General features: G+C 53.0%; 51 protein-coding genes and 1 pseudogene (1 of these 52 running past the window's edge). 17 read left to right on the forward strand and 35 right to left on the reverse strand.

Translation table 11 applies throughout. The annotated features are described in order from the left end of the window. Positions 1-415: 415 nt before the first annotated feature. Entirely contained in the window at positions 416-982 is a 567-nt protein-coding gene (gmhB, locus tag BZK42_RS14130) for a D-glycero-beta-D-manno-heptose 1,7-bisphosphate 7-phosphatase (RefSeq protein WP_016151783.1), read from the reverse strand. Positions 983-1171: 189 nt separating this feature from the next. Here gmhB and metN point away from each other — a divergent pair, with 189 nt between their 5' ends. The 7 genes from metN (at position 1172) to BZK42_RS14165 (ending at position 7643) form a co-directional block, all read left to right on the forward strand. After that, complete coding sequence (metN, locus tag BZK42_RS14135; protein WP_016151782.1) at positions 1172-2203, forward strand: methionine ABC transporter ATP-binding protein MetN; 1032 nt, start codon at positions 1172-1174, stop codon at positions 2201-2203. Next, positions 2196-2849: a methionine ABC transporter permease MetI gene (locus BZK42_RS14140; RefSeq protein ID WP_016151781.1), complete on the forward strand. Its 654-nt coding sequence runs from the start codon at positions 2196-2198 to the stop codon at positions 2847-2849. The genes metN and BZK42_RS14140 overlap by 8 nt, the downstream gene beginning before the upstream one ends. Positions 2850-2893: 44 nt before the next feature. Further along, on the forward strand, positions 2894-3709 hold the full coding sequence (gene metQ / locus BZK42_RS14145; RefSeq protein ID WP_006686809.1) for a methionine ABC transporter substrate-binding lipoprotein MetQ: 816 nt from the start codon (positions 2894-2896) through the stop codon (positions 3707-3709). Between the two features lie 116 nt (positions 3710-3825). Further along, positions 3826-4230 carry an Rcs stress response system protein RcsF gene (gene rcsF, locus BZK42_RS14150; RefSeq protein WP_016151780.1) on the forward strand — a complete coding sequence of 135 codons (405 nt, stop codon included), beginning with the start codon at positions 3826-3828 and terminating at the stop codon, positions 4228-4230. Further along, positions 4227-4934 (forward strand): tRNA (N6-threonylcarbamoyladenosine(37)-N6)-methyltransferase TrmO, encoded by a 708-nt coding sequence (tsaA, locus tag BZK42_RS14155; RefSeq protein ID WP_047417110.1) that lies wholly within the window; start codon positions 4227-4229, stop codon positions 4932-4934. Before rcsF ends, tsaA begins: the two co-directional genes overlap by 4 nt. Positions 4935-5047: 113 nt before the next feature. Beyond that, positions 5048-6766: a proline--tRNA ligase gene (gene proS / locus BZK42_RS14160; RefSeq protein ID WP_080859349.1), complete on the forward strand. Its 1719-nt coding sequence runs from the start codon at positions 5048-5050 to the stop codon at positions 6764-6766. A gap of 52 nt (positions 6767-6818) precedes the next feature. Continuing rightward, positions 6819-7643, forward strand: a complete 825-nt coding sequence (locus tag BZK42_RS14165; protein WP_016151777.1) for a YaeF family permuted papain-like enzyme — start codon at positions 6819-6821, stop codon at positions 7641-7643. Positions 7644-7690: 47 nt separating this feature from the next. Here BZK42_RS14165 and nlpE read toward each other — a convergent pair whose 3' ends face one another. The 3 genes from nlpE to BZK42_RS14180 are packed head-to-tail and all read right to left on the reverse strand — an operon-like array spanning position 7691 to position 9387. Next, on the reverse strand, positions 7691-8392 hold the full coding sequence (gene nlpE / locus BZK42_RS14170; protein ID WP_087121852.1) for an envelope stress response activation lipoprotein NlpE: 702 nt from the start codon (positions 8390-8392) through the stop codon (positions 7691-7693). Positions 8393-8422: 30 nt separating this feature from the next. Beyond that, entirely contained in the window at positions 8423-8845 is a 423-nt protein-coding gene (gene arfB / locus BZK42_RS14175) for an alternative ribosome rescue aminoacyl-tRNA hydrolase ArfB (protein ID WP_080859350.1), read from the reverse strand. Further along, on the reverse strand, positions 8842-9387 hold the full coding sequence (locus tag BZK42_RS14180; protein ID WP_046275338.1) for a YaeQ family protein: 546 nt from the start codon (positions 9385-9387) through the stop codon (positions 8842-8844). Before BZK42_RS14180 ends, arfB begins: the two co-directional genes overlap by 4 nt. 188 nt (positions 9388-9575) lie before the next feature. On the opposite strand from BZK42_RS14180, the gene BZK42_RS14185 reads away from it, so the two are divergent. Together BZK42_RS14185 and rof are read left to right on the forward strand one after the other, a co-directional pair. Continuing rightward, positions 9576-9776 carry a YaeP family protein gene (locus tag BZK42_RS14185; protein ID WP_003018499.1) on the forward strand — a complete coding sequence of 67 codons (201 nt, stop codon included), beginning with the start codon at positions 9576-9578 and terminating at the stop codon, positions 9774-9776. Beyond that, entirely contained in the window at positions 9763-10023 is a 261-nt protein-coding gene (gene rof, locus BZK42_RS14190; RefSeq protein WP_016151773.1) for a Rho-binding antiterminator, read from the forward strand. The genes BZK42_RS14185 and rof overlap by 14 nt, the downstream gene beginning before the upstream one ends. Before the next feature lie 54 nt (positions 10024-10077). On the opposite strand, the gene tilS is transcribed toward rof, so the two are convergent. The 20 genes from tilS to rpsB all read right to left on the reverse strand — a co-directional run bounded on the left by tilS (position 10078) and on the right by rpsB (position 33778). Then, a complete protein-coding gene (tilS, locus tag BZK42_RS14195; protein WP_080859351.1) occupies positions 10078-11370 on the reverse strand; it encodes a tRNA lysidine(34) synthetase TilS in 1293 nt (430 codons plus the stop codon). Positions 11371-11431: 61 nt separating this feature from the next. Further along, positions 11432-11821: a VOC family protein gene (locus BZK42_RS14200; protein WP_016151771.1), complete on the reverse strand. Its 390-nt coding sequence runs from the start codon at positions 11819-11821 to the stop codon at positions 11432-11434. A 66-nt stretch (positions 11822-11887) separates the two neighbouring features. After that, positions 11888-14026, reverse strand: coding sequence for a lysine decarboxylase LdcC (gene ldcC / locus BZK42_RS14205; protein ID WP_016151770.1), 2139 nt, complete (start codon positions 14024-14026; stop codon positions 11888-11890). 99 nt (positions 14027-14125) lie between these two features. Further along, complete coding sequence (gene accA, locus BZK42_RS14210; RefSeq protein WP_003018513.1) at positions 14126-15085, reverse strand: acetyl-CoA carboxylase carboxyl transferase subunit alpha; 960 nt, start codon at positions 15083-15085, stop codon at positions 14126-14128. 12 nt (positions 15086-15097) lie between these two features. Further along, positions 15098-18580, reverse strand: a complete 3483-nt coding sequence (dnaE, locus tag BZK42_RS14215) for a DNA polymerase III subunit alpha (RefSeq protein ID WP_016151769.1) — start codon at positions 18578-18580, stop codon at positions 15098-15100. Between the two features lie 24 nt (positions 18581-18604). After that, positions 18605-19201: a ribonuclease HII gene (rnhB, locus tag BZK42_RS14220; RefSeq protein WP_019078405.1), complete on the reverse strand. Its 597-nt coding sequence runs from the start codon at positions 19199-19201 to the stop codon at positions 18605-18607. Beyond that, positions 19198-20346, reverse strand: coding sequence for a lipid-A-disaccharide synthase (gene lpxB / locus BZK42_RS14225; RefSeq protein ID WP_080859352.1), 1149 nt, complete (start codon positions 20344-20346; stop codon positions 19198-19200). Before lpxB ends, rnhB begins: the two co-directional genes overlap by 4 nt. Next, positions 20346-21134 (reverse strand): acyl-ACP--UDP-N-acetylglucosamine O-acyltransferase, encoded by a 789-nt coding sequence (gene lpxA / locus BZK42_RS14230; protein WP_003018525.1) that lies wholly within the window; start codon positions 21132-21134, stop codon positions 20346-20348. Before lpxA ends, lpxB begins: the two co-directional genes overlap by 1 nt. A 3-nt stretch (positions 21135-21137) precedes the next feature. After that, positions 21138-21593, reverse strand: a complete 456-nt coding sequence (gene fabZ / locus BZK42_RS14235; protein WP_080859353.1) for a 3-hydroxyacyl-ACP dehydratase FabZ — start codon at positions 21591-21593, stop codon at positions 21138-21140. 103 nt (positions 21594-21696) lie between these two features. Beyond that, positions 21697-22722 (reverse strand): UDP-3-O-(3-hydroxymyristoyl)glucosamine N-acyltransferase, encoded by a 1026-nt coding sequence (lpxD, locus tag BZK42_RS14240; protein WP_003018531.1) that lies wholly within the window; start codon positions 22720-22722, stop codon positions 21697-21699. Positions 22723-22725: 3 nt separating this feature from the next. Next, the gene (gene skp / locus BZK42_RS14245) at positions 22726-23211 is read right to left on the reverse strand and encodes a molecular chaperone Skp (RefSeq protein ID WP_016151765.1); all 486 of its coding nucleotides are present in this window, start codon (positions 23209-23211) and stop codon (positions 22726-22728) included. 122 nt (positions 23212-23333) lie between these two features. Then, on the reverse strand, positions 23334-25748 hold the full coding sequence (gene bamA / locus BZK42_RS14250; protein WP_016151764.1) for an outer membrane protein assembly factor BamA: 2415 nt from the start codon (positions 25746-25748) through the stop codon (positions 23334-23336). A 29-nt stretch (positions 25749-25777) separates the two neighbouring features. After that, on the reverse strand, positions 25778-27130 hold the full coding sequence (rseP, locus tag BZK42_RS14255) for a sigma E protease regulator RseP (protein WP_016151763.1): 1353 nt from the start codon (positions 27128-27130) through the stop codon (positions 25778-25780). 11 nt (positions 27131-27141) lie between these two features. Continuing rightward, entirely contained in the window at positions 27142-27999 is an 858-nt protein-coding gene (gene cdsA / locus BZK42_RS14260; protein ID WP_016151762.1) for a phosphatidate cytidylyltransferase, read from the reverse strand. A gap of 12 nt (positions 28000-28011) precedes the next feature. Then, the gene (gene ispU, locus BZK42_RS14265; protein ID WP_046275345.1) at positions 28012-28770 is read right to left on the reverse strand and encodes a (2E,6E)-farnesyl-diphosphate-specific ditrans,polycis-undecaprenyl-diphosphate synthase; all 759 of its coding nucleotides are present in this window, start codon (positions 28768-28770) and stop codon (positions 28012-28014) included. Positions 28771-29082: 312 nt separating this feature from the next. Further along, positions 29083-30279 (reverse strand): 1-deoxy-D-xylulose-5-phosphate reductoisomerase, encoded by a 1197-nt coding sequence (gene ispC / locus BZK42_RS14270; protein WP_046275346.1) that lies wholly within the window; start codon positions 30277-30279, stop codon positions 29083-29085. 219 nt (positions 30280-30498) lie between these two features. Continuing rightward, positions 30499-31056, reverse strand: a complete 558-nt coding sequence (frr, locus tag BZK42_RS14280) for a ribosome recycling factor (RefSeq protein ID WP_016151760.1) — start codon at positions 31054-31056, stop codon at positions 30499-30501. A 139-nt stretch (positions 31057-31195) separates the two neighbouring features. Then, on the reverse strand, positions 31196-31921 hold the full coding sequence (gene pyrH, locus BZK42_RS14285; RefSeq protein ID WP_005132114.1) for a UMP kinase: 726 nt from the start codon (positions 31919-31921) through the stop codon (positions 31196-31198). Between the two features lie 145 nt (positions 31922-32066). After that, positions 32067-32918: a translation elongation factor Ts gene (tsf, locus tag BZK42_RS14290; RefSeq protein ID WP_016151759.1), complete on the reverse strand. Its 852-nt coding sequence runs from the start codon at positions 32916-32918 to the stop codon at positions 32067-32069. A 134-nt stretch (positions 32919-33052) separates the two neighbouring features. Continuing rightward, complete coding sequence (rpsB, locus tag BZK42_RS14295; protein WP_016151758.1) at positions 33053-33778, reverse strand: 30S ribosomal protein S2; 726 nt, start codon at positions 33776-33778, stop codon at positions 33053-33055. Between the two features lie 450 nt (positions 33779-34228). Between rpsB and map the strand changes: the two genes are divergently transcribed. The 4 genes from map (at position 34229) to BZK42_RS14315 (ending at position 39162) form a co-directional block, all read left to right on the forward strand. Then, on the forward strand, positions 34229-35023 hold the full coding sequence (gene map / locus BZK42_RS14300) for a type I methionyl aminopeptidase (protein ID WP_016151757.1): 795 nt from the start codon (positions 34229-34231) through the stop codon (positions 35021-35023). A gap of 114 nt (positions 35024-35137) precedes the next feature. Then, positions 35138-37810 carry a bifunctional uridylyltransferase/uridylyl-removing protein GlnD gene (gene glnD, locus BZK42_RS14305; protein WP_016151756.1) on the forward strand — a complete coding sequence of 891 codons (2673 nt, stop codon included), beginning with the start codon at positions 35138-35140 and terminating at the stop codon, positions 37808-37810. A gap of 31 nt (positions 37811-37841) precedes the next feature. Beyond that, on the forward strand, positions 37842-38666 hold the full coding sequence (gene dapD, locus BZK42_RS14310; RefSeq protein ID WP_003829186.1) for a 2,3,4,5-tetrahydropyridine-2,6-dicarboxylate N-succinyltransferase: 825 nt from the start codon (positions 37842-37844) through the stop codon (positions 38664-38666). A 109-nt stretch (positions 38667-38775) separates the two neighbouring features. Then, positions 38776-39162, forward strand: coding sequence for a DUF3461 family protein (locus BZK42_RS14315; protein ID WP_003018562.1), 387 nt, complete (start codon positions 38776-38778; stop codon positions 39160-39162). 42 nt (positions 39163-39204) lie between these two features. On the opposite strand, the gene cdaR is transcribed toward BZK42_RS14315, so the two are convergent. The 3 genes from cdaR to dgt form a co-directional block, all read right to left on the reverse strand. Then, positions 39205-40362: a DNA-binding transcriptional regulator CdaR gene (cdaR, locus tag BZK42_RS14320; RefSeq protein WP_016151755.1), complete on the reverse strand. Its 1158-nt coding sequence runs from the start codon at positions 40360-40362 to the stop codon at positions 39205-39207. A 148-nt stretch (positions 40363-40510) separates the two neighbouring features. Then, a complete protein-coding gene (gene degP / locus BZK42_RS14325) occupies positions 40511-41944 on the reverse strand; it encodes a serine endoprotease DegP (protein ID WP_016151754.1) in 1434 nt (477 codons plus the stop codon). 129 nt (positions 41945-42073) lie between these two features. Beyond that, on the reverse strand, positions 42074-43591 hold the full coding sequence (gene dgt, locus BZK42_RS14335) for a dGTPase (protein WP_016155724.1): 1518 nt from the start codon (positions 43589-43591) through the stop codon (positions 42074-42076). An 83-nt stretch (positions 43592-43674) separates the two neighbouring features. On the opposite strand from dgt, the gene mtnN reads away from it, so the two are divergent. The 3 genes from mtnN to BZK42_RS14350 are packed head-to-tail and all read left to right on the forward strand — an operon-like array spanning position 43675 to position 45827. Next, complete coding sequence (gene mtnN / locus BZK42_RS14340; protein WP_016151752.1) at positions 43675-44373, forward strand: 5'-methylthioadenosine/S-adenosylhomocysteine nucleosidase; 699 nt, start codon at positions 43675-43677, stop codon at positions 44371-44373. Then, complete coding sequence (gene btuF, locus BZK42_RS14345) at positions 44366-45166, forward strand: vitamin B12 ABC transporter substrate-binding protein BtuF (protein ID WP_016155723.1); 801 nt, start codon at positions 44366-44368, stop codon at positions 45164-45166. Before mtnN ends, btuF begins: the two co-directional genes overlap by 8 nt. Before the next feature lie 37 nt (positions 45167-45203). After that, positions 45204-45827, forward strand: coding sequence for a TRIC cation channel family protein (locus BZK42_RS14350; protein WP_006686772.1), 624 nt, complete (start codon positions 45204-45206; stop codon positions 45825-45827). A 119-nt stretch (positions 45828-45946) separates the two neighbouring features. Here BZK42_RS14350 and erpA read toward each other — a convergent pair whose 3' ends face one another. The 3 genes and pseudogenes from erpA to clcA all read right to left on the reverse strand — a co-directional run bounded on the left by erpA (position 45947) and on the right by clcA (position 47794). After that, positions 45947-46291 carry an iron-sulfur cluster insertion protein ErpA gene (erpA, locus tag BZK42_RS14355; RefSeq protein WP_003018581.1) on the reverse strand — a complete coding sequence of 115 codons (345 nt, stop codon included), beginning with the start codon at positions 46289-46291 and terminating at the stop codon, positions 45947-45949. Beyond that, positions 46284-46349: pseudogene (gene yadW / locus BZK42_RS29055) on the reverse strand (small protein YadW). Before yadW ends, erpA begins: the two are co-directional and overlap by 8 nt. Positions 46350-46372: 23 nt before the next feature. Beyond that, positions 46373-47794, reverse strand: a complete 1422-nt coding sequence (clcA, locus tag BZK42_RS14360) for a H(+)/Cl(-) exchange transporter ClcA (RefSeq protein WP_019078400.1) — start codon at positions 47792-47794, stop codon at positions 46373-46375. A gap of 168 nt (positions 47795-47962) precedes the next feature. Here clcA and hemL point away from each other — a divergent pair, with 168 nt between their 5' ends. Continuing rightward, positions 47963-49243 (forward strand): glutamate-1-semialdehyde 2,1-aminomutase, encoded by a 1281-nt coding sequence (gene hemL, locus BZK42_RS14365; RefSeq protein ID WP_016155721.1) that lies wholly within the window; start codon positions 47963-47965, stop codon positions 49241-49243. A 100-nt stretch (positions 49244-49343) separates the two neighbouring features. Here the strand turns inward: hemL and fhuB are convergent, their stop codons facing one another. The 5 genes from fhuB to mrcB all read right to left on the reverse strand — a co-directional run. Further along, positions 49344-51326 carry a Fe(3+)-hydroxamate ABC transporter permease FhuB gene (gene fhuB / locus BZK42_RS14370; protein ID WP_080859355.1) on the reverse strand — a complete coding sequence of 661 codons (1983 nt, stop codon included), beginning with the start codon at positions 51324-51326 and terminating at the stop codon, positions 49344-49346. Then, positions 51323-52213: a Fe(3+)-hydroxamate ABC transporter substrate-binding protein FhuD gene (fhuD, locus tag BZK42_RS14375; RefSeq protein ID WP_080859356.1), complete on the reverse strand. Its 891-nt coding sequence runs from the start codon at positions 52211-52213 to the stop codon at positions 51323-51325. Before fhuD ends, fhuB begins: the two co-directional genes overlap by 4 nt. Continuing rightward, positions 52213-53010, reverse strand: a complete 798-nt coding sequence (gene fhuC / locus BZK42_RS14380) for a Fe3+-hydroxamate ABC transporter ATP-binding protein FhuC (protein WP_053389224.1) — start codon at positions 53008-53010, stop codon at positions 52213-52215. The genes fhuD and fhuC overlap by 1 nt, the downstream gene beginning before the upstream one ends. Before the next feature lie 47 nt (positions 53011-53057). Then, positions 53058-55307: a ferrichrome porin FhuA gene (gene fhuA / locus BZK42_RS14385; RefSeq protein ID WP_016151746.1), complete on the reverse strand. Its 2250-nt coding sequence runs from the start codon at positions 55305-55307 to the stop codon at positions 53058-53060. Positions 55308-55539: 232 nt separating this feature from the next. Then, positions 55540-57671 carry the 3' portion of a bifunctional glycosyl transferase/transpeptidase gene (mrcB, locus tag BZK42_RS14390; protein WP_016151745.1) on the reverse strand. Its footprint extends 409 nt past the window's final position, so only the last 2132 of its 2541 coding nucleotides appear in the window; its start codon lies off the right edge, out of view — the gene reads right to left on this strand; the stop codon is at positions 55540-55542.

Here is a 57671-nt window from a genome sequence, read left to right on the forward strand (position 1 = left end):
TTAGGCCTGCCGCCAGCGTTCAATCTGAGCCATGATCAAACTCTTCAATTTAAGTTTGATGCTCGTGAATTAAACTTCGTAATGAATTACGTGTTCACTCAGAGACTTGGTATTCATTTTTCGTCTTGCGACGTTAAGAATCCGTATCTTCGAGTGCCCACACAGATTGTCTGATAAATTGTTAAAGAGCAGTTGCGACGCGCTTTAGCGCTCTGTCGCGAGGTGGCGTATATTACGCTTTCCTCTTTCAGAGTCAACCCTCATTTTCAGGTTTTTCTCTTCAACCGAACCGGCTGTTTGTGTGAAGTGATTCACATCCGCCGTGTCGATGGAGGCGCATTATAGGGAGTCGACTCAGGAAGACAAGCGGAAAAATGCATTTTTGTTTCAACCGCTCACCTTTTATCCATTGCGCTTACTTTTGCTGCTTTTTTATCGCCATTGGCAGGTCTGCCAGACTGTTTATGACCAAATCTGCCGCATTTTCTGCTTCCGGCGTAACAGGTTTGCCCGTGCGCACCAGAACCTTCGTTCCAACATTCGCCGCTGCCGCTGCCTGCATATCTTCTATCTTGTCGCCTACCATATAGGAAGCGGCCATATCGATATGCAGGAAGTCTCGGGCGGAGATCAACATTCCAGGATGCGGTTTACGACAGTCGCAGACCTGACGATACTCTTCTACTGTGCCCTGCGGATGATGCGGGCAATAGTAGATACCATCCAAATCAACGTCGCGATCGGCCAGCGACCAGTCCATCCATTCGGTCAACGTTTCAAACTGTGCCTCAGTAAATTTGCCACGAGCGATACCAGACTGGTTTGTCACGATAATGAGCGCGTAACCCATATTTTTAAGTTCACGCATGGCATCAATAACGCCGTCGATAAACTCGAACTCGTCAATCTCATGTACGTAACCGTGGTCCACATTAATGGTGCCGTCGCGGTCGAGAAAAATTGCGGGTACAGATTTTGCCACCTTTTATAGCTCCTGAATAAGGCATGTGGCTCTAGTATCGCATGTTTCGGCGGGCAAGAAAGTGCTCATCGTGCAAAGCTAGATTGATTTAGACGTCTGGATGCCTTAACATCCATCTTGTTGACGGCTTCGACCGTCCCAGACAGACGAAAATGCCACGGCTAACTTAATTACGATAATAAATAACCAATGATTAAACTTTCGAATATCACCAAAGTGTTCCAGCAGGGGACTCGCACCATTCAGGCGCTAAATAAAGTCAGCCTGCACGTTCCTGCCGGGCAGATTTATGGCGTCATTGGTGCCTCCGGTGCCGGTAAAAGTACGCTCATTCGCTGCGTTAACTTACTTGAACGCCCAACCGAGGGCAGTGTTCAGGTTGGCGGTCAGGAGCTGACGACGCTTTCTGAATCCGAGCTGACTAAAGCTCGCCGTCAAATCGGCATGATTTTCCAGCACTTTAACCTGCTTTCTTCCCGTACCGTGTTTGGCAACGTCGCGCTGCCGCTGGAACTGGATAACACGCCAAAGGAAGAGATCAAACGCCGTGTAACAGAACTGCTGGATTTAGTCGGCCTTGGCGACAAGCACGACAGCTACCCGGCCAACCTTTCCGGCGGACAAAAACAGCGAGTGGCGATTGCGCGTGCGCTGGCCAGCAATCCAAAAGTGTTGCTGTGTGATGAAGCCACCAGCGCACTTGATCCGGCAACAACCCGCTCGATTCTGGAATTATTGAAAGACATTAACCGTCGTTTGGGACTCACCATTCTGCTGATCACCCATGAGATGGACGTTGTAAAACGCATTTGTGACTGCGTGGCGGTCATCAGTAATGGTGAGCTGATTGAGCAGGACACCGTCAGCGAAGTGTTCTCCCACCCGAAAACGCCGCTGGCACAGAAATTTATCCAGTCCACGCTACACCTGGATATCCCGGAAGATTATCTGGAACGTTTAAAAGCAAAGCCAGAAGCCGACAGCGTGCCAATGCTGCGCATGGAATTCACCGGTCATTCGGTTGATGCGCCATTACTTTCGGAGACGGCCCGTCGTTTTAACGTGAATAACAACATTATTAGCGCGCAGATGGATTACGCCGGCGGCGTGAAGTTCGGCATCATGCTGACTGAAATGCACGGCACACAGGAAGATACACAAGCAGCCATTAACTGGTTGCAGGAACACCATGTAAAAGTAGAGGTACTGGGTTATGTCTGAGCCGATGATGTGGCTACTGGTTCGCGGCGTATGGGAAACGCTGGCAATGACCTTTGTGTCCGGTTTTTTTGGTTTTGTGATTGGCCTGCCGGTTGGCGTGTTGCTGTACGTAACGCGGCCGGGGCAAATCATTGAGAACGCGAAGCTCTACCGCACGCTCTCTGCACTGGTGAATATTTTCCGTTCCATCCCGTTCATTATCTTGCTGGTGTGGATGATTCCGTTCACCCGCATGATCGTTGGCACCTCTATTGGGCTGCAGGCCGCTATCGTCCCGCTGACCGTTGGCGCCGCGCCGTTTATCGCCCGTATGGTGGAAAACGCGCTGCTCGAAATCCCGACCGGGCTGATTGAGGCCTCCCGGGCAATGGGCGCCACGCCGCTGCAAATTGTACGTAAGGTATTACTACCAGAAGCACTGCCTGGACTGGTCAATGCGGCCACCATCACCCTTATCACGCTGGTGGGTTATTCCGCGATGGGCGGTGCCGTCGGTGCCGGTGGTCTTGGCCAGATTGGTTATCAGTACGGTTATATTGGCTACAACGCTACCGTCATGAATACAGTGCTGGTATTGCTCGTCATTCTGGTTTATTTAATTCAGTTATCCGGTGATCGCATCGTCCGGGCTGTCACGCACAAATAACGTTGCACACAACACTAAAAACTCATTAAGAAAAGGAAATAAGCATGGCGTTCAAATTCAAAACCTTTGCGGCAGTTGGGGCCCTGATCGGTTCTCTGGCACTTGTGGGTTGCGGTCAGGATGAAAAAGATCCTAACCACATCAAAGTGGGCGTTATTGTTGGCGCAGAGCAGCAGGTCGCAGAAGTCGCGCAGAAAGTGGCTAAAGAAAAATACGGTCTGGACGTTGAGCTGGTCACGTTTAACGATTACGTCCTGCCTAACGAAGCGCTGAGCAAAGGCGATATCGATGCTAACGCCTTCCAGCACAAACCGTACCTGGATCAACAGATCAAAGATCGCGGCTACAAACTGGTTGCCGCAGGTAATACTTTTGTTTACCCGATTGCGGGCTACTCTAAAAAAATCAAGTCACTGGATGAGTTGCAGGAAGGCTCTCAGGTCGCGATTCCAAACGATCCGACTAACCTTGGCCGCTCCCTGCTGCTGCTGCAAAAAGTGGGCTTAATCAAACTGAAAGACGGTGTTGGTCTGCTGCCGACCGCGCTGGACGTGATTGAAAACCCGAAAAACCTGAAGCTGGTTGAACTGGAAGCGCCGCAGCTGCCGCGTTCCCTGGACGATGCGCAAATCGCACTGGCGGTCATCAACACGACCTACGCCAGCCAGATCGGCCTGACCCCGGCTAAAGACGGTATCTTTGTTGAAGATAAAGATTCTCCGTACGTAAACCTGATCGTGACTCGTGAAGACAATAAAGATGCTGAGAATGTGAAGAAATTCGTTCAGGCATACCAGTCTGACGAAGTGTACGAAGCAGCAAACAAAGTCTTCAACGGCGGTGCTGTTAAGGGCTGGTAATTTTAGGCTGTTTCCAGAATCTGTAATATCATCAGGACGGGCGCTTGCCCGTCTTGTCATTTATGCAAGCACCTGATTCAATATCTGACGTTTAGATCATTCATTGAGGAAATATTATGCGTGCTTTACCGATCTGTTTAGTAGCACTCATGCTGAGCGGCTGTTCTATGTTAAGCAGATCCCCTGTTGAACCCGTTCAAAGCACCGCTACCCCGCCTAAAGCGGAGCCGGAAAAACCCAAAGCACCGCGCGCGGCGCCGGTAAGAATCATTACTAACGCTGAAGATTTAGTTGGCAAACCGTTCCGCGATCTCGGCGAAGTCAGCGGCGAATCCTGCCAGGCATCCAACCAGGATTCTCCGCCGAGCATTCCAACCGCACGCAAACGCATGCAGATTAACGCATCTAAAATGAAAGCAAATGCGGTATTGCTGCACAGTTGCGAAGTAACCAGCGGAACGCCGGGTTGCTATCGCCAGGCGGTTTGCATCGGTTCTGCACTGAACATTTCGGCGAAATGAGCCATTTTCAGTTCGAGCAAATAGGCGTTATCCGCTCACCTTATAAAGAAAAGTTCGCCGTTCCACGCCAGCCTGGTCTGGTGAAAAGTGCCAGCGGTGAACTGCATTTGCTCGCACCTTATAACCAGGCCGATGCCGTTCGCGGCCTGGAAGCCTTCAGCCATTTGTGGGTGATTTTTGTTTTTCACCAGACAATGGAAGGTGGATGGCGTCCAACCGTGCGCCCTCCCCGTCTTGGCGGCAATGCCAGAATGGGCGTCTTTGCCACGCGTTCAACGTTTCGTCCGAACCCTGTTGGCATGTCGTTGGTTGAGCTGCGGGGCATCCGTTGCCATAAAGAGCACGTAATCCTTGAGCTCGGCGGGCTGGATCTTGTTGATGGCACGCCGGTAGTGGATATAAAACCGTATCTGCCGTTTGCCGAATCGCTGCCTGATGCTCGCGCCAGCTATGCTCAGGACGCGCCGCAGGCCAGTGTAGACGTGACGTTCAGTGAAGAGCTCGCTGAGCAACTACCAAAGCTCGAACAGCGTTACCCGCATCTTCGTCAGTTTATTGCCGAAGTGCTGGCGCAGGATCCGCGTCCTGCCTACCGTAAAAACGAGGAAGAAGGCAAAACCTATGCCGTCTGGTTGCTGGACTTTAACGTCCGCTGGCGCGTGACGCCGTCAGGATTTGAGGTCTTTGCTCTGGAAGCCCGCTAATTTGCATCGCGTACTCTTTTGACATCCCCTTCTCGCTGGTAAACTAAACCACTTTTGTTTTGTGCCAGGCTCATTTTGAGCCTGTTCGATCGTTCAACTGGAACCGTAACAACATGCGTACTAGCCAATATCTGCTCTCCACTCTGAAGGAGACACCTGCCGACGCCGAGGTCATCAGCCACCAGCTGATGCTGCGCGCCGGGATGATCCGCAAGCTGGCCTCCGGGTTATATACCTGGCTGCCGACCGGCGTGCGCGTCCTGAAAAAAGTCGAAAACATCGTGCGTGAAGAGATGAACAACGCCGGTGCGATCGAGGTGTTGATGCCGGTCGTTCAGCCTTCTGAACTGTGGGAAGAGAGCGGCCGTTGGGAACAATACGGCCCGGAACTGCTGCGTATTGCTGACCGTGGCGATCGTTCGTTCGTACTCGGCCCAACGCATGAAGAAGTGATCACCGACCTGATCCGTAATGAGCTGAGCTCTTACAAACAGCTGCCGCTGAACTTCTATCAGATCCAGACCAAATTCCGTGACGAAGTGCGTCCGCGCTTCGGCGTGATGCGTTCCCGCGAATTCCTGATGAAAGATGCCTACTCTTTCCACACTTCTCAGGAATCTCTGCAGGAAACCTACGACGCGATGTACGCTGCGTACAGCAAAATCTTCAGCCGTATGGGGCTGGATTTCCGTGCGGTACAAGCGGATACCGGTTCTATCGGCGGCAGCGCCTCTCACGAATTCCAGGTGCTGGCGCAGAGCGGTGAAGACGATGTGATCTTCTCTGACTCTTCCGACTATGCGGCAAACATCGAGTTTGCCGAAGCTGTTGCACCGAAAGAACCGCGCGCCGCTGCAACACAGGAAATGACGCTGGTTGATACACCGAACGCTAAAACCATCGCCGAGCTGGTTGAACAATTCAACCTGCCTATCGAGAAAACCGTGAAAACCCTGCTGGTGAAAGCGATTGAAGGCAGCAGCTACCCGCTGGTTGCGCTGCTGGTTCGTGGCGATCACGAGCTGAACGAAGTCAAGGCGGAAAAACTGCCGCAGGTTGCCAGCCCGCTGACCTTCGCCACCGAAGAAGAAATTCGTGCGCTGGTTAAAGCAGGTCCAGGATCTCTGGGTCCGGTGAACATGCCGATTCCGGTGGTTATCGACCGTACCGTTGCGGTAATGAGCGATTTTGCTGCCGGTGCCAACATCGACGGTAAACACTATTTCGGTATCAACTGGGATCGTGACGTGGCCACCCCGGAAGTGGCTGACATTCGTAACGTGGTCGCCGGCGATCCAAGCCCGGATGGCAAAGGTACGCTGATGATCAAACGCGGTATCGAAGTGGGCCATATCTTCCAGTTGGGTACCAAGTACTCTGAAGCGATGAAAGCCGCCGTTCAGGGAGAAGATGGTCGTAACCAGACGCTGACCATGGGCTGCTACGGTATCGGGGTCACTCGCGTTGTGGCTGCCGCGATTGAACAGAACTACGACGATCGCGGCATTGTATGGCCAGACGCCATTGCCCCGTTCCAGGTTGCTATTCTGCCGATGAACATGCACAAATCCTACCGTGTGCAGGAGCTGGCTGAGAAGCTGTACGCGGAGCTGCGCGCGCAGGGTATTGAAGTGCTGATGGACGATCGTAAAGAGCGTCCAGGCGTGATGTTTGCTGATATGGAGCTCATCGGTATTCCGCATACCATCGTGCTGGGCGACCGTAACCTCGACAACGACGATATCGAATACAAATACCGTCGTAACGGCGAGAAAGAGCTGATTAAAACCGGCGACATCGTCGACTACCTGGTCAAAGCTATTAAAGGCTAATACCAGCACAAGGCCCTGAGGATCAGGGCCTTTTTTACATGGATTGTATAAAATGGCTAAACCAACGGCGTATTACTGCCTGCTCCTCCCCTTCGGTCTTCTGCTTTCAGCCTGCACGATTGACGTCAGTCAGCAAAATTCATCAGCAACGGCTGTTGATGCCCAGGCAAAGAAATGGGAGGTAAAACTCCAGCATCAAAGTTCATTTACCGATCAAGCGCTGCATGAAATTACGGATACCGACCTCAGGCCGGGCGACCTGCTGTTCTCCTCCAGTCTTGGGGTGACCTCATTTGGTATTCGCGCGTTCAGCACCTCTTCTGTCAGCCATGTCGCCGTTTACCTTGGCGATAATGAAGTTGCCGAAGCGACCGGGGCGGGAGTACAAATCATTTCGCTTAAAAAGGCTGAAAATCACAGCGATAAGCTTTTTGCTCTGCGGGTCCCCAACCTCACACCGCAGCAGGCCGAAGAAATCAAAACATTCGCTTATAAAATCAAAGATAGCGGCTATAACTACCGCGGCATCGTCGAATTTATTCCGTTTATGGTGACCCGGCAAATATGTTCATTGAATCCTTTCTCAGAGGATTTTCGCCAGCAATGCGTCAGCGGGTTGGCAAAAGCACAGTTGAACAATACCAGTGAAGGAGAAAAGAAGGCGTGGTTTTGCTCCGAATTTGTAACCGATGCGTTTGCCACAGCCGGGCATCCGCTAACAATGGCGCAGCCGGGTTGGATTAGCCCTTCCGACCTGATGCATATGCGCGAAGGTGACATTTCCGCGTTTAAGTCTGAAACGCAGCTACAGTATATCGGCCACCTGAAGTTAGGGATTTATATCAAAACCAGCCGTTTTGTTGGATTGATCCGATAAGAAAAAACTGTCCGGGCGATCGCCGGACAGTTTTTATAAGCTGCAGATTAATCATCGCAACTCTGGCCAGGGATAAACTTAATTTCTTTATCCGCTCTTAAGGTTTTCACTGGCGTGCCTGTATCAGGATTTTCTTCCATCGTGAAGTGCCCTTCCACAGTAAGCAGAACTGCCTTATCCGTTGCACCACGCGCAGTCAGATAATCTCGCTCCAGTTGTGCATTGTTCGCGACAGAGACTCTTTTACCCGTCGCACAATCAGTGAAGGTTGCCGCGTCAGCCATATAGAAGTACATGCCCCGCATCGGCATTGGCGTCACCGGTAAGCTGGCGGAAACTGGCTCAAGCGTGTAGTTGAACTGTGACTCAATCGGGTTACCTTCACGATCGAGCATCTCCAGCGCTTCACCTTTTGCCCGGTAGTACGACTTCTCACCTTTGCTGTCAGTCAGCACCAGCTTATCGGCAGTGCGCGCCCATGTACCATAAGAAGCAAAGGAGGACGGTTCATCTCGCACGCCCTGATAGCGTTCATTCATCACCCATGTGCCGTCTTTTTCCAGGAACAGAGAGGTTTCAATTCCTTCGCAGTCCGCGCAAGGCAAAATGCCACGCCAGCTTTGCTGCATCGGTTTTAATTCTGCCGCCCGCGTCGGCTGTAGTACATCGACTTCAGTACGGTTGTTACAGCCGATCAAGGAAAAAAGCGTGCATGCAGCGACCACGGACAATATTGCTGTTTTCACTATGAATTCCTTATAATTTTTTATTCCCGCTCGTCAGTCTTGCGTTCGACGAACTCTCCCACGCAGTGCTTTCACTATGGATTTTTGCGCCTTCGATGACAACCTGCGCTCTTTCGAGGCGCGCGTAGGACGTGTTGCCTGTCGGCTTTTTTGCACCGCGGTTAATTCTTTTATCACCGCCACCAGTCGGGAGATTGCCGCTTCCCGATTTAGCTCCTGGCTACGGTATTCCTGCGCCTTTATGATAATAACGCCATCGCTGCTAATCAGATGATGGCTGGCGGCCAGCAGACGTTCCTTGTAATACTCTGGCAGGCCTGAGGCCCGAATGTCAAAGCGCAAATGGATAGCCGTGGAGGTCTTGTTAACGTGCTGACCGCCCGCGCCCTGTGCCCGAATCGCCGTGATTTCCAGCTCACTGTCAGGGATAGAGACGTTTCGGGAGATAACAATCATGAACGCGGCTGCCACGCGGTCAGATGAATTTCCAGATTGTTCTGAGAATCAGACAGCCAGATAGCGCCATCCTGGATAGTTGCCTGCAGCGCCATTGTACGACCAGCAAAATCACTCAGTTGCGCCAGCTGTTCATCATCCAGATACCACACGGTGAGATTTTTAAACTGCGCACACTTGTTCTGGTTTTGCTGCCACCAGATCTGGGCCGCACGGCTGTTGTAAGTAAACAGAGCAACCTCACCAGACTGGGTACAGGCTTTTTTAATACGACGCTCATCCGGCAGACCCAGTTCAATCCAGAGATCGATGCCCAGATGGTCGTTACGCAGCCATGCTTCAGGCTCGTCTTCAGCACTCAGGCCACGCGTGAACTGCAGCCGTTCATCGGCATATTTAATCCAGGCCAGCAGGCGCAGCATCATGCGCTCCTGGGTTTCAGAGGGATGACGCGCCAGCGTCAAGGCCGCGTCAAGGAACTGGTTGCGGTCGAGATCCGCTACGTTGACGACGGCTTTATAAATTGTCGCTTTAAGCGCCATGAGAGAACTCCTTTCGAATCAGGCGCTCATTGTAGCGAAAACCGCGGCAAAAGGCTGCTAACAGCTCCTCAATCAAGGCGCTGATATTGCTTGAATGAGTATGGTATAGTCACCTTGCTAAACAGAGTTTATCTTCGTAGGCTTAGACTTGCATCCACGGTTAAGTCAGAGTGCTGACAGGAGGGCATGTGGAAAAATATTGTGAGTTAATACGCAAGCGGTACGCGGAAATCGCCAGCGGAGACTTAGGGTATATCCCGGATGCGCTGGGTTGCGTATTGAAGGTGCTTAATGAAGTGGCGGCAGATAGCGCCCTTCCAGAGTCGGTCAGGGAAAAAGCGGCCTATGCTGCCGCCAACTTACTGGTGAGCGATTATGTCAATGAATGAAACGTATCAACCCATCAATTGTGATGATTACGACAATCTTGAACTCGCCTGCCAGAACCATTTGTTACTGACGCTGGCGCTAAAAGATGGCGAAGTTTTGCAGGCGAAAGCGAATGACCTGGTTTCACGCAAAAACGTGGAGTATCTGGTCGCAGATGTCGCAGGTGAAATCCGGGAGCTTCGTCTCGATAAAATTGCCAGCTTCAGCCACCCGCAAATCGGTACCGTGGTTGTCAGCGAATCTTAGCTTTTCTTGCGCCTTATCAGGCCTAAATGACCAGGCCTGATAATCGCACCGCCATCAGGCATGCCAAATCAGACTCATACCTTCTTCATCTACCGCCGCACCCTCACGCGTCACAAAAACACCCGCAGCCGCTATCAACGTTTCACCGTAAAACAACAACGGCGTGGTATCTCGTCGCCAGGGCGGGATCCCCTGCTCCTGCCAGATTTTCTTTAATTTACGTCCACCGTTACGCCCGACAATATGCAATACGCCTGGCGCTTTAAAACGAATACTGATCGCTTCACCTGCTTGCGGCATGCGCAATTCGCCAGCCGAGATTAGCTGCACCGAGCCTAACCCGGTAGGCAGCGTCAACGGCGTTTCCCGGCATGACCACGGGATGACGGTTTCGCTTTGCCCGTCGACCGATTTAACCCACCATAGCTGTGACTGATAGCGACGGACCTCATATTCTCCCAGACGAAAACAGGGGGAAGCATCTTCTCGCGCCAACGCCACTTCCTGCCAGATACGTTCCAGCCCGTCCCGGGAAGGCATCGGTGCATTTACCCCCGCCAGCCAGCGACGCAGCAGAGCGGCACGCCGCACGCCACTCATCATCATTAACGGTGCCAGTAATAGTGTGCCTTGGGCAGTCACGCAGTCGGCTAAATCATTGGCCAGCAGTTCATCCAGTAAACTCTCCTGCTCTGCGCACAGCGCGGCGCTGCGGGCTGCGGCTTGCGCGAAGTGCGGCCATCGTTGTTGGAGCAAAGGGTTAACGCGCAATCTGAGAAAATTGCGATCGTAGGCATCATCCTGATTACTTTCATCTTCGATCCAGCATAATTCATGCTGTCGCGCCCATGCTTCAAGCGCCTCTCGCGTTTGCGCCAGCAGCGGTCGAATCAGTTGGGTTCCGGCAAATGGTGAGCTTTCGCCCATGGCGGAGAGCCCGGCAGGACCACTGCCGCGTTTAAGCGCCAGTAGAAAGGTTTCACACTGGTCGTCGAGATGCTGGGCGGTCATCAGCACTTCACCCGGTAGTAAGATCTGCGCAAATGCCTGATAGCGCGCGCGTCGCGCCTGAGCTTCGATGCCCAAACCATCATCCTCAAGATGGACCCGTTCAACCACCAGCGGCACCTGCCACTGTGCGCATACCGACTCACAGTGTTGCACCCAACTGTCTGCCTGCGGGCTTAATCCGTGATGAATATGGATTGCGCGCAAGGCAACCTCAGGATTTTGCGCTCGCCACAGTACCAGCTGATGCAGCAGCACGGTGGAGTCCAGCCCGCCGCTAAAGGCGACCAGAATCGATTGAAAATTCAGCAGTGAAGTGTTCAGCGTGAGTGTCGTCATGATGGTTACTTACAAGGGCATTGCCCGGCACATTGCCAGGCTAATGCCACAATGATAAGACTTACAGCTCGTACAGTTCGAGCGGTAATCCGTCCGGATCGTTAAAAAACGTAAAGCGTTTGCCGGTAAACGGATCGATACGCACGGATTCGCACTTCACGTGGTGAGCTTCCAGATGCGCGATCGCTTTTTCCACGTCATCTACGCTGAACGCCAGATGGCGTAAACCGCAGGCTTCCGGTCGACTCGGACGGCAAGGCGGAAATGGAAAAGAAAAAAGCTCAATCACATACTGACCGTTCAATGCCAGATCCCCCTTCCACGAGTCACGTTCTTCCCGGTAGGCTTCGCTGATTAGCGTAAAGCCCAGCACATCACAGTAAAATGCCTTACTCGCCGCGTAGTCCGTCGCAATAATGGCAATATGGTGAACCTGTTTTAATCCCAGCATAGCGTCATCGCCTCTTTCGTTTTTCTGCCAGCACGTTACTCGTGCGTAATGGGTTCACGCAAGTCGTCATGCCATTTTTAGGACTCGCACGCGATACACGCCATCTTCACCCAGTTTAGCGCCATGGATATCGGTTTCAAATCCAGGATAGTGATGGCCCACTGAACACAACATCAGCAGAAAATCGAGTACAGCCCGACTTTTGGCCGTGATCATTTCCCCGGGCATCAAGAGCGGCACACCGGGAGGATAAGGCAGAATCATATTGGCAGAAATGCGCCCCACCAGTTGGTCGAGCGCCACCGTTTCGACCTCACCTTTGATCTGCCGCTGCCAGGCCTGGTGCGGGGTCATTTTCATTTCCGGTAAGGTATCAAATGCCCGCAGCATCAGCCCGGAGAGATCGTGCTGGCGGATCAGCTTATGGATCCCCTGCGCCAGATCCTGAATACGCATATTACGATAGAAATCGGGATCCTCGGCATACAGATCCGGCAGCATATTTTTCACGCGTAAATTCAGATCGTACGAGCGTTTAAATTCCGTCAGGCCGCGCAGTAGCCCCATCGCCCGGGTTTTATCAATGCCAATACTGAACAGGAACAAGAGATTATACGGTCCCGTTTTCTCGACAACGACGCCGCGCTCATCAAGGAATTTCGCCACCAGCGCCGCAGGGATCCCCTCTTCACTCATATTTCCCTGTTCATCCATTCCCGGCGTAAGAATGGTGACCTTCACCGGGTCGAGGAACATATGGTCGGCGTCAGCATCAACAAATCCGTGCCAGTCTTCACCAGGCGCTACCGGCCAGCACTCCGCTTCATCGACTCTTTCCGGCTGCCAGATATCAAAGAACCAGCCATCCGACTCTTCGCGTAGCCGCTGCACTTCTTTACGGAAATGCAGCGCCCGCTCCACCGAACGATTGATTAACCGCTTGCCTGAATTGCCACGCAGCATTGCCGCCGCCGTTTCTATCGACGCGACAATCGGGTAGCTCGGAGAAGTGGAAGTGTGCATCATAAAGGCTTCGTTGAACGTCTCTTCGTCGTAGTCGCCCTTAATGTGGATCAGTGAAGCCTGTGATAGTGCCGCCAGCATCTTGTGGGTTGACTGGGTTTCAAAAATCACTTTCCCCGGCACCCGTTCGCCGCTCATCCCGCTTTTCCCCTGATAGATCGGGTGAAAATGGGTATACGGCACCCAAGCAGAATCAAAATGAATGGAGGGCACATCCAGGGTTTGCTTGATCCAGTTGGTGTTATACAACAGGCCGTCATAGGTGGAATTGGTGATCACCGCGTGTACCGGCCATAGCGCCTGAGGGGTCTCTTCTACCTTGCGTTCAATGCTTGCGCGGGTGAATTCCCGACGAGGTATACCGCCGAGGATCCCCAGCGCATTGCGCGTAGGCTTCAGCCAGATTGGCACCACATCGCTCATCATTAGCAAATGCGCCAGCGACTTATGACAGTTGCGATCAATCAGTAGCGTACTGCCTGAAGGCGCGGCATACATGCCGACAATCTTGTTCGACGTCGAGGTGCCGTTGGTGACCATATAGCTCTGCTCGGCACCAAAGGTGCGCGCGATATACTCCTCCGCTTCCAGATGCGGGCCGGTATGATCCAGCAGCGATCCGAGTTCAGTCACGGAAATAGACACGTCGGCCTTCAGCGTATTGCCGCCAAAGAAATCATAGAACAGGCAGCCTACCGGGCTTTTCTGATACGCCGTTCCCGCCATATGTCCGGGTGTGCAGAAGGTGTACTTTCCTTCCTTCACATAGGTAAACAGCGCCTTGGTGAAAGGAGGCGTGATGTTATCGAGGTATTCGCTGGTGTACTGACGGATGCGGGTTGCAATATCTTCAGACTGGCCCAGCGCATACTCAAAAAACCACAGTGCCATGCGCAGGTCGTGCGCGCTGACATCCATCGTCGAATGAGTATTAATAAAGGCGTAGAGCGGGAGGTACTCGTTGAGCTGGTTGATGTCACTGCACAGATCCAGGCTGTATTCATCCCAGTCAAAAATGACACCGCAAATTCGTGGGTTATGTTCGATAAACTTAAGCAGGTCGACGCTATTCTGCGGCCAGATAATCTGAAACCCCTGCTGTTGCAGCGCACGCTCAAGTTCCTTGATGGGCTCATCTTTATAAAAGACGCCATGCGGTCCCATGATGGCAATGATATTCATGCGTTCCTCCTGGAAAAACCTTAGTTAATCATAGCCTGGTGAAACCACAGGTAAAAAAAAGGGCCACAGCGTTGTGGCCCTTTTCAGAATTAATGCAGTTTACGCGTAACCGTAGCTCATCAGACGCTGGTAACGACGGTTTTTCAAATCATCTTTGCTTAACACGTCGAGATCGGCGAGATCGGCCAGCAGCTGTGCTTTCAGGGACGCAGCCATCACTTCCGGGTTGCGGTGCGCGCCGCCCAGCGGTTCCGGGATGATAGAGTCGATAAGCTTCAGCTCTTTCAGACGCGGCGCGATAATCCCCATTGCTTCTGCGGCCAGCGGCGCTTTGTCGGCGCTTTTCCACAGAATGGAGGCACAGCCTTCCGGGGAGATAACGGAATAGGTGCTGTATTGCAGCATATTCACTTTATCGCCTACGCCGATCGCCAGCGCGCCACCGGAACCACCTTCACCAATAACGGTGCAGATTACCGGTACGCTCAGACGCGACATTTCACGCAGGTTGCGCGCAATCGCTTCAGACTGACCACGTTCTTCCGCACCCACGCCCGGATAAGCCCCTGGGGTGTCGATGAAGGTAATGATCGGCATATTGAAACGCTCGGCCATTTCCATCAGACGCAGCGCTTTGCGATAGCCTTCCGGTGCCGGCATGCCGAAATTACGACGAATTTTTTCTTTGGTCTCACGGCCTTTCTGATGACCAATGATCATCACCGGACGACCATCCAGACGCGCGATGCCGCCGACAATAGCTTTATCATCCGCATAGGCACGATCGCCCGCCAGCTCATCAAATTCATCAAATGCCAGGCGGACATAATCCAGGGTGTACGGACGCTGTGGATGGCGCGCCAACTGGGCTACCTGCCATGCGCCAAGATCGGCGAAGATTTTACGCGTCAGCTCTACGCTTTTTTCACGCAGACGATGCACTTCTTCATCGATGTTAATATCCAGTTTCTCATCCTGACGGCTAACCGCAGTCAGAGAATCGATTTTTGCTTCCAGCTCTGCAATCGGCTGTTCAAAATCAAGGAAATTCAGACTCATAGTATTCCTGTATTAGTCAAACTCCAGTTCCACCTGCTCCGAACCAATAAGGCCACGGAGATCGTTTAGCAAACGATCGCTCGGAGAGACACGCCACGTTGCGCCAAAACGCAATCGCGCACGTGCATCCGCCCTCTGATAGTAGAGATGTACTGGAATTGTCCCCGAGCGGTGGGGTTCCAGAGACTGACGGAGTCGGTTTAAAAGCTGGTCATCAATTTGCCTGTCCGTCAGCGAGATAGCAAGCCCGCGAGCATATTTTTCCCGGGCTTCGTCAATATCCATGACTTCACGGGCCATCATTTTAAGCCCGCCGCTGAAGTCATCAAAGCTGACCTGTCCGCTGACGATAAGTATGCGGTCTTTTTCCAGCAATTGCTGGTATTTATCCAGGGCGTCGGTAAACAACATAACTTCCAGACGCCCGGAACGGTCATCCAGGGTACAGATGCCGATACGATTGCCGCGCTTGGTGACCATTACCCGCGCAGCAATGACGAGCCCCGCAGCCGTGGTGACTTTACCACGTTCTGTCGGATGCATGTCTTTCAGCCTGTGGCCTCCAACATAGCGCTCAATTTCTTTTAAATACTGGTTGATGGGGTGTCCCGTCAGGTAAAGCCCTAACGTTTCACGTTCCCCTTCTAATACCACCTGCTCCGGCCACGGTGTACAGTTAGCATAAGACTGTTCAATTTGTTCCGGCTCTTCAGCCAGCACGCCAAACATGTCCGCCTGACCCGTTGCCTCGGCTTTCGCATGCTGATCGGCGGCTTTTAGCGCATCGTTGAGCGAATTCATCAGCGCCGCACGATGCGGGCCAAGGCGGTCAAACGCCCCGGACATGATTAACTTTTCCAGCACCCGGCGGTTGAGTTTTTTGATGTCCGTGCGCGCACAGAGATCAAACAGCTCGCGGAAGTAACCGCCTTCGTTGCGCGCCTCAATAATAGCTTCAATTGGCCCTTCACCCACGCCTTTTATCGCGCCGATGCCATAGACAATTTCGCCATCATCATTCACGTGAAAATGATAAAGCCCGGAGTTGATATCCGGCGGCAGGATTTTGAGCCCCATACGCCAGCATTCATCCACCAGCCCGACCACTTTCTCGGTGTTATCCATATCGGCGGTCATTACCGCCGCCATAAACTCGGCGGGGTAATGCGCCTTCAGCCATAGCGTCTGGTAAGAGACCAGCGCATAGGCAGCGGAGTGCGATTTGTTAAATCCGTAACCGGCGAATTTCTCCACCAGGTCAAAGATTTTCATCGCCAGTTCGCCGTCGACGCCGCGCTTTTTCGCCCCTTCTTCAAAGGTGCCGCGCTGCTTAGCCATCTCTTCCGGCTTTTTCTTACCCATCGCACGACGCAACATGTCCGCACCGCCAAGGGTATATCCGGACAGCTCCTGGGCAATCTGCATAACCTGTTCCTGATACAGGATAATGCCGTAGGTCGGCTCCAGTACCGGTTTCAGACACTCATGCTGCCATTGTACGTCCGGGTAGGAAATCTCTTCGCGACCATGCTTACGGTCGATAAAGTTATCTACCATCCCCGACTGTAGCGGACCTGGACGGAACAGGGCCACCAGGGCGATCATATCTTCGAAGCAGTCAGGCTGCAGACGTTTGATAAGATCTTTCATGCCGCGGGATTCTAGCTGGAAGACCGCCGTGGTCTCCGAGCGTTGCAGCATGTCGAAGCTTTTCTTGTCATCCAGCGGGATAGCGGCGATATCCAGCGGCGGCTCGCCGTTCTTTTCACGGCGCGCGTTAATCATTTCCAGCGCCCAGTTGATGATGGTGAGCGTACGCAGGCCGAGGAAGTCGAACTTCACAAGGCCGGCATATTCCACGTCGTTCTTATCAAACTGAGTAACCGGGTGCAGCCCCTGTTCATCGCAGTACAGCGGCGCAAAATCGGTAATTTTGGTCGGCGCGATAACTACACCGCCGGCGTGTTTACCGGCGTTACGCGTGACGCCTTCCAGCTTACGCGCCATATCGATCAGCGCTTTAACCTCTTCATCTGCCTCATAGATTTCCGGCAGTTGGGGTTCGGCTTCAAAGGCTTTTGCCAGCGTCATGCCCGGATCGGGTGGCACCAGTTTCGAAATACGGTCAACGAAGCCGTACGGGTGTCCCAGAACGCGCCCCACGTCGCGGATAACCGCTTTGGCCGCCATCGTACCGAAGGTAATAATCTGCGAAACCGCATCACGACCGTACATTTCCGCCACATGTTCAATTACCCGGTCGCGTTTCTCCATACAGAAGTCAACGTCGAAGTCGGGCATTGAGACACGTTCCGGGTTCAGGAATCGTTCGAACAGCAGGTCAAATTCCAGCGGATCCAGGTCGGTAATTTTCAGCGCATAGGCGACAAGCGAGCCGGCACCGGAACCACGTCCAGGACCTACCGGTACGCCGTTATCTTTCGACCACTGGATAAATTCCATAACGATCAGGAAGTAGCCAGGAAATCCCATCTGGTTGATAACTTTAAGTTCAACTTCCAGACGTTCGTCATAAGGCGGGCGCTTCTGCGCGCGAACTTCAGGGTCCGGGAACAAAAACGCCAGACGCTCTTCCAGACCTTCGCGCGATTTCGCCACGAGGAAATCCTCGGTGGTCATATCACCGGTCGGGAATTGTGGCAGGAAATACTCACCCAGACGTACCGTCACGTTACAGCGCTTAGCTATCTCAACGGTGTTTTGCAGCGCTTCCGGAATATCGGAAAACAGCTCGCACATCTCATCTTCGCTACGCATGTACTGCTGCGGCGAATAATTACGCGGGCGTTTCGGGTCGTCAAGGGTGAACCCGTCATGGATTGCCACGCGGATTTCATGCGCGTCAAAATCACCGGTTTCAAGGAAACGAACATCGTTGGTCGCCACCACCGGAAGACCACGCCTTTCCGCCAGTTCTACCGCTGCATGCAGATAATTTTCTTCATCTTGCCTACCGGTACGGATAAGCTCGAGGAAGTAGCAATTTGGAAAATGTTCTTCGTAAAACGCTACGCACTCATCAACCAGTGCGCTATTACCGCGCAGCAGGCTGCGCCCGACGTCGCCCATGCGGCCGCCGGAGAGCAAAATCAAACCTTCTTTTAACTCGGCCAGCCAATCCCGGTCGATGACCGGCCCTTCTGCGCCATAACCACGCTGATAGGCTTTCGATATCAACAACGTCAGATTCTGATAGCCGGTATTGTTTGCGGCCAGCACGGTGAGCTGCGTGAGTTCATCGCCCAGCAGTTCGCTACGGACATGAAAATCTGCGCCAACTATCGGCTTGATACCCGCACCGTGACCCGCTCCGTAAAACTTCACCAGACCACACAGGTTGGTAAAATCGGTGATCGCCAGCGCAGGCATGCCTAACGCGGCCGCCTTTTTCACCAGCGGCCCGGTTTTCGCCAGCCCATCGATCATGGAGTAGTCGCTGTGCACCCGCAGGTGGACGAAACGAGGTTCAGACATCTTCAGATTCCTTCGACACAAGAATCAGGACGTGAGTCCCAGTGCGCGTTTGACGGGGCCAAAACTACGGCGATGGTGCTCTGTTGCGCCATGCATTGCCAACTTTTCCAGATGAAAAGCGGTTGGATAGCCTTTGTGCTGTGCAAAGCCATACTGCGGGAACACCGTATCCAGGGCCGCCATTTCAGCATCACGAGTGACTTTTGCCAGTATCGACGCCGCGCTAATCTCCGCCACACGGCTATCACCTTTTACCACCGCCAGCGATGGCACCGGTAATGCCGGGCAACGATTGCCGTCGATCAGTACGTATTCCGGCGCTATATGCAGACCCGCAACCGCACGCTGCATGGCCAGCATAGTGGCATGTAAAATATTCAACTCGTCGATTTCATGTGGTTCCGCACGCCCCAGGCTCCAGCTTAACGCTTTTTCTTTAATCTCATCGAATAGCGCCAGGCGACGTTTTTCCGACAGTTTTTTTGAGTCGTTAAGACCGATAATAGGGCGAGCCGGATCCAGAATGACGGCGGCAGTGACGACCGCGCCGACTAAAGGACCACGTCCAACTTCATCTACACCCGCCACTAAATGCGTATGCGGATATACAAATTCAATCATTGCGCTAACTCCAGGACCGCATCCGCCGCCTGCTCATCAGCGTTGCAACGGATCTGCTGATGCAGTTCACGGAATGTGTCGTGCATTGCATGGCTGGTTTTGCCATTCGCCAGCAACGGCAACAGCGCTTGCGACAGCGCCTGCGGTTCGCACTCTTCCTGCAACAGCTCTTTAACCAGTTCTCTTCCCGCCAGTAGGTTAGGTAGCGAAACGTAATCGGTCTTCACCAGACGCTTTGCCAGCCAAAAGGTGAAAGGTTTCATACGATAGCCAACCACCATCGGGCATTTTGCCAGCATACATTCCAGCGCAGCGGTGCCTGAAGCCAGCAGTGCGGCATCGCTGGCAACCATCGCTTCACGTCCCATCCCATTAAGCAGATGTACGGAAAGCTCCGGTGCAACTTCAGCTTTAATGCGCTCAAACTGCTCGCGACGTTTGGCATTCACCAACGGCACTACCACTTCGAGATCTGGATAATGCTGGCGTAACAACTGCGCCGTTTTCAGAAAATCGGCGCTGAGCATCTCCACTTCTGCGCCACGGCTTCCTGGCAATAGCGCCAGGCAGTGAGCGTCATGGGGAATACCCAGAACATCGCGAGCCGCGTTTTTATCCGGGTCCAACGGCATGGCATCTGCCATGGTATGACCGATAAAGCGGCACGGGACGTTAAATTTGTCATAAAACGCTTTTTCGAAAGGCAGAAAGGCCAGCACCATATTGGTGGATCTGCCTATTTTGAAAACGCGTTTCTGTCGCCAGGCCCACACAGAGGGGCTGACGTAATGAATGGTTTTAATGCCCTGCTTTTTCAAATTCCCTTCGAGGGTAATATTGAAATCAGGCGCATCAATACCGACGAAAACATCCGGCTTTAAGTCGGTAAATCGGCGAGTGAGATCGGCGCGTATTTGCAGTAAACGGCGCAGGCGTCCGAGCACTTCAACAATGCCCATTACCGCCAGCTCTTCCATTTCGTACCAGGCTTCACAGCCTTCGGCCTGCATCAGCGGACCCGCCACGCCAACAAAACGCGCATTGGGAACGCGAGCCTTGAGTGCACGGATTAACCCTGCACCAAGAATATCGCCGGAGGTTTCTCCGGCGACGAGGGCAATCGTTAAAGGACGCTGCTCAGTCATTAACGAATCAGACCACGCGTTGAGCGCTCAAAGAAGTCGCTGAAAGCCTGAACTTCAGGGTACTGTTTCGCCAGTTCCGCGATTTCCGGTTTCACCTCTTCCAGCGTTTTACCACTACGGTACAACGCTTTGTAGGCATTACGAATCGCGGTAATCGCTTCGCGGGTGAACCCACGACGCTTCAGACCTTCGATATTGACGCCAAATGGCGTTGCGTGGTTGCCCTGGGCGATAACGTATGGAGGCACGTCCTGAGCAACGCCAGAACAGCCGCCAACCATCACATGCGCGCCGATGATGCAGAACTGATGCACCGCAGTCATGCCGCCGATGATAACAAAATCATCCAGCGATACATGCCCGGCAAGCGTGGCGTTATTCGCCAGAATACAGCGGTTGCCTACCGTACAATCATGCGCGACGTGCGCATTAATCATCAGTAAGTTATCGCTGCCCACCTTCGTCACTCCACCGCCCTGCACTGTGCCACGATGAATGGTGACGCTTTCGCGGATGCGGTTGCGATCGCCAATTTCCACGCGGGTCGGTTCGCCAGCATATTTCAGATCCTGGTTAACTTCACCGATGGAGGCAAACTGATAGATCTCGTTATCGCGACCAATTTTTGTATGGCCATTCACGACAACGTGAGACTTCAGTACGGTACCCTCACCAATTTCAACATGGGGTCCAACAATACAAAATGGGCCAATGTGAGCGTTAGCGCCAATGCTGGCGCCTTCTTCCACAATGGCAGTTGGGTGAATAAAGGCGGATTTATCAATCACGTATCAGGCCTCCCGGCTACGGGCACACATCATCGTTGCTTCGCACACAACTTTACCTTCGACCAGCGCAACCCCTTTAAAACGGGTCAGGCCGCGGCGCGTTTTCTCGAAAGTCACTTCCATGATCATCTGATCGCCTGGCACGACAGGACGCTTAAAGCGCGCTTCGTCAATACCCGCAAAATAGTACAGTTCACCTGGTTCCAGTTTCCCTACGCTTTTAAACGCGAGGATACCAGTGGCCTGCGCCATTGCTTCCAGAATCAGTACGCCTGGGAAAATAGGTTTACCCGGGAAGTGGCCCTGGAAGAAAGGCTCGTTAACAGATACATTTTTCACTGCGCGCAGAAAGCGACCTTCTTCAAAATCCAGCACGCGGTCAACCAGCAGAAACGGAAAACGGTGCGGCAGAAGTTCTAAAATCTCTTCAATATGCAGAGTATGAGTGTTAGTAGTCAAAATACTCTTCCTGTCAAAATATACTAAAAGGCAATAATAACACGGCCTGTCGCAATCGTATGAATGGGACAGGCCGAAAAGTCAGACATGCAAAAACGGTGCTTTAGTCTTGTTGATTAACCTTGCGCTCAATCGCTTTGAGACGCTTGCTCATATCATCAATATTCATCACCAGTGCAGCTGTTTTACGCCATACCTTATTGGGCTGTAGCGGAATGCCTGAGGAATAGACGCCAGGTTCGGTGATAGGACGCATCACCATACCCATGCCAGTAACCGTGACTTTATCGCATATTTCCATATGCCCATTGATCACGCTGGCGCCGCCAATCATGCAGTAACGGCCAATCTTCAGGCTACCCGCCATAATGACGCCACCGGCTACCGCCGTATTGTCGCCAATCACAACGTTATGCGCAATCTGGCACTGGTTATCAATGATAACACCATTACCGATCACAGTATCGTCCAGCGCACCACGGTCAATGGTGGTACAAGCGCCGATCTCGACGCGATCGCCGATAATCACGCGACCAAGCTGCGGGATCTTCACCCAGTTACCGCGATCGTTCGCGTAACCAAATCCATCAGATCCGACGACAGTGCTGGACTGGATCAGGCAATTCTCACCGATCTGAATGTCGTGGTAAATCGTCACATTCGCCCACAAGCGTGAACCTGCGCCGATTTTAGTATTTTTTCCGACGAAGCAGCCTGCGCCGATAACGACGTTATCGCCCAGTTCTACGCCAGACTCAATGACCGCATTTGCGCCCACAGAAACATTATTACCCAGCTTCGCTGTCGCATCGATCACTGCACTCGGGGCAATGTTTTGTGCGGGCTGCGGCGTGGTATCTAAGATTTGCGCCATACGTGCATAGGTCAGGTAGGGATTCTTCACTACCAACGCCGCACTCTTAGCAAAAGGAAGATCGTCCTGCGTCATCACAACGGCAGAGGCCTGGCATACGCCTAAGTGTTCACGGTACTTAGGATTTACCATGAACGTGATATTGCCAGTTTGCGCAGATTGCATGGACGCTACGCCGGTGATGACGATATCGCCATCACCGTGTAATTCTGCATCCAACTGCTCTGCTAAATCAGCCAGTCGAATTGAAGGCATTACTTATTTAACCTGTTTCAGTACGTCAGCGGTGATGTCTTTTACATCGCTGCTGTTGTATGCAACGGTGTTTGCGTCAACAACCAGATCGATACTCTGACTGTTAGCAACAGATTTCACAGCTGTCTGGATACGAGTAACCAGTTTGCCACGTTCTTCGTTGGAACGACGCGCACGATCCTGCTCAAAAGCCTGAGCTTTCTGAGAGAAAGTCTGACGCTGAGCCATGACGTCTTTTTCCAGCTTGGTACGATCGCTACCCGCTTTCATGGATTGCAGACGCTGCATTTTAGATTGCAGATCAGATTCCATACGCTGCAGTTCGCTGGCACGGCCTTTGAACTCGTTTTCCAGCGTAGCAGAAACGCCCGTCTTCTGTGCAACCTGTTGGAACAAGCTACCCATGTTGACGATTGCAATTTTGTCAGCAGCCTGTGCGGACGTTGCCATCGCTAAACCGAGACCTGCAGCTAATAACCACTTTTTCACAATTAACTCCTTACCATCCCATTTGCACCCGAAGGTACAGTTCTTTGCGTGGCCAGGCGATCCCATGCAAGATCGCCTAAAGTCATCGCTACACTACCACTACATTCCTTTGCGAAGAACAATTACCAGGTTTTACCAATGTTAAACTGGAACTGTTCCGCTTTGTCTCCATCGTACTTCTTGAACGGCTGGGCGTAGGAGAAAACCAACGGCCCCAATGGGGACATCCATTGTAAAGCGATACCCGCTGACATACGGATATTGTTCGGATCGCTGTAGTCCGGATAACCAGAGTACTTAGCTGAATCCCAGTTCGTATCCCAAACGGTACCCATATCCCAGAAGAACGAGGTACGGACCGAGTTGGCATACTTGTCGCTGATAAACGGCGTCGGGGTAATGAATTCCAGGCTGGCGACAGCCATGGCGTTACCGCCCACCGCATCATCCGATTTACACGGTGAAGTATTGGTGGCGTCACATTCGTTATCGTAATCGCTATCGTTGTTATAACGATTAGCCGGTAAATAGACAGCCTTTGGACCGATGGTGTTGGACTGGAAACCACGCACGGTGCTGGAACCACCGGCATAGAAGTTCTCGTAGAACGGCATCTCTTTGCTGCCGATGCCGTCACCATAGCCCCACTTAGTGCGACCCAGAACAACCCATTTGTGATCGTCATCGATCGGCACATAGGTCGCGGTATCCAACGTCGCTTTGTAGTATTCGTTGTCAGAACCCGGAATGGTTACTTTACCGTTCAGGTTGACACGCGTACCTTCCGTTGGGAAGTACCCACGGTCCAGCTTGTTATATGTCCACCCATAGTTGAAGGTGAAATCGTCTGATTTAAAGCTATCAGCGTCAGGATCCTTACCCATTGAAACCAGATAACGTTGCATTGCAACCTGTGGATCCATGTTAGACAAGGAGTTATGCACATAACCCACACCCGCACGCAAGGTGTTGTATTCGTTGATCGGGAAGCCGAGCGTTGCGTCAGTACCATAACTTTTGTTGGTATAGTCGGACAGGTCTGCATCATCCGCTTTAAAGTCATTGTAGAAAACGCGACCACCAAGGCTCACCCCATCAACGGTGAAATATGGGTTGGTGACAGACAACTCAGTATAGGTCTGATAGTCGTTTTTGGTGCCGTTGATCCCGACTGAATAACCGGTACCTAACCAGTTATCTTGCTGAACGCCAGCCTGGAAGCTCACGCCGCTTTCAGTACCGTAACCAACGCCGAAGTTAAAGCTACCGGTGTTACGCTCTTTAACCTTATAGACCACATCAACCTGATCCGGGCTACCCGGTACACGCTGAGTATCTGTATCGACGGTTTCAAAGTAACCCAGACGGTTCAGACGCTCTTTACCCTGATCGACCAGATCGCTACCCAACCAGGCACCTTCCATCTGGCGCATTTCGCGACGCAGAACGGAATCTTTAGAGGTGTCGTTACCTTCAAAACGAATCTTACGCACGTAGAAACGGTTACCTGCATCCACGTTTACGCGTAATTTAACGGTTTTGTCGGCGTCGTTGATTTCAGGTTGCGACTGTACGCGCGGATAGGCATAGCCATAGCGACCCAGAAGCTTCTTGATATCATCTTCCATTTTGGTCACTTTGGTGCCGTTATAGAGTTCGCCTGGCTCGATTTTGGTCAGGGTCTCAATTTCGGCGGAGTGCCCAGCCAGGTTACCGCTCACCTGTACCCCTGAAAGCTTGTATTGATCGCCTTCAGTGATGTTAACGGTAATGTAGATACCTTTTTTATCCGGCGTCAGGCTAACCTGGGTGGAATCGATATTGAAGCGAGCATAACCGCGATCCAGATAGTAGCTGCGCAAGGTTTCAAGATCGCCCGCCAGTTTCTGTTTCTGGTATTTACGATCGCCCACCACGTTCCACCACGGCACTTCATCACGCAGTTGGAAGTGAGAGATCAGTTCGTCGGTCGAGAAAGCATGGTTGCCGACGATATTGATCTGTTGGATCTTCGCCGAAACGCCTTCCTGGAAGACCAGCTTGAGGTCAACGCGGTTACGCGGCAACGGCGTTACCACCGCTTTCACACTGGCGCTGTACTTACCGACGCTATAGTAGAAATCTTCCAGCCCTTTTTCGATATCGGCTAGCGTGGTGCGATCCAGAGACTCGCCAACACGCACACCAGAAGCCTCGAGGTTTTGCTTGAGCATGTCATCTTTCACCGATTTGTTACCGGAGAAAGTGATGCTGGCAATCGTCGGACGTTCTTTTACCTGAACCAGAAGGGTATCACCATCGCGCAGGACGCGGACATCCTCAAAGTTACCGGTGGCGAACAGAGCACGAATGGTATTACTGATGTCTTCATCATTAACCGTGTCGCCTGTGCGCACCGGCATACTGAGGAGAGCCGCACCAACGGCGACTCGCTGTAGGCCTTCGAAATGAATGTCCTTCACTACGAACCCTTCAGCACCGTATACGGTGGCGCTGCTAAACAGCAGCGACGCTATGAGCAACTTTTTCATCGCCATCGTTATTATGCGTTCTTCCTAACACTCTCTTACAACCGAGAGAAATCATTGAAAAGTGCAAGCCCCATTAACAACACCAGCAAGATAGAGCCAATGCGATAACTAAAGTCTTGAACCCGCTCGGATACCGGACCGCCCTTCAGCTTTTCAATCGCCAGGAACAGCAGATGCCCCCCGTCAAGAACGGGCAACGGAAACAGGTTGATTATCCCTAAGTTCACGCTGATAAGCGCAAGGAACATCAGGTAATAAATAACCCCGAACTCCGCTGACATCCCAGCCCCCTGGGCGATAGAAATAGGCCCACTGAGGTTGTTCAGTTTTACATCACCGGTAATCAATTTTCCCAGCATACTGACCGTCAGCTTCATCAACTGCCACGTTTTATCCGAGGCTTCGAGGATGGCGCTGAATGGCCCATACTGGCGTACAGTCTTATACTCATCAGGCAGAGGAATAACTTTAGGCACCACGCCCGCAAAACCCTCTGCCTTCCCGTTAACCTGTTTTGAATCTGGGGTTAACGTTAAAGACAAGGAACTTCCTTGTCTTTCAATATCTAGCGCTAACGGCTTATCCGGATTATCGCGCACCAGCGTCACGAACGTCATCCATTGCGTCAGCGGCTGACCATTGACTTTAACGATCCTGTCGCCAGCTTGCAAACCCGCCTTACTTGCAGCGGAGTTTACCTGCACTTCTGACAGCACCGATTCAATCTGCGGACCGCGCGGGCGAATCCCTAAACTGGAAACAGGATCCTCTTTGTCTGGCTCAAATGCCCAATGGCGTAAATCCAGCGTTTTGTCCTGCCGCTGGTTGCTGCCAAACTGCGCCACGCTGAGAGTCGTATGTTCATCGCCAATTTTTGATACCAGTTGTAATCGCACGGCATCCCAATCAGGGGTTTCGATACCATCAACCGCTTTTAGTTCCGTACCCGGCTGAATTTGCGCCTGTGCGGCAATCGAGTTGGGTGTTATTTCACCAACAACCGGACGAACGCCAGGGACACCGATGATAAACACCAGCCAATACGCGAAAATAGCAAAAAGGAAGTTGGCAATCGGACCTGCGGCGATGATGGCTGCGCGTTGTCCAACCGTTTTATTGTTGAAAGCGTAATGGCGCAGCTCCGGTGCGACCGGTTCAGCGCGCTCATCCAGCATCTTGACGTAACCGCCGAGGGGAATCAGGGCGATGACGTATTCCGTACCTGATTTATCGGTACGCCGCCAAAGCGCTTTTCCAAAGCCAATGGAAAAGCGTTCGACGCGGACTCCGCAGCGCCGTGCAACCCAGAAATGACCAAATTCATGCACGGTGATAAGCACACCAAGTGCAACGATGAATGCAGCCAGATTCCAGAGAATACTCAGCATAAGACCATCCGTTAGAGCGTCCTGAATACCAGTAACAACAGGCAGGCAAAGACCGGTACCGCAGCCGTCAGGCTATCAATACGATCTAAAATACCGCCGTGTCCTGGTATTAAGTGACCACTGTCCTTAATACCTGCTTCACGCTTAAACATACTCTCGGTCAGGTCACCCAGCACGGAGGCCAGGGCTGCAACGATAGAGCAAATAAGCAAGGTGACAGGCGCAACCTCAAGATTCGCCCACATGCCATAACCCCATGAGATCACGGCCGCAGTGGCGAGTCCACCAATAAAACCCTGCCAGGTTTTACCAGGAGAAACCTTCGGCGCCAGCTTATGTTTGCCAAACAACTTACCAAACATATAGGCACCCGAGTCCGCTCCCCAGACGAGGATCATGACATACAGCAGCCATAGCGCGCCACTATAATGATTCTCATCATAGTGCCATGCACGTAGCGCCAGCATTCCCCAAAAGAAAGGGACTATGGTTAACACGCCGAAAATTATGCGTAATGTTTTGGAATTACGCCAGACCGACGCAGAGCCGGGATAAAACAGCACCAGTAACAGCGCCACGACCCACCAGCCCAGCGACGCCCACAGCGATACTTCAACCAGCGGCTGATGAATATTGCGATGGTATTCCGGCAACAAAAATAGCATCAGTGCCAGCAATAGCCCGCACAAAACAGCCAGCCAGACTCGCTGCGTACGCGTGGTAAAACCGCTTAACTGTCCCCATTCCCAGGCGGCCAGCATACAGACGGCCAGCGTAACAATGGCGAACCCCACCGGCGGCAGCAAAAACAGCGCCGCGATGACAACGGGTATTAAAACAAAAGCAGAAATCAGGCGATACTTCAGCAAAAGCGACCCCCATCAGGCTTTTTCATCACCGGGCTCGGTGCCGCCGAAACGACGCTCACGATTAGCAAAGGCATGCAGCGCACCTTCAAAGTCTTGTTCATCGAAATCGGGCCAGAGAACATCCGTAAAATAAAGTTCGGCATAGGCAATTTGCCACAACAGAAAATTACTAATTCGATGCTCTCCCCCAGTCCTTATCACTAAATCCACAGGAGCCAGTTCATGCATACAAATTTGCTGCCCCAGCATCTCTTCATCGATTTGCTCTGGACGCAGCAGACCATTCTGCACCTGTTGTGCCAGTTGTCTGACTCCCTGGACTATATCCCACCGTCCACCGTAATTCGCTGCAATATTTAGCGTCAACCCGGTATTCTGGGCGGTAATCGCTTCTGATTTGCGAATCCGTTCTTGCAAACGTGAGTTAAATCGACTGATATCCCCGATAATACGCAGACGTACGTTATGGCGATGCAGGTTTTTCACTTCGCTATCAAGCGCCCACACAAACAGCTCCATTAACGCGCTCACTTCCTGCGCAGGTCGGTTCCAGTTCTCACTGCTAAAGGCATACAGCGTTAACGCATCAATACCGTTATTGGCAGCAAAAGAGACAGCCCGGCGGACGGACTTTGCTCCGGCCTTATGTCCAAAGGCGCGAATCTTCCCTTGCTTTTTCGCCCAGCGGCCATTGCCATCCATGATAATTGCTACATGGCGACAACCATGTGCTGGCAAATTTTCGCTTAATGGTTTAGTTGCAGACAACATAACGCGTTTTTAGTCCCTGAAAGGATTATACGGTACTCAGGAATACTGAAGCCTTTTGCGCTTCATCCTTCAGGCTGCTCCTTCGTCGGCTGTGATCTTCGCCCAAGTCACATACTCTTTGTATGCTCCAGGGGACTCATCCACTTGCCACCTTGATGCAACCTGAATGATTTTGTGCATCCACAAAAAAGCCGTGTCAAACCACGGCTTACCCGACCGAAAAAAAACAAATACCCGCGATCGAGTGGCGCAGACTATATCACTGAAGCCCAACGCTAACAAATAGCGCGATTCTCCGAGGAGGGATTATCATCAGCTTGAGCGTCGCATCACTTCTTTTCTGGCGACTTCCCGCGCGATAGCATCAACCTTCAGCACGTCATCAACGCTCTGTGGCTCCTGCAAATCCATCTTATCCAGTACGGATAAATTCAGGTCAGCAATATCGGTAAATCGGATCTGCTGCGCCAGGAATGCGGCAACGGTAATTTCATTCGCTGCGTTCAAAGCGGTCGTCGCCGCCTGCCCTTGCTCAAACGCGTCCATCGCCAGTTTCAGGCATGGATAACGCTGGTAATCAGGTGCGGAAAACGTCAACGCACTGAGCTTGCAAAAGTCGACAGGCTTAACGCCGGACGTCACTCGTTCTGGCCATGCCATCGTATGAGCAATAGGCGTACGCATATCAGGTTCCCCCAACTGCGCCAGAACGCTACCATCCTGATAACGCACCATCGAATGAATAACCGACTGCGGGTGAATCAGCACTTCCATCTGGCTTGCATTGGCATTAAATAACCAACGCGCTTCAATGTATTCCAGACCTTTATTCATCATGGTGGCTGAATCGACAGAGATTTTTCGTCCCATCGACCAATTCGGATGACGACATGCCTGATCGGGGGTCATAGAAACCAGATCGCGCAATGGCGTTTCACGGAAAGGGCCACCAGACCCGGTAAGCAAAACTGATATGACACCATTTTGCTCAAGGTCAGCGTATCCCAGATTGTGTTGGATAGGTTGCGGTAAACTCTGAAAAATCGCGTTATGTTCGCTATCTACCGGCAAAAGCTGTGCTTTGTGGCGTTGCACGTCGTCCATAAACAGACGCCCGCAGGTCACCAGAGACTCTTTATTCGCCAGCAAAATGCTTTTGCCCGCGCGGATTGCCGCCAGCGTCGGTAGCAAGCCCGCCGCGCCGACAATCGCCGCCATAACCTGATCAACATCATCCAGCGCAGCCATATCACAGGCAGCCTGCTGCCCGCTCATAACCTCAGTACGACTACCCTGCTCCAGCAGAGCTGCTTTTACCAACGCAGCGCTTTTTTCATCGTCCATTACCGCATAGCGAGGAGAAAATTCCAGACATTGCTCAACCATACGGACGACATTTTTACCCGCCACCAACGCAGCAACACGAAATTTTTCCGGGTTATGGCGTACTACATCCAGCGTACTGCAACCAATGGAACCGGTTGATCCCAGGATGGTTAATTGCTTCATCAGACATCCAGAAGAATTTTACTCGTCATACTTCAAGTTGCATGTACGTTGGCTCTCTTCGTTCACCCCTGTCACGCACGGGTGTGCGCTCCCGGGGATGCCCTACGTCGCCGCCTTCCTGCAACTCGAATATTTAGAGTATATAGACAGAAAAAAAGCAAAACGCCGCCATCCAGCCTTCTCAGGCTTTCTAAGCGGCGTTTTTAGCGTACAGGCGAATCAGAACTGCATCAGTTCCGTTTCTTTCTCTGCCAGCGCCGCATCAACTTTCTTGATAGCTGCGTCAGTCAGTTTCTGTACGTCGTCCTGAGAACGGCGATCGTCATCTTCGCTGATCTCTTTTTCTTTCAACAACGCTTTCACTTTGTCGTTGGCATCGCGGCGTACGTTACGTACGGCAACGCGCGCGCCTTCAGCTTCGCCACGCACGATCTTGGTCAGATCTTTACGACGTTCTTCAGTCAGCGGCGGCAGCGGAACGCGGATGTCGGAACCCGCAGAACTTGGATTCAGACCGAGGTCGGAAGCCATAATTGCTTTCTCAACGGCTGGCCCCATAGAACGGTCGAACACGTTGATTTTCAGGGTACGGGAATCTTCAACCGTTACGCTTGCCAGCTGGCGCAGCGGGGTCGGTGTGCCGTAATATTCCACGACAATACCATCCAGCAGGCTAGGAGAAGCACGGCCCGTGCGAATTTTGCTGATTTGGTTTTTGAACGCTTCGACGCATTTGTCCATGCGTACTTCAGCATCTTTTCTGATATCGTTGATCACGTTACGAATCCTTGAAAGCTTGTTTCAGTCAGACCATACCCACCACGCAAGATGTGACAAGTATAGTCTTGATTAATTTTGAGGGACGTATCCCGCGACATTAAAGCGGAATATTACCTGCATTTAGCCGCAACGGGAATTATTCCGTGATTAACGTGCCTTCTTTTTCACCCATAACAACACGGCGCAGCGCACCCGGTTTGTTCATGTTAAAGACACGAATCGGTAATTTGTGGTCACGAGCCAGTGTAAACGCCGCAAGATCCATCACTTTCAGCTCTTTATCCAGTACTTCAGCATAGGTCAACTGTTCGTACATAGTCGCCGTTGGATCTTTAGCCGGGTCAGCAGTAAATACGCCATCGACTTTGGTGGCTTTCAGTACCACATCCGCTTCAATTTCAATACCACGCAGGCAAGCCGCAGAGTCGGTAGTGAAGAACGGATTGCCAGTACCCGCAGACAAAATAACAACGCGGTTGTTACGCAGCAGGCTGATTGCTTCCGCCCAGCTGTAGTTATCACACACGCCATTCAGAGGAATTGCGGACATCAAGCGAGCGTTCACATAGGCGCGGTGAAGCGCATCGCGCATCGCCAGACCGTTCATGACGGTGGCTAACATGCCCATGTGGTCGCCCACAACGCGGTTCATCCCTGCTTTCGCCAGACCAGCGCCACGGAACAGGTTACCACCACCAATCACTACGCCAACCTGGATACCCAGCTCAACCAGCTCTTTGATTTCCTGAGCCATACGGTCAAGGATGCTTGCATCAATACCGAAGCCTTCTGAACCTTGCAGAGCTTCGCCACTTAACTTAAGCAGAATACGTTTGTAGACGGGTTTTGCATTGGTAGCCATGTTTCTTTCCTGAGACTGTCAACGAATGAGATGAATTAATACCGGCGACATTGTATGTCGCTTTTCAGCATGACCACTATAGCGGTTCGCTGAATTTACAAGCCAGACACAAAAAGAAGCCGCCCTCAGGCGGCTCCTTTAAAAATTAAGACTGCTTGGACATCGCAGCAACTTCTGCTGCAAAGTCAGTCTCAACTTTCTCGATACCTTCACCCACTTCAAAGCGGATGAAGCCTGTTACATCAGCGTTGTGCTCTTTCAGCAGCTGACCAACAGATTTGCTCGGATCCATAACGAAAGGCTGACCAGTCAGAGAAACTTCACCGGTGAATTTCTTCATGCGGCCTTCAACCATTTTCTCTGCGATTTCTTTCGGCTTACCAGACTGCATCGCGATGTCCAGCTGAACCTGGTATTCTTTCTCTACCACTTCAGCAGAAACGTCTTCCGGCTTAACGAATTCTGGTTTGCTTGCAGCAACGTGCATTGCCAGCTGTTTAACCAGCTCTTCGTCAGCGCCAGTTGCAGCAACCAGAACACCGATACGAGCACCGTGCTGGTAGTTACCCAGAACTTCGCCTTCCAGGGAAGCAACACGACGGATGTTGATGTTCTCACCGATTTTAGCAACCAGAGCAACACGTTCTTCTTCGAACTGCGCTTTCAGAACTTCAACGTCAGTGATTTTGCCAGCAACGGCAGCGTCCAGTACTTTGTCAGCAAATGCCTGGAAACCAGCATCTTTAGCAACGAAGTCAGTCTGGCAGTTAACTTCCAGAATGAAAGCGATGTTGCCGTCGATTTTGGTTTTGATTACGCCGTCAGCAGCAACGTTGCCTGCTTTTTTCGCCGCTTTGATTGCGCCGGACTTACGCATGTTTTCGATTGCCAGCTCGATGTCGCCATTAGCTTCAGTCAGTGCTTTTTTGCAATCCATCATGCCTGCGCCAGTACGCTCACGCAGCTCTTTTACCAGGGATGCGGTAATTTCAGCCATTCTAAAATCCTCGGAAGATTTGATCTGCCCGGCATGAAACCGCACAGATTTAAAAGTGAAAAAGGGGCCTAAAGGGCCCCTAACCAAACGTGATACTACCTGGTTTATAAAGGGGCTCGAACGAGCGTGCCTTATTATTCAGCTTCTACGAAGCTTTCTTCCGCCTGGGAAGCCAGATCCTGAGAACGGCCTTCACGAACGGTAGTAGCTACAGCGCCCAGGTACAGGGTCACAGCACGGATTGCGTCGTCGTTACCCGGGATAACGAAGTCAACACCGTCCGGATCAGAGTTGGTATCAACAATAGCAAATACTGGGATACCCAGGTTGTTTGCTTCTTTGATAGCAATGTGCTCGTGGTCAGCATCGATTACGAACAGAGCGTCCGGCAGACCGCCCATGTCTTTGATACCGCCCAGGCTGTTTTCCAGTTTCTCAAGCTCACGAGTACGCATCAGCGCTTCTTTCTTGGTCAGCTTTTCGAAAGTACCGTCCTGAGACTGAGTTTCCAGATCTTTCAGACGTTTGATGGACTGACGAACGGTTTTCCAGTTAGTCAGCATGCCGCCCAACCAGCGATGGTTCACGAAGAACTGGTCGCAGTTGTTAGCAGCTTCTTTCACCGCTTCGCTTGCAGCGCGTTTAGTACCAACGAAAAGGATTTTACCTTTACGAGCAGAGATCTTGTTCAGTTCAGCCAGAGCTTCGTTGAACATCGGTACAGTTTTCTCAAGGTTGATGATGTGAACTTTGTTACGCGCACCGAAGATGAACGGCTTCATTTTCGGGTTCCAGTAACGGGTCTGGTGACCGAAGTGAACACCAGCCTTGAGCATGTCGCGCATGGAAACAGTTGCCATGATTAAAACCTCTATATATAAAAGTTGGGGTTAAGCCTCCACGCATCCCATATTACCGACCCCAAAGGGCACCCCGGAATATGTGCCGATACGTGTGTGTTGTTACACAAAGTGAGATTTGTCGCTCCCGTCCATCGTGTGTAGTCTTCAAATGGATCGGAAGTCCGGCGCGCTTTATACCACAAATACGCTACCGACACCAATAATTGTTGGCGGTGCGTGCTGAATGAACGATGAATTTCGTGTTACAGGGAGGCAGCCAATTTTTTGCATCTCCGGGCGCTTACATGCAGTGAGCGACTGGAGTGAAAAATTTCAGCCAACACACCTGTGGCACGAAAGGCGAAGTTCAGAATGATTCTCAATTTGGCAGCATGTATGCCGGACTGATACCATTGGCACCACTTAAACAATTATTGCCGATATCATCGGCACTGATGGACAGAATTCATGGCTATCTCAATCAAGACCCCTGAAGAAATCGAAAAAATGCGCGTCGCTGGCCGTCTGGCCGCCGATGTACTGGAAATGATCGAACCGTTTGTTAAGCCAGGCGTCAGCACCGGCGAACTGGATCGCATCTGTAATGACTACATCGTGAATGAGCAGCAGGCCATTTCCGCCTGCCTGGGCTATCACGGTTATCCGAAGTCCGTGTGCATCTCTATTAATGAAGTGGTGTGCCATGGGATCCCGGACGACGCCAAGCTCCTGAAAGACGGCGATATCGTCAACATCGACGTAACCGTGATTAAAGACGAGTTCCACGGTGATACCTCGAAAATGTTCATCGTCGGCAAACCAACCATTCTGGGCGAGCGTTTGTGCCGCGTCACGCAGGAAAGCCTGTATCTGGCGCTGCGGATGGTAAAACCGGGTATTCGCCTGCGCACGCTGGGCGCTGCGATTCAGAAATACGCGGAAGGCGAAGGCTTCTCTGTGGTTCGTGAATATTGCGGTCACGGCATCGGTCGCGGCTTCCATGAAGAGCCGCAGGTTCTGCACTACGATGCAGACGACGGCGGTGTGGTACTGCAGCCGGGCATGACCTTCACCGTAGAACCCATGCTGAATGCCGGTGATTACCGCATCCGCACCATGAAAGACGGGTGGACGGTGAAAACCAAAGATCGGAGCTTGTCTGCTCAGTACGAGCATACTATTGTGGTGACGGAAAAAGGCTGTGAAATTCTGACATTACGCAAGGATGACACCATCCCGGCGATTATCACACACGACGAATAATGTTTTGCCTGATGGCGATGCACCCGCATCTTATCAGGCCTACAAATTGTACTACTTCGTAGGCCGGGTAAGGCGTTCACGCCGTCATCCGGCTTTTTTAATGGGTGGCGCATAATGAATACTCTTCCTGAACAACACGCAAATACTGCCCTCCCCACCCTGCCAGGCCAACCGCAGAACCCCGGAACCTGGCCGCAGCACGATCTCAACTGCCCCGGCATTAAAGCGCATATCGACACTTTCCAGCACTGGTTAGGTGACGCGTTTGACAGCGGGATTTCCGCAGAGCAGCTGATTGAGGCCCGCACCGAGTTTATTGACCAGTTACTGCAACGTCTGTGGATTGAAGCCGGTTTCGGTCAAATTGCCGACCTGGCGCTGGTTGCCGTTGGCGGTTACGGGCGCGGCGAACTGCATCCGCTTTCCGATATTGACCTGCTGATCCTGAGTCGTAAAAAGCTACCAGACGCGCAGGCCGAAAAAGTTGGCGAACTGTTAACGCTGCTATGGGACGTGAGGCTCGAGGTTGGGCACAGCGTGCGCACGCTGGAAGAGTGTCTGCTGGAAGGATTGTCAGATTTAACCGTCGCCACCAACCTGATTGAAACACGCCTGCTGATTGGTGATGTGGCGCTGTTTCTTGAGCTACAAAAGCATATTTTTAGCGAAGGTTTCTGGCCATCCGATAAGTTTTACGCAGCCAAAGTTGAAGAGCAGAATCAGCGCCACCAGCGCTATCACGGCACCAGCTACAACCTGGAGCCGGATATCAAAAGTAGCCCCGGCGGCCTGCGCGATATTCATACCCTGCAATGGGTGGCCCGCCGCCATTTTGGCGCCACCTCACTGGATGAAATGGTCGGTTTCGGCTTTTTGACGCAGGCAGAACGTGCCGAGCTGAATGAATGTTTGCATATCCTGTGGCGCATTCGCTTTGCCCTGCATCTGGTCGTTAGTCGTTACGACAACCGTCTGCTGTTTGATCGTCAGCTCAGCGTGGCGCAACGCCTGAACTACGGCGGTGAAGGCAACGAGCCTATCGAGCGGATGATGAAAGACTATTTCCGCGTCACACGACGGGTCAGCGAACTGAACCACATGCTGTTGCAACTGTTCGACGAGGCGATCCTCGCCCTGCCCGCCGATGAAAAACCACGTCCGATTGATGACGACTTTCAACTGCGCGGCACGTTGATTGATCTGCGCGACGACGACCTGTTTATTCGCAAACCCGAGGCGATATTGCGGATGTTTTACATCATGGTGCGTAATAGCGCGATCAGTGGAATTTACTCCACTACGCTGCGCCATTTGCGTCATGCCCGCCGTCATTTAACGCAGCCACTGTGCTACATCCCGGAAGCGCGTTCGCTGTTTCTCAGTATGTTGCGCCATCCGGGCGCGGTGAGTCGCGGCCTGCTGCCTATGCATCGCCACAGCGTGTTGTGGGCCTATATGCCGCAATGGTCGCATATTGTCGGCCAAATGCAGTTTGACCTGTTTCATGCCTATACGGTGGATGAACACACCATTCGCGTAATGCTCAAGCTGGAAAGTTTTGCTAACGAAGAGACCCGTCAGCGCCATCCGCTGTGTGTGGATCTGTGGCCGCGTCTACGACAGCCGGAGCTGATTTTGATTGCCGCGCTGTTCCACGATATCGCCAAAGGTCGCGGCGGCGATCACTCGGTTCTCGGCGCCCAGGATGTGCTCAAATTCGCCGAACTGCACGGTCTGAACTCCCGCGAAACGCAACTGATCGTGTGGCTAGTGCGCCAGCATTTGCTGATGTCGGTTACCGCTCAGCGCCGCGATATTCAGGATCCCGAAGTCATTAAGCAATTCGCCGAAGAGGTGCAAACGGAACATCGTCTGCGCTTTTTGGTGTGCCTGACCGTCGCAGATATTTGCGCCACCAACGAAACGCTGTGGAATAGCTGGAAGCAAAGCTTGCTGCGCGAGCTGTACTTCGCGACGGAGAAACAGTTACGGCGCGGGATGCAAAACACGCCGGATATGCGTGAGCGCGTACGCCATCATCAGCTTCAGGCGCTGGCGCTACTGCGCATGGACAACATTGATGAAGAAGCGCTACACCATATCTGGTCGCGCTGTCGCGCCAACTATTTCGTTCGTCACAGCCCAAATCAGTTGGCCTGGCATGCACGTCATCTGCTGCAACACGATCTCAGCAAGCCGCTGATCCTGCTCAGCCCGCAGGCCACGCGAGGCGGGACGGAAATTTTCATCTGGAGCCCTGACCGCCCTTACCTGTTTGCTGCCGTCTGCGCCGAACTGGACAGGCGCAACCTTAGCGTCCACGATGCGCAGATTTTCACCACCCGCGATGGGATGGCGATGGATACGTTCATTGTGCTGGAACCAGACGGTAGCCCGCTGTCGTCAGACCGACACGAAGCGATCCGTTTTGGGCTTGAACAGGCGATCACCCAGCGTAGCTGGCAGCCGCCGCAACCGCGTCGCCAGCCGGCAAAATTACGTCACTTTACCGTCGATACCGAGGTCACTTTTCTGCCGACCCATACCGACCGAAAATCATTTCTTGAGCTTATCGCTCTCGACCAGCCAGGACTGCTGGCGCGGGTCGGGCAGATTTTTGCCGATCTGGGAATTTCGCTGCATGGCGCCCGAATTACAACTATTGGCGAGCGAGTAGAAGATTTATTCATAATCGCCACCGCCGACCGGCGCGCCCTTAATAATGAGCTGCAGCAGGAAGTGCATCAACGGTTGACAGAGGCCCTCAATCCAAACGATAAAGGGTAATGTTTTTATTTATTATGGAAAGAGTTTAACAATGCAGCAGTTACAGAACGTTATTGAGTCCGCTTTCGAGCGCCGTGCCGACATTACTCCGGCAAATGTAGATACCGTAACCCGCGAAGCGGTGAATCAGGTTATTTCTTTACTGGATTCCGGTGCACTGCGCGTCGCAGAAAAGATTGAGGGTCAGTGGGTCACGCATCAGTGGCTGAAAAAGGCGGTCCTGCTCTCTTTCCGTATTAACGATAATCAGGTTATCGAAGGTGCGGAAAGCCGTTACTTCGATAAAGTGCCGATGAAATTCGCCAACTACGACGAAGCGCGCTTCCAGAAAGAAGGTTTCCGCGTGGTTCCGCCTGCGGCAGTGCGTCAGGGCGCGTTTATCGCCCGTAACACCGTGCTGATGCCGTCTTACGTGAACATCGGCGCTTATGTTGATGAAGGTACGATGGTTGATACCTGGGCGACCGTGGGTTCCTGTGCGCAAATCGGTAAGAACGTACACCTGTCCGGTGGCGTTGGTATTGGTGGCGTACTGGAACCGTTGCAGGCTAACCCGACCATCATCGAAGACAACTGCTTCATCGGCGCGCGCTCTGAAGTGGTTGAAGGCGTGATCGTCGAAGAAGGCTCTGTCATTTCCATGGGTGTGTATATCGGCCAGAGCACCCGTATTTACGATCGCGAAACCGGCGAAGTGCATTACGGCCGCGTTCCGGCGGGCTCCGTGGTCGTCTCCGGCAACCTGCCGTCGAAAGATGGCAAATACAGCCTGTACTGCGCGGTGATTGTGAAGAAAGTCGATGCCAAAACGCGTGGCAAAGTGGGAATCAACGAACTGTTACGCACCATCGACTAACAGCGATTTGAAAAAGCGGGCTTAGCCCGCTTTTTTTACATCTGCGAGTGGCATAAACAAGGCTTTTCGTTAATTATTCAATGGTTATAGTGAGCTTAAGGGTACCGCTATGTATGACAATCTGAAAAGTCTGGGCATTACTAATCCTGAAGAGATCGATCGTTACAGCCTGCGGCAAGAAGCCAACAACGATATCCTGAAAATCTATTTCCAGAAGGATAAAGGCGAGTTTTTTGCCAAGAGCGTGAAGTTCAAATATCCCCGTCAGCGTAAAACGGTTGTCGCCGATGGCGTCGGTCAGGGTTACAAAGAAGTGCAGGAGATCAGTCCCAACCTGCGCTACGTGATCGACGAACTGGATCAGATCTGCCAGCGAGATCGCAGCGAAGTCGATCTTAAACGCAAGATCCTCGATGATTTACGTCATCTGGAAAGCGTCGTGACCAACAAGATCAGCGAGATTGAAGCCGATCTGGAAAAACTAACGCGCAAATAAGTAGATTGTTGCCTGATAGCGCTACGCTTATCAGGCAATTAATCAATGCTGCTCATCCAGCTGCAACGCCACATACAGCAGCAGTCGATCGTCAAAATTCCCCAGATCCAGCCCGGTCAGCTCTGAAATACGGTTCAGGCGATACTCCAGCGTATTGCGGTGAATAAACAATGCTTTTGAGGTCGCCAGCGGCTGAACGTTATGTCGAAACCATGCCGATAATGTTCGACGCAGCAAACCGTTGTTATCCATCGCTTTCAGCCTTACCAGCGGGCGCGCCAGCTCATTGGCCTGCCAGCCGCCGCGCAGGCTGTCCAGCAGCACCGGCAGCATCAAGTCCTGATAGAAATAGCTCCGGCTTTCCGGCATCCGCTGCTTGCCGACCATCATGGTGGTGCGCGCCGTACGATACGAACGGGCAATGCTGCCGGGCCCGGTAAAATAGTTGCCCAGCGACACGCGAAAACGCAGTTGTCCATTCTCTTTCATGCGGGCAATCAGTTGCTCAACGCGCTTGCGATGATCTTCAGCGTCCCAGCGGCCAAACTGATTGAGCGCTGGTTTCAGCACCACCATCTCGGTCAGAGAAACAATCGCAATCAGATTATTACGTTCGGGCGTAGTCAACGCGTTCTGCAATTGCTGTAGCTCCGCCATCGCACTATCAACGCCAAGCTGACCGCTGTCGACCTCCACTACCGCCACCACGCGCGGCTGGTTCAAATCAATGCCCAATCGCTGTGCCCATTCCATCAGCGCTGGGGTATTCTCTTCAGCCTGAATCAGGTTCATCACCAGCTCTTCACGCAGACGGCTATCCTGCGCTAACAGATGCATCAGACGCGACTGTTCCAGCATCATTTCGGCGGTCATGCACACCAGTTCGCCATACTTGCGCAGATGTTCCGGCTCGCCAGTAAGACCGATAACGCCAACGATTTCGCCTTCCAGACGCAGCGGCAGGTTTATCCCCTGACGCACACCGTGTAAATGCCGGGCTACCGCATCGTCAATATCGACCACCCGACCTTGTGAAAGCACCAGCAGCGCGCCTTCGTGCAATTCACCAATTCGTTCGCGATCGCCGCTGCCAATGATCCGCCCGCGGGCATCCATTACGTTGATATTGGTATCAATGATGCGCATGGTTCGCGCTACAATATCCTGCGCCATTTTGGTATCAAGATGCCAGCCAGCCATAAACCCCTCCTGTGAGCAGAGCTCAAGCATAGGGAAGATAATAAGCGGCGGCATTGTGCAACTGCACAAAGCGAGAGGGAGAAGTATGGAGTTGTGGGAAGTATCACAAAAAGAAACCCCTTCCTGTGCAGGAAGGGGTTGAGAGAGATTACTGCATCAACAGATAGATAGAGCTGTCACCACGCTGAATGTTCAGCGCCAGTACAGCCGGTTTGCTGTCGAGGATTTTGCGCAGTTCGGCGATATTTTTCACCGGCTGCTGGTTCGCACCGATAATCACATCCCCTTTCTTCAGGCCAATCCGTGCAGCCGGAGAATTCGCTTTCACCTCGCTGACCACGACCCCTTTGTCCTGGCCTTTGTTGCTCATATCAGCCCCTTCAATGCCTTTGAAGATAGAGCTGGAATCAACCTGAGTCTGGCTGCTCTGCTGCAGTTCCAGATTCACAGTGACCGGCTTACCGTCACGCAACAGGCCAAGGTTAATTTTGCTGCCTACCGGCATCGTACCCACCTGCGCACGCAGGGCGGCGAAGCTGCTGATCGGTTTACCGTTCAGGGAGGTAATCACATCCCCGGCTTTAATACCTGCTTTCGCTGCGGAAGAGTTCGGCATCACCTGGCTGACAAATGCGCCACGCTGAGCATCAACTTTCATCGCTTTCGCCAGCTCAGAGCTCAGCTCGGTACCCATAATACCCAGCTCACCGCGTTTAACCTGACCAAACTCAACCATCTGTGACGTCAGGTTTTTCACCATGTTGCTCGGGATTGCAAAGCCGATACCGATGTTACCGCCGTCCGGCGCAAGGATCGCGGTGTTAATACCGATCAGCTCACCGTTCAGGTTAACCAGTGCGCCACCGGAGTTACCCCGGTTGATCGCGGCATCCGTCTGAATAAAGTTTTCGTAGTTTTCCGCGTTCAGGCCGCTACGGCCCAGCGCAGAAACAATACCGGAGGTCACGGTCTCACCGAGGCCAAACGGGTTACCAATTGCTACGGTGTAATCACCCACACGCAGCGCGTCGGAATCTGCCAGCTTAATCGCCGTCAGGTTTTTCGGATCCTGAATTTGGATCAGCGCGATATCGGAGCGCGGATCTTTACCCACAATCTTCGCATCAAATTTACGGCCATCGCTCAACTGAACCTTAATCACCGTGGCGTTATCTACCACGTGGTTGTTGGTCACGACATACCCTTTCGCGGCATCAATAATTACGCCGGAACCCAGCGCCATAAATTTCTGCTGCTGGCCGCCGCCGTTGTCAGCGCCCGGTGCGCCGCCCTGGCAGAACGGTGAACTCTGGAACGGTGAACCGTCCTGGCAGAATGGTGAATTATCACCGAAGAACTGCTGGAAATTACGCGGCATACGCGGCGTATTTACCGTCGTGCTCCCCTCGACGTTAATGCTTACCACCGATGGCATCACTTTTTCGAGCATCGGGGCCAGGCTTGGCATCTGTTGGGCGGTCATTGCTGAAGACGACGTCTCAGCCGCTGTGGCAGACAGGGGGGACAACGCCAAACCTAAACTCAGAGCCAGTGCACTCATTGCTAATGTGGTTTTTTTCATGTGTTTCGTTCTCGATTAACAGGTAACGCAAAATTGCTGTATACGTCAGAGTCGTTTTATAGCGCTAAGTTCCAGAATTGAGTTTAAGGAAAAAGTAAAATTTTATTGGCCGTCTTTACAAATGAGTATTTATTGTTCTACGGCCATCAAGCGACGATATTCATCCCAGGCATACAGATCGGTCATCCCGCTGATATAATCCTGAATCAGCCGGCAGCGATAATAATATTCCATTACCGAAAACTCAGCGCAACCCGTTGATATTTTACTAACCGCCTCGACATAAGCAAGACGATGGCGAGTAGACAACTTCTGAAATAATCGTGATTCGATAGGAAAACGTTTAACTCTTTCATTGTCGACCAGCTCAGTAAAATCTGACTGGGACATTTTTAATAAAGGCTGATAGATCTCCAGCAACCCGCTGATCACCCGATACCCCTGCAATTCCAACTGCTCAACGTCCGGATGACTAAATACGTGTTTTACCGCCACATTTTTATAGACCCCCAGCAACTGACTAAAGCTACTGGCATCTTCTAACAGCGCGTGATTAAAGCTGCCGTCAAAAACCTGCGGTAAATTATCAATAAACCGCTGGGCTGCATACGGCACCAGTTTATTCAGCGTATTGACGCGTAAATACATAAAGAACTGATCTTCCGTGCTCCGGCTTAATGTATTTGAACGTGATTTCTCCCAGGCATTCTCAACAACCTGGCTAAACAGGGAACCTTTTTCGTGATGCCCCCACGCCTCATGCAGATGGTGATAAAGTTGTTCGACACTAAAGATTCTTTTCTCAACGGCATCTTCCAGGTCGGCCACGCAATAAGAGATATCATCGGCAGCTTCCATTATCCAGGTTAACGGAAAGCGACTGTAGGGCGCTAATGATAATTCTTTACGTAACCGTTCAATATACGGTTCTTCAGAAAGGTAATAGCCCGGTTTCTTCATTAAATAGTCATGCGTCGTAGGCGTACTTCCGCGCCACCACGCCGGACGGGTATATTTTAAAATACCACCAACCTGAGCCCAGGTAAGATTCATACGCATCAAAGTATGCACCAGACGAATCCCTTGGGCATTACCTTCAAAATGGCACAGGTCCTGGCGCACCTTACGGCGAATATCATTCAGCGACTCTTCGCCTTCGCGCAAACGTAACGCCGCCACCAGGCAGCGGTCATCGCTGAGGGGCTGACTTTCCGCGTCGGCGGGATACAGCCGCTGGCGGAACCAGTCATTAATCGCCGCTTCACCAAAATGACCAAACGGCGGATTGCCAATGTCATGCATCAGGCACGACATTTCGACAATACTCTCAAACGGTCCCGTCAGTTCATCCAGACCATACTGCTCCAGCAGTTTTAGTTCTTTCAGTCGGCTGAGGATCTCTTTAGCGATATAGCGCCCAACTTGCTGAACTTCCATCGAGTGCGTCAGGCGCGTGCGCACCGCCGCGTTACGTTCCAGCGGAAAGACCTGGGTTTTTTGTTGCAGTCGGCGAATAGCCGGAGAATTGATAATACGTCCACGATCGCTTTCGAAAATACGCAGGATCTCATGCTCCGTCTTCACGCCCTGCGGCGAACGGTAACGACGATGCCAGTTTATTTTTTTTCGGAAATCGATCTGTACCATATCCTCTCCCGCCTGAGAAATGCGCTACCCCTTAAGCGCATGATAGACTATGCCCTCAAATCTGGCTTATCGCGAGTAAATCTATGAAAATCGGCATCATTGGTGCAATGGAAGAAGAAGTTACGCTACTGCGTGACAAAATCGAAAACCGTCAGACCCTCTCTCTCGGCGGTTGTGAAATTTACACCGGCCAACTGAACGGTACAGAGGTTGCGCTACTGAAATCAGGTATCGGTAAAGTGGCGGCGGCGCTGGGCGCTACGCTGCTGCTTGAACGCTGCAAGCCGGATGCCATCATTAACACCGGTTCCGCGGGCGGCCTGGCCTCTACGCTGAAAGTCGGCGATATTGTGGTTTCTGACGAAGCGCGCTATCACGATGCCGACGTTACCGCCTTTGGCTATGAATTTGGTCAGTTACCGGGCTGCCCGGCTGGTTTTAAAGCCGATCCTGCGCTAATTGCTGCAGCAGAATCCTGCATTGCGCAACTCAATCTGAACGCCGTTCGCGGACTAATCGTCAGCGGCGATGCCTTCATTAATGGCTCCGTGGGCCTGGCTAAAATTAAGCATAACTTCCCGCAGGCCATTGCCGTTGAAATGGAAGCGACCGCGATTGCGCACGTTTGCCATAACTTCAATGTGCCGTTTGTCGTGGTTCGCGCCATCTCTGACGTCGCCGATCAGCAGTCCCATCTCAGCTTTGACGAGTTCCTGGTTGTTGCCGCGAAACAGTCAAGTCTGATGGTTGAAACGCTGGTACAGAAACTGGCGCATGGCTAAATTACTCTCCAGGGCGCTGGTCGCCCTGCTATTCACTCTTCCGGCGTTCCTGTACGCCGCACCGCGTGTTGTGACGCTTTCTCCAGCCAATACCGAACTCGCCTTTGCCGCCGGCATTACACCCGTAGGCGTCAGTAGCTACTCAAACTACCCGCCAGCGGCCAAAAATATCGAGGAGGTTTCCACCTGGCAAGGTATGAACCTTGAACGCATTGTGGCGCTTAAACCGGATTTAGTCGTCGCCTGGCGCGGGGGAAATGCTGAGCGGCAGGTGAATCAACTGACCGCCCTGGGAATTAAGGTCATCTGGGTGGACGCCGTTACCATCGAGCAGGTCGCCGATGCGCTCCGCCAGCTGGCAGCGTGGAGCCCAAAACCTGAGCAGGCCAAACAGGCGGCGCAAACCATGCTTGATGACTATGCTTTACTAAAATCTCGGTATGCCAACAAACCGAAAAAACGCGTGTTTCTCCAGTTTGGCGCAAATCCTCTGTTTACCAGTGGAAAAGGCTCCATTCAGCACGAAGTTCTTGAGGTATGCGGTGGAGAAAACATCTTTGCCGGCAGTCGGGTTCCCTGGCCACAGGTTAGCCGTGAGCAGGTCCTGGCACGAGCGCCCCAGGCTATTGTTGCAACCGGAGGGCCAGGCGAAACTCTGAAAATTGAACAATACTGGGGAAACCAGCTAAAAATACCCATTATTACACTTAATAGTGACTGGTTCGAACGCGCGAGCCCGCGTATTATCCTCGCCGCAAAACAACTCTGTAATGCGCTTTCACAGATAAATTAGCGCCTGCCCCCACCAGGTCTGTTGTGAGGATTTAAAAATGCTCGTCTATTGGCTGGATATTGTCGGTACCGCGGTATTTGCTATCTCTGGCGTCTTACTGGCCGGAAAATTGCGAATGGACCCGTTTGGCGTCCTGGTCCTCGGGGTGGTTACCGCCGTTGGCGGCGGAACGATCCGCGATATGGCGCTGGATCATGGGCCGGTATTTTGGGTTAAGGATCCCACCGATCTGGTGGTGGCAATGATCACCAGCATGCTGACAATCCTGCTGGTACGTCAGCCACGACGTTTACCGAAGTGGATCCTTCCGGTGCTGGATGCCGTTGGCCTGGCGGTGTTCGTGGGGATTGGCGTCAATAAAGCATTTCTCGCAGGGACGGGTCCCCTGGTGGCGATCTGTATGGGGGTGATTACCGGCGTCGGCGGCGGGATCATTCGCGACGTGTTAGCTCGTGAAGTCCCGATGATTCTGCGCACCGAAATCTACGCCACGGCATGTATTATCGGCGGGATCGTGCATGCGACAGCGTTTTATACCTTTAATGTATCGCTGGAAAACGCCAGTATGATGGGGATGATCGTCACCCTGCTGATTAGGCTTGCCGCCATTCGCTGGCATTTGAAATTGCCGACGTTTGCACTGGATGATAACGGGCGTTGATGTGATGATGCAGAACATGTAGGCCGGATAAGGCGTTTACGCCGCCAACCGGCACATTGCCCGGTGGCGCTACGCTTACCGGGCCTACACCATCAGACCATCGGTATTACAGGCAGCAATCAGATGCTGAAAGAAGAACCACACCCGCAGGTGCTTTTCGCATTGGGGTTAGTCACAACGAAGCGGGAACCTTCCAGACCTTCGGTATAGTCAACCGCGCCGCCCACCAGATATTGCAGGCTCATCGGATCAACCACCAGACCCACACCTTGTTTCTCAATGGTCATATCACCATCGTTCACCTGATCATCAAAGGTGAAACCGTACTGGAAACCGCTGCAACCACCGCCGGTGATATACACGCGTAATTTCAGATTCGGGTTATCTTCGTCAGCGATCAGGCTTTTTACTTTATTGGCTGCTGCTTCAGTAAATTGCAGTGGCAGCGCTACGTCATCACTCATATTTTGCTCCAAACGACATTGGCAATTGGGCAAATTATAACCCAATGGTTAAGGCCATTATCTAATACCCTGGTATTTCGTTCAAGTATTCTCGCCAGCGGCGGTACTCTGGCTTTTTGCCGCCTGCTCCGCTTCCTGTTTTGCCAGCGTGCGGGCAAGGATAGTCGAGTATAGCGGCTTTCCACCCATAAATTGGGCTAATAGTGTTGCGCCAAGACAGGTAATAATCATTGGCAAAATGAGCTGATAGTTATCGGTCATCTCCAGCACCAGTACAATACCGGTTAGCGGTGCACGTACCGAAGCCGCCAGCAAAGCTCCCATTCCGGCAATGGCAAAGGTTCCGGCCTCCAGATGATACTGTGGAAAAGAGGCCGCCGCGGCCATACCGAACGCAGTGCCAAGTAATGTGCCCAACGCCAGCATCGGGGCAAAAATCCCACCGGGCGCGCCGGACGAGAAGCACAACAGCGTGGTGATCACCCGGGTAATAAATATAAACAGCAGTAAACCGACGCTAAAATTACCCGCCGCGGCGATAGGAATCAGGTTAAACCCGCCGCCTGCCGCTTCCGGTTTAATTAATCCCAGGATCCCACACAGGCCACCAATCGCGCCGCCCATCAGCACCCATTTTTTAATTTCACCGCCGTGGAAGCGCTGGAACATATCCTGGGTACGCAACACCATGGTGTTGAACAACGGCCCGACACAGCCAAAAATAAGCCCCAGCACAAGATACAGCCACAGCGTATTTACCGGCGCATTAGACAGCTTCCCGACTTCAATAATCGGTGCTTCACCGTTGAACACACGAAACACGATGCTCGACATAATAACGCCGGTAAACACGGCTTTGATCGAGACGAGGTTATAGCGAAACTGCGGGCGCATCTCTTCAATAATGAACAGGATCCCCGCCAGAGGCGCATTAAACGCCGCCGACAAACCCGCAGCCGCACCGGTGGCCAGCAGGGTATGTCGCGCTTCAGCGCTGCGCATGCGGAAAATATCCAGCACCATGCGCCCAATGTTCCCGCCTATCTGTACGGTCGGCCCTTCTCGCCCGAGCACCATACCGGCTCCCAGCGTGCCCATGCCGCCAATAAATTTCACCGGCAGAACGCGCCACCAGCGCACAGGTCGTAGCTCTTCCAGCGCGCCTTCAATCTCAGGGATCCCCGAGCCTCCCGCTTCCGGCGCAAATTTACGAACCAGAAAATAGCCGACCATCGCCAGCAATGCAGAGAGAATAAACGCCAGCGGCCACAGCAGAATGGCATGGTCCGCAACCTGGGCCAGGGCGCCAATGCGCTGATTTTGCACCCAGGTCACCGCTTTCTCAAATGCCACGCCAACAAGCCCCGTCACGGTACCGACAACGGCGGCCATCAACAGGATCGCCAACGGCGTTTTGTCGCGTTCCAGGAGTCGACGGATTTGATCCCTGCGGCGTAAACGCACAATTTGTTGTGCTTCAAAAGAGGGAGAGTCAGTCTTCATCAGATGATCATTAATTGGTAATACAAATACGGAATCGGCATTCTACTCGCACATTTCACGAAAATCCCCTGCAAATCGCATTGTTTCAATTGCGTAAAACTTTCATAACCTTCTCTGAATAACTAGAATAGCGGGCATTTACTTTTTCTACGAACCAGGACCCCATCCATGAGTAAGTCTGAAAATCTCTACAGCGCAGCACGCGAACTTATCCCTGGCGGCGTTAACTCCCCCGTTCGCGCCTTTACTGGCGTGGGTGGTACTCCGCTGTTTATCGAAAAAGCGGACGGCGCGTATCTGTACGATGTCGATGGTAAAGCCTATGTCGATTACGTCGGTTCCTGGGGACCGATGGTACTGGGCCATAACCACCCGGCAATTCGCAATGCGGTGATTGAAGCCGCAGAGCGCGGTTTAAGCTTCGGCGCGCCGACCGAGATGGAAGTGAAAATGGCGGAGCTGGTCACTGAACTTGTGCCGACCATGGATATGGTGCGTATGGTGAACTCCGGTACGGAAGCGACGATGAGCGCAATCCGTCTGGCGCGCGGTTTCACCGGTCGCGATAAGATCATCAAATTTGAAGGCTGCTATCACGGTCATGCCGACTGCCTGCTGGTTAAAGCTGGTTCCGGCGCGTTAACGCTGGGTCAGCCAAACTCCCCGGGCGTTCCAGCCGATTTTGCGAAACACACCCTGACCTGCACCTACAACGATCTCTCTTCAGTTCGTGCGGCATTTGAACAGTATCCGCAGGAGATCGCCTGCATTATCGTTGAGCCGGTCGCAGGCAACATGAACTGCATCCCGCCGCTGCCAGAATTCCTGCCGGGCCTGCGTGCCCTGTGTGATGAGTTTGGCGCACTGTTGATCATCGATGAAGTCATGACCGGTTTCCGCGTGGCGCTAGCCGGTGCGCAGGATTATTACGGCGTCGTTCCGGATCTGACCTGCCTTGGCAAAATCATCGGTGGCGGGATGCCCGTTGGCGCATTCGGCGGTCGCCGTGATGTGATGGACGCGCTGGCGCCGACCGGTCCGGTTTATCAGGCGGGTACGCTTTCAGGTAACCCGATTGCGATGGCAGCAGGTTTTGCTTGTCTGAACGAAGTGGCCCAGCCGGGTATTCATGAAACGCTAAATGAACTGACGACGCGTCTGGCGGAAGGTCTGCTGGAAGCCGCCGAAGAGACGAATATTCCGCTGGTGGTTAACCATGTGGGCGGGATGTTCGGGATTTTCTTCACCGATGCAGAAACCGTGACCTGCTATCAGGATGTGATGGCATGCGACGTTGAACGCTTCAAGCGTTTCTTCCACATGATGCTGGATGAAGGGATTTACCTGGCGCCGTCCGCCTTCGAAGCGGGCTTTATGTCCGTCGCGCACAGTGAAGACGATATCAATAACACCATCGACGCCGCGCGCCGGGTGTTTGCGAAATTGTAAAAGATAACGCCCAGAAATAACGTAGGCCGGGTAAGGCGAAGCCGCCACCCGGCTTTTTTATTGCCGAATGGCGACGCAGCCTAAATGGAAGGGTTAAACCTCAGCGACTCTGCTTACGTAGCAGATAGATAAAGTACGGCGCGCCAATAAACGTCGACAGTAATCCTGCCGGGATCTGGTACGGAAACAGCACCATCCTGCCGCACCAGTCAGCAAAGACCAGCAGCACACCTCCCGCCAGCGCCGAAATCAGCATATGCGGCATCGCGCGACGAAAACCCATCATTCGGGCAATATGCGGAGCCATCAGCCCGACAAAACTCAACGGTCCAATGGTCATGGTTGCTGTCGCCGTTAGCCCCGCAGCCAACAGCAGTAACCCCACGCGTGACGGCGTGATCGCCATACCCACCGCACGCGCCGTATCGCCGCCGAGCGGTAAAATCGTCAGCCAACGACGGCACAGCGGCGTCAGCGCCAGCAGGATAACCATCACAATCCCGGTGCGCAGTACCTGTTCGCCCGTCGCGTTATAAGTTGAGCCGGAGATCCAGGTCAGCACGCCCGCCATACGCGGATCGCCGCTGGCCTGCAGCATCATCAACAACATAGTAAACGCCGTACTGAGCGCCATCCCTGCCAGCAGCATACGGTGCGGCGAAAAACCACCGCGCCCGGCGGCAATCATAATGATAAGCAAGGTGACCGCAGCCCCGAGGCTCCCTGCGGGCAGCAGCCAGCCAAAGGCATTTCCGGGGACCAGAAACAGCATTAACACCACGCCAAATGCCGCGCCGGAGCTAATGCCCAGAACTTCCGGGCTAGCCATTGGGTTTCCGGTCAGACGCTGAATAATACAGCCCGCTACCGCCAGCATAACCCCGGCAATCAACGCCGCCAGAATACGTGGCCAGCGCCAGGGCATCAGTTCATCCAGCATCGCGCCGCTGGCCCATGTCCAGCCGTGCGCATCGCGGCCAAACGACAGCGCCACCACCAGAGCCAGCAGCAAAACCACCCCGCCCGCCAGCGCAAACATCAGTACATTCTGACGCTCCGCGGCGATACGGTTGCTGGCATTCATATCCGGTGCGCTCATACTTCTAAGGCGCGGCAACAACCACAGCAGCAATGGCGCGCCAATCAGCGCCGTCACCGAACCGGTGGAGACTTCCATCCATACGCGGGTCAGCCACAGAATGATTTGGTCAGAGAGCCAGAGGATCAACGCACCAATCAGCGGGGCCAGCATCAGACGCGCCAACAGACGCCGCGCGCCGAGCATTTTCGCCAGCAGCGGTGCAAAGAGGCCAATAAAGCCGATAATCCCAACCGCGTTAACCAGCAAAGCGCTGATGACAATCGCCAGCGATAAGGCCGCCAGGCGCGCCAGCGACAACGCCAGACCTAGGTTACGCGCCACGCCATCATCCAGTCCCATCAGCGTCATTGGACGCAACAGCAGCAGAGTCAGCATCACGCCGCCCAGCAGCTGTGGCCACAGTCGCTGTACGCCGCTCCAGTCGGTTTGGGTTAGCGTGCCGCTGCTCCATAAAAACATGCTTTGCAGTTGATCGTGATGGAAGATAACCATCAACTGGTTAATCGCCCCGCAGTACAGGCTGACCACCAGTCCGGCAAGGATTAACGTCACCGGAGAAAGACGTTTGCCCCAGGCGACGCCAAACACCAGCGCCCCAACGACACAAGCACCTGCCAGCGCAGCAAATTGCGTGGTGAGCGCACCGGGAATAGCCCACAGCGTCGTGACGGTAATGCCCAACTGCGCACCGGTCGCAACGCCTAGCGTGGTTGGCTCCGCCAGTGGGTTACGCAGCACCTGCTGAAACAATACGCCGACCAGTCCCAGCCCGGCACCGACCAACAGCGAAATCGCCAGCCTCGGCAGCAGGCTGTAGTGGAAAACCATCTGTTTAATGGCATCGATATCCGGTGACCAGATAGCCTGTTGCCACTGGTTGCGCGGTAGCGCAACGGAGAAGTTAACCCATGTGAGCCAACAGGCGGCAACAAACAGAACCGTCAGCAGGAGAATGGGGAACAGCGCGATACGTTTACTCACGCTTTGCCTCCCAGCGCATTATCCAGAATGCGGGCAAAATGCATGGCTGATAGCGTTGCGCCATAGAACCAGACGGCCGGTACGCGCTGAAAACGTCCGCTGCGAACAAAGGGCATCGCCTGCCACAACGGCGTAGACATCAGTGCAGCCATCTCTTTATCGTTGCCGTGATCAAAGCACAATACATCGACATCCTGAAAAGCAGCCAGACGGTCAATACTCACGGCAGTGCTGCCCCAAAAGTTTGTCTCTCCCTGCCAGGCGTTGGAGATCCCATATTCGTCCAGCACGTCCTGAAACAGGCTGTTTGGGCCAAACACCAGCATATGCCGCGAATCAAGCAGAGAGGTGAGAAGCACAGGGCGCGCACCGCGTTGAATGAAGCGCGGCTTCAGGCTGGCAATAAAACGATCATACTCAGTCAGATGGCGTTCAGCAGAGTCCTGCAGATTGAACAATTGCGCCATTTCCTGCAGCGATTGTCGCGCAACGACCAGCGGTTTTTTACCGTCGCTGAAGTTAAATCCCCGACCAGGTGCAATACGTGCCAGCTTTTCAGGGGAAGGACCATAGCCTGCCGACCAGAGCAGAAACGAGGGTTTCATTTCGGTCAGCAGTTCAAGATTGGGTTCCGTGCGTAGCCCGACATCAATCACCGAGTCCGGTAGAGGTGGCTCACTGACCCACAGCTTGTAGTTAGGGATATCCGCAATGCCATACGGCGTAATACCCAGCGCCAGCAACAGCTCTACCGGCAGCCATTCCAGCGCCACAATACGCTGCGGATCAATCGCCGCGGCGGACGCCGTATTCATCCGCCACAGCAGCGGCGAGAGCGCCATCGCCGTAAGCAGACGCCGACGGGTAATATGATGTAATTCAATCATTAATAGACAAAACTCACGGGTGCGGCACCGGCCGGATGCGGCAAAATGCCCATCGGGATACCGTAAATCTGTTCCAGAGTTTCACTGCGCATCAGTTCAGCAGGCGTTCCTTGCGCAATCATTTCACCACCGCGCAGCGCAACTAAGTAATCGCAGTAGCGGGCCGCCATGTTGATATCATGCAGCACCGCAATCACCGTTAGCCCACGCTGCTGGCTTAAGCGATGCACCAGCGCCAGCACGTCAACCTGATGAGCGATATCCAGCGCGGAAGTCGGCTCATCAAGCAGCAGACAGCGGCTGTCCTGCGCCACCAGCATGGCAATCCACGCACGCTGGCGTTCTCCGCCGGACAGGCTATCCACCAGGCGATGCGCCAACGGTTTTAAGCCGACCAACGAAATAGCTTCTTCTACTTTCTCTCTGTCGGCAACGCCAAAACGTCCCAGCGCCCCGTGCCACGGATAGCGGCCAATCGCCACCAGTTCACGCACCGTCATCCCTTCGGCCTGCGGCAACTGCTGCGGCAGATAGGCGACCTTGCGGGCAAACGCTTTACTGCCCCAGTTCTCCAGCGGCTGTTCGTCGAGCAGGATTTCACCTTCCGACGGCGGCTGATGACGTCCCAGCATTTTCAATAACGTCGATTTTCCGGACCCGTTGTGACCGATAAGGCCGGTCACTTTCCCCACCGGAAAAGTTAATGAGAGAGGATGCAAAAGCGTGCGGCCAGGCACACGAAAGGAGACATTACGCAACGCGAAAGTGGTGTCGGGATGGGATCTGTTTTCCTGCATAGCAGCCAACTTGTAAAACGGGCACGCAAAGCGTGCCCAAAAAGAAATTAGAAACGGAAGGTTGCGGTTGCAACGACCTGACGTTCTGCGCCCCAGAAGCAGCCATAGGTATTGAAGCAGCTGGCGACGTACTCACGGTCAAACAGGTTGTTCACATGCAGCGCCACGTTGGAACCCGCCATGCCGACGCGCGCCAGATCGTAACGTACTAACGCATCCACCAGCGTATAGCTTCCCACTTTGAAGGAGTTTGCCGGATCGCCATAGCTGGAGCCAGTATAACGAACCCCCGTACCCAACGTCAGCCCGGAAAGCGCGCCGTCATAAAGGGTGTAATCTCCCCACAGTGATGCCATATGTTTTGGCACCTGAGCAGGCGTGTTACCTTTGTAGTTGGTGTCAGTGGTGTATTCCGCATCGGTATAGGTATAAGAACCGACCACGTTAACGCTGGCTGAGAGCGCCGCTTTCGCTTCAATTTCCACACCACGTGAGCGAATTTCACCGCCTTCAACTGACCAGAATGATCCGTTCGGGTCGGCCATCAGGTTGTTGGTTTTGGTCAACTGGTAAACAGCACCGGTGATCACGATCGGACGATCGCTCGGCACATACTTCACGCCCGCTTCGTACTGCTTACCTTTAGATGGAGTAAAGATATTACCGCTTTCCCCGACCTGAGAACTAGGTTCAAACGATTCGCTGTAGCTGAAATACGGAGTCACACCGTTGTCGAACAGGTAGTTAACACCGCCACGCCAGGTGAACTGTCTGTCATCACGGGAATCCAGCACGCCAGAAACGCGGTTCAGTGAGTCCTGCTTAGCCCAGTCGTAACGACCGCCCAGAGTGACCAGCACCTTATCCCACTGCATCTGATCCTGAGCGTACAGGCCCGTTTGTTCCTGTTTATTCAGAACTCGGTAGGCAGCGCCCGGTCCAGTATGTGCCCCAAAATCAAAGTCGCTGCGATCAAGGTTATAAATATCTGAAGGCGCTACCGAACCAGCCCAACCAAACCAGGAGTTGATATCGTTACGCATCCGCATATAGTCAACGCCGGTCAGCAATGTGTGATCCACGGAACCGGTAGCGAATTTGCTCTGCAACTGGGTATCAACAGCGAAGTTCTGCAATTTCTCATTATCGTCAACATACTGACGAGTCAGCGTGTGAGCCCACTCGGACTGAGGAACGCTGGCGCAAGGACTGTTAGCCGGATCCTTTGTATAGAGCGGATCAGAGCACATACCGTAGCCATACACGCTGTTCTGCGAAACCTTGTTTTGCGCGTAACGCAGGTTCTGACGCACGGTAAAGGTGTCGTTAAATTCGTGGTCGAAGCTGTAGCCCACCATCTTCTCGTTACGAGAGTAGGTATTGTTGTTCGCACCTTCGTTGAAATCGGTAGGCAGACGCTTGCCGTTCGGCAGCTCAGTCACCGTCCCCTCTTTCGGCAACCAGCCGTAATAGCCAGTTTCCGGCTCGTTCTGGAAGTAGGAGAGGAAGGTAAAGTTCGTTTTATCATCCGGACGCCATGTGAACGATGGCGCGATGGCGTAGCGTTGTTCTTCCGCGCCCTGCTGCTGCGCATTCGCGGAACGCGCCAGGCCGGTCAGGCGGTATGAGTACACACCATCGTCATCCAGCGCATCGCTGAAGTCAAAACCGGTCTGGAACAGGCTGTCAGTGCCCATCTTGAACTGAATTTCTTTTAACGGCTCTGTGGTCGGGCGTTTGCTGACCATGTTCAACAAGCCACCAGGGTTACTCTTTCCGTAAAGAACGGAAACCGGACCGCGCATCACTTCAGCGCGTTCCAGCATATACGGGTCGATTACCGCATCGTTGTAGAAGTTACCCTGCATCTTCAGGCCATTCAGATAGTTATTCTGACTTTGGCCGTCGGCGGCAAATCCGCGAATAATCAGGTAGTCATAGGTGTTAGACGCGCCGCGGGTGCCTACGGCTACGCCTGGCGTGTAGCTGAGCGCCTCTTTAACTGATTTCGGCTGATGCAACGCCATCTCTTCGGCGGTGACCACTGAAATAGACTGAGGAACTTTTTGAATCGGGGTGTCAGTTTTGGTCGCCGTAGCAGACTGTCGTGCGGCGATGGTTGCCGCTGGCCCCCATGCGCTTTCTTGTGCGGCAGGAGCAGCAGTTACGGTGATGGTTTCTTCTTTCGGGTCAACCGCCGCCTGTGCATAGACAGACATGCCGCTAACCGCTGTGGCTACCACTACTGCGATTTTACGCAGCGATGAACTTGGCTGAGCAGTTTTAAGACGCGCCATTGGTATTTCTCTGATGAAAGTGAATGATAACGTAAACGAGAATTATTATTATAACGGCAGCATAATATTCGAAACTCTGGCGAGATAGCAAGCAATACGCGTCCCTACTAAAACTGAGGGGTTAAGAAATAACCAGATGAAAAGAAAGGGTTAATAAATTAGGCTGGAATGTTATTCGGCCCTGAGAATGGACCAAAGAAGAAAAACCCGCCGAAGCGGGTTTTGAGCAATATCAGTTACTGCCGAACATATCCTTTATCCAGCCAGCGACACCGTCGCTATCTTTCTTTTCCTGCTGCGCCGGTTGTTGCTGCTGCTGTTGAGGCTGCTGCTGCGGCGTTGACTGATCGAACGGATTCCCGGTCGGCTGTTGCATCATTTCACCCTGCTGACACAGCGAATCAGGATCGGTAGTCCATACCGGAAGCGTACGCATCCCCCCGCTACAAACGAAGTTACCGTCGTAGTCCACGCCCATATCCACCACATCTTCCGGCGGCGTCAGCACCAGCGGTGTTGGCGTCTGGTTAGCAAGATAACGCTGATAAATCGACATCGCACCGCTGGCACCGTACAGCTTGGTTGGCTGGTTGTTATCACGGCCCACCCAGGTGATGGTTACCTGGCTGCCGTCGATCCCGGCAAACCAGGTATCCACGTTGTTGTTAGTGGTCCCGGTTTTCCCTGCCAGATGAAGCCCAGGATATTTCGCGCCAAGCTGGCGGCCCGTACCACGCTGAACCACCTGTTGCATGGTCCACAGCGTCATATACGCCGCCTGCGCCGGAACGGCACGCTCGGCCTGCGGGAAGCTCTGATACAGCACCGTACCATCTTCGGCAATCACCGAACGCAGCGCCGACAACGGCGCGCGGTTCCCGCCGCTGGCGATAGTCTGGAACGCCTGTGCCACTTCGATCGGCGTCAGGTTCAACGCCCCCAGCAGCATGGCCGGAACCGGGTTAAGCTGATCTTTCGGCGCGCCCAGCTTCAGCCAGGTATCGGTGACGGCAGGCAGGCCCAGCGCCATCCCCAGATTTACCGTTGGCACGTTCATTGAGCGCGTTAACGCATCCACCAGCATCACTTTTCCACTTTCGCTATAGCGACGGTCATCGTTCTGCGGCGACCACACCTGGCCGTTAGGCTGACGCAGCGCAATCGGGGCATCGGCAATCCAGGTATTCAGACGATACAGCTTCGGCTGGCTGAGCGCTGTCAGATAGGTCGCTGGTTTAGCCAAAGAACCAATCGAACGACGTGCCTGCATCGCACGGTTATAACCAGCGAACTGCGGTTCTGCCCCCCCGACCATGGCACGCACTTCGCCGCTGAAGCGGTCGACCACCACAATCGCGGTTTCCAGATCGCTCAGCTTACGTTGTTTCTTCAGCACCGGAATACCTTCCACCGCCGCTTTTTCTGCAGCATCCTGCGCCACGGAATCAAAGGTGGTGAAAATCTTCACGCCGGAGAGGTCTTTAACTTTATCGCCCAGCTTAGCCTGTAGCTCCTGGCGCACCATCTGCATAAAGGCGGGCTGCGGTGAGATCACCCCACCACGCGGCTGTACGCCTAACGGACGCGCGCTCAGCATGTCATACAGATCCTGGTCGATAATCTGCTGCTGTTGTAGTAAACGCAGCACCAGGTTACGACGCTCCAGTGCCAGCTTCGGGTTACGCCACGGGTTATAGATTGACGCTCCTTTAACCATCCCTACCAGCAGCGCCTGCTGGTCGAGGCTCAGCTCTTCCACCGGACGGCCAAAGTAGTAGAGGCTCGCCAGCGGGAAGCCGCGGATCTCATTGTCACCGCTTTGACCGAGATAGACTTCGTTCATGTACAGCTCAAGAATGCGGTCTTTGCTGTAACGCGCATCCATGATCAGCGCCATATAGGCTTCGTTGGCCTTACGCCAGTAGGAACGTTCGCTGGACAGGAACAGGTTTTTCACCAATTGCTGGGTCAGCGTACTGGCCCCTTGTACCGTGCGCCCCGCCGTCAGGTTCGCCAGCACCGCGCGGCCAATGGAATAGAGGCTGATACCGTCATGCTCATAGAAGTGACGATCTTCGGTCGCCAGCAGCGTGTCCACCAGCAGATCCGGGAATCCACTGCGCGGGACAAACAGGCGCTGCTCACCGTTAGGCGAAGAAAGCATGGTAATCAGCCGCGGATCGAGACGGAAGAAACCGAACTGGCGGTTGTTATCCATATTCTCGATGGTATCCAGATGGTCGCCATCAAAGGTCAGACGCGCGCGCACCTGTCCTTCTTTACTGTCCGGAAAATCAAACGGACGACGGATCATCTCGATGCTTTTCGCCTGCACGGTGAATTCGCCAGGGCGCGTCATCTTCG

This window comes from Citrobacter braakii, assembly GCF_002075345.1.
Taxonomy (GTDB): domain Bacteria; phylum Pseudomonadota; class Gammaproteobacteria; order Enterobacterales; family Enterobacteriaceae; genus Citrobacter; species Citrobacter braakii.

Bases quoted from the DNA above. Each gene is read 5' to 3' on its own strand.
- metN (WP_016151782.1), top strand. From the start codon at position 1,172: ATGATTAAACTTTCGAATATCACCAAAGTGTTCCAGCAGGGGACTCGC.
- BZK42_RS14140 (WP_016151781.1), top strand. From the start codon at position 2,196: ATGTCTGAGCCGATGATGTGGCTACTGGTTCGCGGCGTATGGGAAACG.
- metQ (WP_006686809.1), top strand. From the start codon at position 2,894: ATGGCGTTCAAATTCAAAACCTTTGCGGCAGTTGGGGCCCTGATCGGT.
- rcsF (WP_016151780.1), top strand. From the start codon at position 3,826: ATGCGTGCTTTACCGATCTGTTTAGTAGCACTCATGCTGAGCGGCTGT.
- tsaA (WP_047417110.1), top strand. From the start codon at position 4,227: ATGAGCCATTTTCAGTTCGAGCAAATAGGCGTTATCCGCTCACCTTAT.
- proS (WP_080859349.1), top strand. From the start codon at position 5,048: ATGCGTACTAGCCAATATCTGCTCTCCACTCTGAAGGAGACACCTGCC.
- BZK42_RS14165 (WP_016151777.1), top strand. From the start codon at position 6,819: ATGGCTAAACCAACGGCGTATTACTGCCTGCTCCTCCCCTTCGGTCTT.
- arfB (WP_080859350.1), bottom strand. From the start codon at position 8,845: ATGATTGTTATCTCCCGAAACGTCTCTATCCCTGACAGTGAGCTGGAA.
- BZK42_RS14180 (WP_046275338.1), bottom strand. From the start codon at position 9,387: ATGGCGCTTAAAGCGACAATTTATAAAGCCGTCGTCAACGTAGCGGAT.
- rof (WP_016151773.1), top strand. From the start codon at position 9,763: ATGTCAATGAATGAAACGTATCAACCCATCAATTGTGATGATTACGAC.
- tilS (WP_080859351.1), bottom strand. From the start codon at position 11,370: ATGACGACACTCACGCTGAACACTTCACTGCTGAATTTTCAATCGATT.
- BZK42_RS14200 (WP_016151771.1), bottom strand. From the start codon at position 11,821: ATGCTGGGATTAAAACAGGTTCACCATATTGCCATTATTGCGACGGAC.
- ldcC (WP_016151770.1), bottom strand. From the start codon at position 14,026: ATGAATATCATTGCCATCATGGGACCGCATGGCGTCTTTTATAAAGAT.
- accA (WP_003018513.1), bottom strand. From the start codon at position 15,085: ATGAGTCTGAATTTCCTTGATTTTGAACAGCCGATTGCAGAGCTGGAA.
- dnaE (WP_016151769.1), bottom strand. From the start codon at position 18,580: ATGTCTGAACCTCGTTTCGTCCACCTGCGGGTGCACAGCGACTACTCC.
- rnhB (WP_019078405.1), bottom strand. From the start codon at position 19,201: ATGATTGAATTTGTATATCCGCATACGCATTTAGTGGCGGGTGTAGAT.
- lpxB (WP_080859352.1), bottom strand. From the start codon at position 20,346: ATGACTGAGCAGCGTCCTTTAACGATTGCCCTCGTCGCCGGAGAAACC.
- lpxD (WP_003018531.1), bottom strand. From the start codon at position 22,722: ATGCCTTCAATTCGACTGGCTGATTTAGCAGAGCAGTTGGATGCAGAA.
- bamA (WP_016151764.1), bottom strand. From the start codon at position 25,748: ATGGCGATGAAAAAGTTGCTCATAGCGTCGCTGCTGTTTAGCAGCGCC.
- rseP (WP_016151763.1), bottom strand. From the start codon at position 27,130: ATGCTGAGTATTCTCTGGAATCTGGCTGCATTCATCGTTGCACTTGGT.
- ispU (WP_046275345.1), bottom strand. From the start codon at position 28,770: ATGTTGTCTGCAACTAAACCATTAAGCGAAAATTTGCCAGCACATGGT.
- ispC (WP_046275346.1), bottom strand. From the start codon at position 30,279: ATGAAGCAATTAACCATCCTGGGATCAACCGGTTCCATTGGTTGCAGT.
- pyrH (WP_005132114.1), bottom strand. From the start codon at position 31,921: ATGGCTACCAATGCAAAACCCGTCTACAAACGTATTCTGCTTAAGTTA.
- tsf (WP_016151759.1), bottom strand. From the start codon at position 32,918: ATGGCTGAAATTACCGCATCCCTGGTAAAAGAGCTGCGTGAGCGTACT.
- rpsB (WP_016151758.1), bottom strand. From the start codon at position 33,778: ATGGCAACTGTTTCCATGCGCGACATGCTCAAGGCTGGTGTTCACTTC.
- map (WP_016151757.1), top strand. From the start codon at position 34,229: ATGGCTATCTCAATCAAGACCCCTGAAGAAATCGAAAAAATGCGCGTC.
- glnD (WP_016151756.1), top strand. From the start codon at position 35,138: ATGAATACTCTTCCTGAACAACACGCAAATACTGCCCTCCCCACCCTG.
- dapD (WP_003829186.1), top strand. From the start codon at position 37,842: ATGCAGCAGTTACAGAACGTTATTGAGTCCGCTTTCGAGCGCCGTGCC.
- BZK42_RS14315 (WP_003018562.1), top strand. From the start codon at position 38,776: ATGTATGACAATCTGAAAAGTCTGGGCATTACTAATCCTGAAGAGATC.
- cdaR (WP_016151755.1), bottom strand. From the start codon at position 40,362: ATGGCTGGCTGGCATCTTGATACCAAAATGGCGCAGGATATTGTAGCG.
- degP (WP_016151754.1), bottom strand. From the start codon at position 41,944: ATGAAAAAAACCACATTAGCAATGAGTGCACTGGCTCTGAGTTTAGGT.
- dgt (WP_016155724.1), bottom strand. From the start codon at position 43,591: ATGGTACAGATCGATTTCCGAAAAAAAATAAACTGGCATCGTCGTTAC.
- mtnN (WP_016151752.1), top strand. From the start codon at position 43,675: ATGAAAATCGGCATCATTGGTGCAATGGAAGAAGAAGTTACGCTACTG.
- btuF (WP_016155723.1), top strand. From the start codon at position 44,366: ATGGCTAAATTACTCTCCAGGGCGCTGGTCGCCCTGCTATTCACTCTT.
- BZK42_RS14350 (WP_006686772.1), top strand. From the start codon at position 45,204: ATGCTCGTCTATTGGCTGGATATTGTCGGTACCGCGGTATTTGCTATC.
- erpA (WP_003018581.1), bottom strand. From the start codon at position 46,291: ATGAGTGATGACGTAGCGCTGCCACTGCAATTTACTGAAGCAGCAGCC.
- clcA (WP_019078400.1), bottom strand. From the start codon at position 47,794: ATGAAGACTGACTCTCCCTCTTTTGAAGCACAACAAATTGTGCGTTTA.
- hemL (WP_016155721.1), top strand. From the start codon at position 47,963: ATGAGTAAGTCTGAAAATCTCTACAGCGCAGCACGCGAACTTATCCCT.
- fhuD (WP_080859356.1), bottom strand. From the start codon at position 52,213: ATGATTGAATTACATCATATTACCCGTCGGCGTCTGCTTACGGCGATG.
- fhuC (WP_053389224.1), bottom strand. From the start codon at position 53,010: ATGCAGGAAAACAGATCCCATCCCGACACCACTTTCGCGTTGCGTAAT.
- fhuA (WP_016151746.1), bottom strand. From the start codon at position 55,307: ATGGCGCGTCTTAAAACTGCTCAGCCAAGTTCATCGCTGCGTAAAATC.